The organism is Methanobrevibacter sp., assembly GCF_045611865.1.
Classification (GTDB): domain Archaea; phylum Methanobacteriota; class Methanobacteria; order Methanobacteriales; family Methanobacteriaceae; genus Methanocatella.
The window spans coordinates 1-47,638 of record NZ_JAZKXX010000079.1 but is presented as its reverse complement, the minus strand read 5'-3'; the positions used below and the strand labels follow the sequence as shown (position 1 = coordinate 47,638).

Annotated in this window: 51 protein-coding genes and 1 pseudogene; 12 read left to right on the top strand and 40 right to left on the bottom strand. The window is 33.3% G+C overall.

Translation table 11 applies throughout. The features are described from left to right. The first annotated feature begins 14 nt into the window (after positions 1-14). Both ACKI32_RS10355 and ACKI32_RS10350 read left to right on the top strand, forming a co-directional pair. Positions 15-1,031, top strand: a complete 1,017-nt coding sequence (locus ACKI32_RS10355) for a phosphorylating glyceraldehyde-3-phosphate dehydrogenase (protein WP_407416141.1) — start codon at positions 15-17, stop codon at positions 1,029-1,031. Positions 1,032-1,063: 32 nt separating this feature from the next. Beyond that, complete coding sequence (locus tag ACKI32_RS10350) at positions 1,064-1,900, top strand: TIM barrel protein (RefSeq protein ID WP_407416135.1); 837 nt, start codon at positions 1,064-1,066, stop codon at positions 1,898-1,900. Here ACKI32_RS10350 and ACKI32_RS10345 read toward each other — a convergent pair. Continuing rightward, complete coding sequence (locus ACKI32_RS10345) at positions 1,897-2,406, bottom strand: zinc ribbon domain-containing protein (protein ID WP_407416133.1); 510 nt, start codon at positions 2,404-2,406, stop codon at positions 1,897-1,899. The two genes, ACKI32_RS10350 and ACKI32_RS10345, sit on opposite strands and share 4 nt — an antisense overlap. 34 nt (positions 2,407-2,440) lie before the next feature. Next, on the bottom strand, positions 2,441-3,508 hold the full coding sequence (locus ACKI32_RS10340; RefSeq protein ID WP_407416131.1) for a metallophosphoesterase: 1,068 nt from the start codon (positions 3,506-3,508) through the stop codon (positions 2,441-2,443). A gap of 90 nt (positions 3,509-3,598) precedes the next feature. Between ACKI32_RS10340 and ACKI32_RS10335 the strand changes: the two genes are divergently transcribed. Beyond that, on the top strand, positions 3,599-4,723 hold the full coding sequence (locus tag ACKI32_RS10335; RefSeq protein WP_407416129.1) for an AAA family ATPase: 1,125 nt from the start codon (positions 3,599-3,601) through the stop codon (positions 4,721-4,723). On the opposite strand, the gene hemA is transcribed toward ACKI32_RS10335, so the two are convergent. The 3 genes from hemA to ACKI32_RS10320 are packed head-to-tail and all read right to left on the bottom strand — an operon-like array spanning position 4,724 to position 7,024. Next, positions 4,724-5,923, bottom strand: a complete 1,200-nt coding sequence (gene hemA / locus ACKI32_RS10330) for a glutamyl-tRNA reductase (protein WP_407416127.1) — start codon at positions 5,921-5,923, stop codon at positions 4,724-4,726. Next, complete coding sequence (locus ACKI32_RS10325; protein WP_407416125.1) at positions 5,923-6,540, bottom strand: bifunctional precorrin-2 dehydrogenase/sirohydrochlorin ferrochelatase; 618 nt, start codon at positions 6,538-6,540, stop codon at positions 5,923-5,925. The genes hemA and ACKI32_RS10325 overlap by 1 nt, the downstream gene beginning before the upstream one ends. Position 6,541: 1 nt before the next feature. Beyond that, entirely contained in the window at positions 6,542-7,024 is a 483-nt protein-coding gene (locus ACKI32_RS10320) for a methanogenesis marker 9 domain-containing protein (RefSeq protein ID WP_407416123.1), read from the bottom strand. Positions 7,025-7,396: 372 nt separating this feature from the next. On the opposite strand from ACKI32_RS10320, the gene ACKI32_RS10315 reads away from it, so the two are divergent. Next, positions 7,397-8,995 (top strand): phosphotransferase, encoded by a 1,599-nt coding sequence (locus tag ACKI32_RS10315; RefSeq protein WP_407416121.1) that lies wholly within the window; start codon positions 7,397-7,399, stop codon positions 8,993-8,995. A gap of 4 nt (positions 8,996-8,999) precedes the next feature. Beyond that, a complete protein-coding gene (locus ACKI32_RS10310) occupies positions 9,000-9,713 on the top strand; it encodes an IspD/TarI family cytidylyltransferase (RefSeq protein ID WP_407416119.1) in 714 nt (237 codons plus the stop codon). A 62-nt stretch (positions 9,714-9,775) separates the two neighbouring features. Here the strand turns inward: ACKI32_RS10310 and atwA are convergent, their stop codons facing one another. The 11 genes from atwA to ACKI32_RS10255 all read right to left on the bottom strand — a co-directional run bounded on the left by atwA (position 9,776) and on the right by ACKI32_RS10255 (position 19,053). Next, the gene (gene atwA, locus ACKI32_RS10305; RefSeq protein ID WP_407416116.1) at positions 9,776-11,374 is read right to left on the bottom strand and encodes a methyl coenzyme M reductase system, component A2; all 1,599 of its coding nucleotides are present in this window, start codon (positions 11,372-11,374) and stop codon (positions 9,776-9,778) included. Positions 11,375-11,447: 73 nt separating this feature from the next. After that, the gene (locus tag ACKI32_RS10300) at positions 11,448-12,158 is read right to left on the bottom strand and encodes an MJ0144 family RNA dihydrouridine synthase-like protein (protein ID WP_407416139.1); all 711 of its coding nucleotides are present in this window, start codon (positions 12,156-12,158) and stop codon (positions 11,448-11,450) included. A gap of 28 nt (positions 12,159-12,186) precedes the next feature. Beyond that, positions 12,187-12,948, bottom strand: coding sequence for a GTP cyclohydrolase III (locus ACKI32_RS10295; RefSeq protein WP_407416114.1), 762 nt, complete (start codon positions 12,946-12,948; stop codon positions 12,187-12,189). A 21-nt stretch (positions 12,949-12,969) separates the two neighbouring features. Beyond that, on the bottom strand, positions 12,970-13,875 hold the full coding sequence (gene cofD, locus ACKI32_RS10290) for a 2-phospho-L-lactate transferase (protein WP_407416112.1): 906 nt from the start codon (positions 13,873-13,875) through the stop codon (positions 12,970-12,972). A 12-nt stretch (positions 13,876-13,887) separates the two neighbouring features. Continuing rightward, the gene (locus tag ACKI32_RS10285) at positions 13,888-14,649 is read right to left on the bottom strand and encodes a coenzyme F420-0:L-glutamate ligase (protein ID WP_407416110.1); all 762 of its coding nucleotides are present in this window, start codon (positions 14,647-14,649) and stop codon (positions 13,888-13,890) included. 34 nt (positions 14,650-14,683) lie between these two features. After that, positions 14,684-15,310: an IMP cyclohydrolase gene (locus tag ACKI32_RS10280; RefSeq protein ID WP_407416108.1), complete on the bottom strand. Its 627-nt coding sequence runs from the start codon at positions 15,308-15,310 to the stop codon at positions 14,684-14,686. 15 nt (positions 15,311-15,325) lie between these two features. Continuing rightward, positions 15,326-15,739 (bottom strand): ExbD/TolR family protein, encoded by a 414-nt coding sequence (locus ACKI32_RS10275; RefSeq protein ID WP_407416106.1) that lies wholly within the window; start codon positions 15,737-15,739, stop codon positions 15,326-15,328. A gap of 8 nt (positions 15,740-15,747) precedes the next feature. Next, a complete protein-coding gene (locus ACKI32_RS10270) occupies positions 15,748-16,587 on the bottom strand; it encodes a MotA/TolQ/ExbB proton channel family protein (protein ID WP_407416104.1) in 840 nt (279 codons plus the stop codon). An 86-nt stretch (positions 16,588-16,673) separates the two neighbouring features. Beyond that, positions 16,674-17,291, bottom strand: coding sequence for a ribonuclease HII (gene rnhB, locus ACKI32_RS10265; protein WP_407416102.1), 618 nt, complete (start codon positions 17,289-17,291; stop codon positions 16,674-16,676). Positions 17,292-17,338: 47 nt separating this feature from the next. Further along, entirely contained in the window at positions 17,339-18,412 is a 1,074-nt protein-coding gene (locus tag ACKI32_RS10260) for a rod shape-determining protein (protein WP_407416100.1), read from the bottom strand. Positions 18,413-18,414: 2 nt separating this feature from the next. Continuing rightward, positions 18,415-19,053 carry a hypothetical protein gene (locus ACKI32_RS10255; RefSeq protein WP_407416098.1) on the bottom strand — a complete coding sequence of 213 codons (639 nt, stop codon included), beginning with the start codon at positions 19,051-19,053 and terminating at the stop codon, positions 18,415-18,417. A 407-nt stretch (positions 19,054-19,460) separates the two neighbouring features. Between ACKI32_RS10255 and ACKI32_RS10250 the strand changes: the two genes are divergently transcribed. From ACKI32_RS10250 to ACKI32_RS10235, 4 genes are all read left to right on the top strand, one after another. Further along, entirely contained in the window at positions 19,461-20,156 is a 696-nt protein-coding gene (locus ACKI32_RS10250; protein ID WP_407416096.1) for an archaetidylserine synthase, read from the top strand. Positions 20,157-20,221: 65 nt separating this feature from the next. Then, positions 20,222-21,382 carry a DUF515 domain-containing protein gene (locus ACKI32_RS10245; RefSeq protein ID WP_407416094.1) on the top strand — a complete coding sequence of 387 codons (1,161 nt, stop codon included), beginning with the start codon at positions 20,222-20,224 and terminating at the stop codon, positions 21,380-21,382. Between the two features lie 37 nt (positions 21,383-21,419). Next, positions 21,420-22,139, top strand: a complete 720-nt coding sequence (locus ACKI32_RS10240) for a sortase (RefSeq protein WP_407416137.1) — start codon at positions 21,420-21,422, stop codon at positions 22,137-22,139. Next, positions 22,140-22,511: a dihydroneopterin aldolase family protein gene (locus ACKI32_RS10235; RefSeq protein ID WP_407416092.1), complete on the top strand. Its 372-nt coding sequence runs from the start codon at positions 22,140-22,142 to the stop codon at positions 22,509-22,511. Between the two features lie 3 nt (positions 22,512-22,514). Here ACKI32_RS10235 and mfnA read toward each other — a convergent pair whose 3' ends face one another. The 3 genes from mfnA to rplJ form a co-directional block, all read right to left on the bottom strand. Continuing rightward, positions 22,515-23,672 (bottom strand): tyrosine decarboxylase MfnA, encoded by a 1,158-nt coding sequence (gene mfnA / locus ACKI32_RS10230; protein WP_407416090.1) that lies wholly within the window; start codon positions 23,670-23,672, stop codon positions 22,515-22,517. Positions 23,673-23,733: 61 nt separating this feature from the next. Then, positions 23,734-26,010 (bottom strand): phosphoenolpyruvate synthase, encoded by a 2,277-nt coding sequence (ppsA, locus tag ACKI32_RS10225; RefSeq protein ID WP_407416088.1) that lies wholly within the window; start codon positions 26,008-26,010, stop codon positions 23,734-23,736. A gap of 184 nt (positions 26,011-26,194) precedes the next feature. Beyond that, entirely contained in the window at positions 26,195-26,677 is a 483-nt protein-coding gene (gene rplJ, locus ACKI32_RS10220; RefSeq protein WP_407416086.1) for a 50S ribosomal protein L16, read from the bottom strand. 216 nt (positions 26,678-26,893) lie between these two features. Here rplJ and ACKI32_RS10215 point away from each other — a divergent pair, with 216 nt between their 5' ends. After that, positions 26,894-27,124 (top strand): KEOPS complex subunit Pcc1, encoded by a 231-nt coding sequence (locus ACKI32_RS10215; protein ID WP_407416084.1) that lies wholly within the window; start codon positions 26,894-26,896, stop codon positions 27,122-27,124. A 109-nt stretch (positions 27,125-27,233) separates the two neighbouring features. Then, positions 27,234-28,277, top strand: a complete 1,044-nt coding sequence (locus ACKI32_RS10210) for an ATPase (RefSeq protein WP_407416082.1) — start codon at positions 27,234-27,236, stop codon at positions 28,275-28,277. Here the strand turns inward: ACKI32_RS10210 and ACKI32_RS10205 are convergent. Then, positions 28,270-29,355, bottom strand: coding sequence for a nucleotidyltransferase family protein (locus ACKI32_RS10205; RefSeq protein ID WP_407416080.1), 1,086 nt, complete (start codon positions 29,353-29,355; stop codon positions 28,270-28,272). The genes ACKI32_RS10210 and ACKI32_RS10205 overlap by 8 nt on opposite strands. Before the next feature lie 88 nt (positions 29,356-29,443). On the opposite strand from ACKI32_RS10205, the gene ACKI32_RS10200 reads away from it, so the two are divergent. Further along, positions 29,444-30,700, top strand: a complete 1,257-nt coding sequence (locus ACKI32_RS10200) for a dihydroorotase (protein WP_407416078.1) — start codon at positions 29,444-29,446, stop codon at positions 30,698-30,700. A 44-nt stretch (positions 30,701-30,744) separates the two neighbouring features. Here ACKI32_RS10200 and ACKI32_RS10195 read toward each other — a convergent pair whose 3' ends face one another. From ACKI32_RS10195 to ACKI32_RS10100, 20 genes and pseudogenes are all read right to left on the bottom strand, one after another. Continuing rightward, positions 30,745-31,980 (bottom strand): 4Fe-4S binding protein, encoded by a 1,236-nt coding sequence (locus tag ACKI32_RS10195; RefSeq protein ID WP_407416076.1) that lies wholly within the window; start codon positions 31,978-31,980, stop codon positions 30,745-30,747. A 20-nt stretch (positions 31,981-32,000) separates the two neighbouring features. Then, on the bottom strand, positions 32,001-33,428 hold the full coding sequence (locus ACKI32_RS10190) for a Ni/Fe hydrogenase subunit alpha (protein ID WP_407416074.1): 1,428 nt from the start codon (positions 33,426-33,428) through the stop codon (positions 32,001-32,003). Between the two features lies 1 nt (position 33,429). Further along, positions 33,430-34,356 (bottom strand): F420-nonreducing hydrogenase, encoded by a 927-nt coding sequence (locus ACKI32_RS10185; RefSeq protein ID WP_407416072.1) that lies wholly within the window; start codon positions 34,354-34,356, stop codon positions 33,430-33,432. Positions 34,357-34,372: 16 nt separating this feature from the next. Continuing rightward, positions 34,373-34,798, bottom strand: a complete 426-nt coding sequence (locus ACKI32_RS10180; RefSeq protein ID WP_407416070.1) for a hydrogenase iron-sulfur subunit — start codon at positions 34,796-34,798, stop codon at positions 34,373-34,375. 316 nt (positions 34,799-35,114) lie between these two features. After that, entirely contained in the window at positions 35,115-36,365 is a 1,251-nt protein-coding gene (locus ACKI32_RS10175) for a SufB/SufD family protein (protein WP_407416068.1), read from the bottom strand. Beyond that, positions 36,334-37,089, bottom strand: coding sequence for an ABC transporter ATP-binding protein (locus tag ACKI32_RS10170; protein ID WP_407416066.1), 756 nt, complete (start codon positions 37,087-37,089; stop codon positions 36,334-36,336). The genes ACKI32_RS10175 and ACKI32_RS10170 overlap by 32 nt, the downstream gene beginning before the upstream one ends. Before the next feature lie 129 nt (positions 37,090-37,218). Further along, positions 37,219-37,485, bottom strand: a complete 267-nt coding sequence (locus tag ACKI32_RS10165) for a PRC-barrel domain-containing protein (protein WP_292782924.1) — start codon at positions 37,483-37,485, stop codon at positions 37,219-37,221. Positions 37,486-37,540: 55 nt separating this feature from the next. Further along, the gene (locus tag ACKI32_RS10160) at positions 37,541-38,149 is read right to left on the bottom strand and encodes an NTP transferase domain-containing protein (protein WP_407416064.1); all 609 of its coding nucleotides are present in this window, start codon (positions 38,147-38,149) and stop codon (positions 37,541-37,543) included. Positions 38,150-38,165: 16 nt separating this feature from the next. Then, entirely contained in the window at positions 38,166-39,635 is a 1,470-nt protein-coding gene (locus ACKI32_RS10155) for a methanogenesis marker 14 protein (protein ID WP_407416062.1), read from the bottom strand. 143 nt (positions 39,636-39,778) lie between these two features. Continuing rightward, positions 39,779-40,711: a tetrahydromethanopterin S-methyltransferase subunit H gene (mtrH, locus tag ACKI32_RS10150; RefSeq protein WP_407416060.1), complete on the bottom strand. Its 933-nt coding sequence runs from the start codon at positions 40,709-40,711 to the stop codon at positions 39,779-39,781. Positions 40,712-40,724: 13 nt separating this feature from the next. Next, positions 40,725-40,964 (bottom strand): tetrahydromethanopterin S-methyltransferase subunit MtrG, encoded by a 240-nt coding sequence (gene mtrG / locus ACKI32_RS10145; RefSeq protein WP_407416058.1) that lies wholly within the window; start codon positions 40,962-40,964, stop codon positions 40,725-40,727. A gap of 10 nt (positions 40,965-40,974) precedes the next feature. Further along, on the bottom strand, positions 40,975-41,181 hold the full coding sequence (locus ACKI32_RS10140; RefSeq protein WP_407416056.1) for a tetrahydromethanopterin S-methyltransferase subunit F: 207 nt from the start codon (positions 41,179-41,181) through the stop codon (positions 40,975-40,977). A gap of 13 nt (positions 41,182-41,194) precedes the next feature. After that, positions 41,195-41,908: a tetrahydromethanopterin S-methyltransferase subunit A gene (mtrA, locus tag ACKI32_RS10135; protein WP_407416054.1), complete on the bottom strand. Its 714-nt coding sequence runs from the start codon at positions 41,906-41,908 to the stop codon at positions 41,195-41,197. Then, complete coding sequence (locus ACKI32_RS10130; RefSeq protein WP_407416052.1) at positions 41,909-42,238, bottom strand: tetrahydromethanopterin S-methyltransferase subunit B; 330 nt, start codon at positions 42,236-42,238, stop codon at positions 41,909-41,911. Between the two features lie 17 nt (positions 42,239-42,255). After that, a complete protein-coding gene (gene mtrC, locus ACKI32_RS10125; protein ID WP_407416050.1) occupies positions 42,256-43,071 on the bottom strand; it encodes a tetrahydromethanopterin S-methyltransferase subunit MtrC in 816 nt (271 codons plus the stop codon). A gap of 1 nt (position 43,072) precedes the next feature. Continuing rightward, positions 43,073-43,774: a tetrahydromethanopterin S-methyltransferase subunit D gene (gene mtrD, locus ACKI32_RS10120; protein WP_407416048.1), complete on the bottom strand. Its 702-nt coding sequence runs from the start codon at positions 43,772-43,774 to the stop codon at positions 43,073-43,075. 13 nt (positions 43,775-43,787) lie between these two features. Then, positions 43,788-44,669: a tetrahydromethanopterin S-methyltransferase subunit E gene (gene mtrE, locus ACKI32_RS10115; RefSeq protein WP_407416046.1), complete on the bottom strand. Its 882-nt coding sequence runs from the start codon at positions 44,667-44,669 to the stop codon at positions 43,788-43,790. Between the two features lie 273 nt (positions 44,670-44,942). Then, positions 44,943-46,598, bottom strand: a complete 1,656-nt coding sequence (gene mcrA, locus ACKI32_RS10110; RefSeq protein ID WP_407416044.1) for a coenzyme-B sulfoethylthiotransferase subunit alpha — start codon at positions 46,596-46,598, stop codon at positions 44,943-44,945. Positions 46,599-46,604: 6 nt separating this feature from the next. Further along, the gene (gene mcrG / locus ACKI32_RS10105) at positions 46,605-47,363 is read right to left on the bottom strand and encodes a coenzyme-B sulfoethylthiotransferase subunit gamma (protein ID WP_407416042.1); all 759 of its coding nucleotides are present in this window, start codon (positions 47,361-47,363) and stop codon (positions 46,605-46,607) included. Between the two features lie 2 nt (positions 47,364-47,365). Next, positions 47,366-47,638: pseudogene (locus ACKI32_RS10100) on the bottom strand (methyl-coenzyme M reductase I operon protein C); the annotation flags it as partial.

The window sequence follows — 47,638 nt, the reverse complement described above, 5'->3', positions numbered from 1 at the left end:
AAAAAGGGATTAAAATGAAAACTGTTGCAATTAATGGTTATGGAACCATCGGTAAAAGAGTGGCTGATGCAGTAGCTGCTCAAGATGATATGAAAGTAATTGGTGTAAGTAAAACTAGGCCAAACTACGAAGCAAGAACTGCAGTTGAAGAAAAAGGCTATCCTTTATACATTGGAATTCCTGAAAGAGAACAACAATTCAAAGATGCTGGAATCGAAATAGCCGGTACTGTTGAAGATATGATTCAAGAAGCAGATGTTGTCGTTGACTGTACTCCTGGAAGTATCGGACCACAAAACCTTGAAATGTATAAAAAAGCTGGTGTTAAAGCTATTTATCAAGGTGGAGAAGACCACGATTTAACAGGCCTTTCATTCAACTCATTTTCCAATTATGATGAATCTTATGGTGCAGATTACACCAGAGTAGTTTCTTGTAACACTACTGGTTTAACCCGTACATTATCTACAATTGACCCTATTGCAGACATTAAAAAAGTCAGAGCAGTAATGGTTAGAAGAGGATCAGACCCATCTGAAATCAAAAAAGGTCCAATTAACGCAATTGTACCAAATCCTCCAAAAGTACCATCTCACCATGGCCCTGATGTAAAAACCGTAATGCAAGGCATTGATGTAACCACCATGGCATTACTCGTACCTACTACCTTAATGCACCAACACAATATTATGGTTGAAATCAACAACGAAGTTGAAACCGAAGAAATCCTTGAAGCTTTAGAAAAACGTTCTAGAGTAATTATTGTTTCTGCAGAAGAAGGTTTAGGTTCAACTGCTGAGCTAATGGAATATGCTAAAGAACTTGGAAGAAATAGAAACGATTTATACGAAATTCCAGTTTGGAAAGAGTCCCTTAATGTTGTGGGAAATGAATTATTCTATATGCAAGCAGTACATCAAGAATCCGATGTAATACCTGAAAACATTGATGCAATTCGTGCACTTTTAGAAATGGAAAGTGACAACGAAAAGTCAATTGCAAAAACTAACAAAGCTATGGGAATATTTTAAATTCCCTTTTACTATTTTTTTAACTGATCTAAATGAAACATAAAGTACTTTTTGGTCCTGCCGGAAGCCCCATAGATTATAAAGGAGCAGCATATAAAGCACCAAAATACATCCAAGAAGAAGGACTTGATTCTTACGAATATCAATCCCCATATGGTGTTAGAATTGGAGAATCATCTGCAACTACCCTAAAAGATGAATCTAAAAAGCATGACGTTTTAGTTTCAATGCATGGTCCTTATTACATTAATTTATGTGCCAAAGAGGAAGAAAAACTTGAAAAAAGTTTAGGACACCTGATTTCCATGGCCCGTGCAGGTGAATGGATGGGAGCATACCGTTTAGTATTCCACCCAGGAGCTTACCTAAACAGAAAACCTGAAAAAGCAATGGAAATATCAAAAAGTACTGTAAACAGACTGTTTGAAGAGCTTGAGGCGGAAGGAATCGAAGATTTCACTTTTGCTCCAGAAACCACAGGTAAAAGAACCCAGCAAGGAAACGTTTCAGAAGTGGTTGATTTGTGTGCTTCATTTGATCATTTTGAACCGACAATCGATTTTGCACATGTTCATGCAAGAGGAAGAGGATTTTTAACAAAAAAAGATGATTATAATTGTATTTTTTCAACAATTGAAGATAATCTGGATGTTGATATCCTGCACTGCCACTTTACAACAATCGAATATGCAAATCACGGGGAAGTAAAACACCATACTCTTGATGAAAGTGATGAATATGGTCCAAATATCAGAGATTTACTTGCAAATCTAATTGATAACGGTTGGAATGCCAATATCATTTGTGAAACACCACTTCGAGATGTTGATTCACTTAAAATGAAAAAAATATACGAAGAAATGATTTAATAATCCTTAACAGAACGGATTAAATCATCCATATCTTTGAATAAATTATTAATATCATCATTATCTTTTTTATTAGAGCTTAAATGAATAACCAGCTCATCCATCAAATTTTCCATCTTATCAATGAATGCCCGCAATGTTTTAATTTTATTATCTGTTTCTCGTTGAAGCAATTCATTATTATCCCAATCTAATTCAACCATTTTTCTTGTAATCTGCAGCTGATTATAAAATAGTTGATTGGATTTGGTTATTGAAGATGTGAATCTATCATATATGTGGCCCGAACTGGATAGTTTTTCAGCTAACTCTTTTGCTTTATTTTGTTTTTTATTGTATTCTGAGTCCAAATCATCGATAATTTTAACATATCTGGGCTTAACAACTTCATTTAATTTTTTTTCACGGAAAACGGGTTTTCCACATTTAATGCAAAAATTTTGCCCAGAATCTATTTTAGCACCACAGTATATGCAAAAATGATTACAATTATCTTCAAAAGTCATATGCTATTATTTACTACTTTAAATGTATTTAAATCTATGATTTTTTAAGCTTCAAAACAACTAATTCTGAATCGGTTCCCCATCTCATTGGAGGGTCCATTGAACCTACCCCTGTTGTAACATGCAGATATTTACCCAAATCATTTTTAAAAAGCCCCATATTATACTTAAATAGAATATTTGCAAAAATTATAGCAGGATAGAACTGTCCCCCATGAGTATGGCCAGACAATTGTATATCAAATCCTAAAGCAGAAAATTTATCCCAATAATATGGAACATGATAATTTAGAATATTTACCAAATCCGGATTAATAATGCTTGCATCTATTTCTGGAACGCTCCTATCTTCAAAACTGAATGTCAAACCAAAAACGTTTAAACAATCAAATTCCATCCATTCATTGTCCAAAACAATTATTCCAGCATGCTTGCAAGCAGCAATGACCTTTTCAATTCCAATATAGAAATCATGATTTCCTGGAGTGAAAATTATTGGCATATCCACATCTTTAAGCTCATCAAAATCATTTTCCAGAACAATTGATGATCCATCAGTCAAATCTCCTGAAATAATTGCAAGTTCACAAGTATCTTCTAGTTCTTTGAGTTTTAAAGCAATTTCATGAATTATTTCCTTGTGGCGAACAGAACCGAAATGGACATCTGACAAATGAACAATGTTAATATCACGAGCCAAATTGTCCAACATGATAATTTTTTCATTAACAACTAATTTATGAGCCTTATAATAATTATAAATTCCAAGAATTGGCACAATAGCCACCAATACCACAATAATCGCAAAAGGCAATGACACAAACATTCCAATCAAATAGATTACTAGAACATCAATTAAAAACATCAAGGAGGCCCACATCCACAACATATCCAATGATGTGAAAAACCTACCGATTTTTGTAGACTTTTTAGATTCAAAAAACATTGGAATAAAACGGTTTAATCCAATTAATACGGAAATCAAAACCAAATAAATATCATCAATGCCTCCAAACAACAAGAACAAATATTTCAGCAAAAAGAACTGGAATACCATATAAAATGGAATCGATAATAATACTCTTCTTGTTCTAAAGCTCATATTTTAAACCTCAAAAAATAATATATTACAACAACTATTTAAATTATTAAAAACAAGGTTAGATATGTAACAAATTTCGGAGGTGATGATTTGAAAAGTGACAATAAAAAGCCAGAAATTAAACCAACTAATCAAAAAACAATAAAAAAAGAAAGCGAAAACAAAGAATATGCAGAATATGTCATTTTAAAACCTGTTGGATACCCATTTGATTTTAATCTAATGGATGAAGATATTGAAATTACCAACAGCGCATTATTTGAAGAATACGCACGTGAACAATGGCTAGGCTTAGTTGTATGTGAAAATTCACATTTATTTGATCAAAAAATCATCCCAGATTATGGTTTTGAAATTGTAACTGCAAAGCCAAATAACTCCATAATATCTGAAAAAACTAAAATTAAAATTATAACCGACGAATTGAATGGAAGAAAAGATGAAAATAAAGTTCAATCAAACATATTCCTTTCAGATATTGTTGGACAAAAAAATGCAAAAAATAAAGTCAAAGTTATAACAAAATATTTAGAAAACCCTGAAAGCTTTGGACCGTGGGCTCCAAAAAATATTTTGTTCTACGGACTTCCAGGTACTGGTAAAACCATGCTTGTTAAAGCACTTGCTAATGAACTTGAAGTTCCATTATATCTAATCAAAGCAACATCATTAATTGGAGACCATGTTGGTGATGGTGCATCTAAAATTCATGATTTATTTAAAAAAGCTAGTGAAAATTCGCCATCCATAATTTTTATTGATGAAATTGATGCCATTGCACTTCACAGATCTTTTCAATCATTAAGAGGAGATGTTTCAGAAATTGTAAACTCCCTTTTAACTGAAATGGACGGGATTAGTGAAAATAAATCAGTAATAACAATCGGAGCAACAAATAATCCAACTTCCTTGGATTATGCAGTGCGAAGTAGATTTGAAGAAGAAATTGAATTTAAACTTCCAGATGATGATGAAAGATTAAATATTATTGAAAATAACTTAAAAACTATGCCTTTAGAATATGATTTAGACTTGGAAAAAATAGTTAAAATGACTAAAGGATTGTCTGGAAGGGACATTAAAGAAAAAATTCTAAAAACAGCTCTTCATAATGCAATATCAAATGATAACGACATAATAACAATGGAAAACATTAATTATGCTGCCAATTCAACTAAAATTAAAAATATTGATGTAAAAGGAATGTTCGAATAATTAATTTGAATTAAACAAATATTCTGCAGCTTCAATAACATCTTTATTATCTTCTTTTGCGGCTTTTTTAACCTTTTTAGAAATATCGAAAAATATTTTATTTACAATAGAATTTGTTAAATTATCTATAATTTTTGCACTACCATCTACATCAGACAACTTAGCAGATGCTATTTTGGTTTCACGTTGTCTTATCTCCTCCATAGATGACCTTAAACTTGCAAGTGTATCCTCAACTTCCATTATTTTAAAGGTTTCTTTAAGTAAAATGAACTCTTCATCGATGATAGTTTCCGCTTCACCAAATTCCTTAATTCTGAGGTTAGTATTTTCATCTGCAATTTCTCTTAAATCATCTATATTAAATGATTTAATACCCAATTCAGATACATCATCAGAAATATCACGTGGATTAGCGATATCAACCATCATCAAGCTTTCATAATCCCTTTTAATATCCAACATACGTTCCTTAGTAATAATTGCATGAGGTGCGCTAGTGGCACTAATTACCAAATCGGCAGTGGCCAAATATTCCTCCAGTTCATTGAATAAAATGGCTTCTCCGCCCAAATCTTTTGCAAGTTCAACAGCAACATAATAAGTTCTATTTGCAACAAAAATAGCATGTAAATCCTTTTCAGCAAGTGCCTTTGCAACTAATCTTCCCATTTTTCCAGCACCAATTACTAAAACAGATTTGTCATCTAAACTACCCATGTGCTTTTCTGCAAGATCAATTGCAGCCGAACCTATGGAAACAGAACCTTTATTAATATTAGTTCTATTTCTTACAACCTGACCAACATGAATTGCTTTTGTAAAAACAGTATCAAGAGATTTGCCACAGTGATGATTTTTAACAGCCTTATGTTTTGCATCCTTAACCTGACCTAAGATTTGGTCTTCACCTACAATCATAGATTCTAAACCTGAAGTCATACGTAATAAATGCATTACAGCAGATTGCCCATATTCAATTACAATACTCTGATTTTCATGAGATAACAATTCCTCATCTTCAGGAATATAATCATTATTAATGTAATATTCCTTCCTATTACAAGTGGAAATCTCAATATATTCTCCGATTGAATATTTTTCTTGTAAGTTCCAAAACAATTCATCCATTTGCTTAGATATTATCTCCATTGATTGAATATCTGCAATTTTATGGTCAACCCTTAAATTAAGTATCACTATAATCCCCTTATTAAATTATCAATATAACTTTTAGCTTCATCAATTTGCCCGTTTTTAATCAAATCATTGATTTTTTCATCATCAAAAATCTCATAAAGATAGTTTCTTCTAATTTTTTGGTCTTCAACTATTTCTTTCAGCCTACTTCTAGCATAGTCTTGAAGCTCAATTTCTAAGATATCTTCATCAGTGATAATTGATTGAATCTTTTTTCGAAGTTGACGAGCCATTAATGGACTTTTACCATTAGTAAAGATAGATATTTCAACATCCCCAATATTAAAACTTGTAGGAACAATAACATCCCCTTCTTGTGGAATATCTGCCCTATTAACTAATTTATCCCGAGTTATTTGGCAAACATATTCACTCAACTTTTCATCACCGCTTGCCACAACAACCAAATCAGCCCATTTAACTAACTCATCCACTTCCTCAGTAGAATATAATACAGCCCCTTTAGATTCTAAATCAGAAGATATGTAATTTCCAGCTAATCTAACATTAGCCCCATGGTCTAAAAATTTATTTGCTCTTCTTGTGGCAACTTCGCCTGTGCCTAAAATAAATACATTTAAATTTGATGTTTTTAAATAAATAGAAGTCCAATCCATTTTAATCAGAATTCTCAAGAGATTTAGCATGTAAAACTTTTACAGCTGCCCTCAAATCATTATTGCATTCAGTTAAAACATTCATAGCCTCGAGTTTTGTTATATGAAATGTTTCAGCCAATGCTTCAGCTCTTTCATCAGGATTAGGTTTATTAACACCAACTAACCTTTCAGATAATTCCTTTTTCAAATCCAAGTATTCATCATGACTCATTCCCATATTTCTTAAAGTCATGTCTCTTAATGGGCAAGGTTTAGATGGTTTACAACACCAAATAAGTGAACCAAAACAAGTTCCAGCCCCTTCACCTAATCTAGTTTCTTTTCCAAATTGAATTTTAATATTGATATACTCTTGAGGAGTTAAGTTAACTTCTTGTAAAGCGTTTAATACTGGACATGGTTTAACGGGAGGACAACAAAAAGCAAGCCCCCTTACATCTCCACCCCTACAAATATGAGATGGTGCATCTTCCCAAGTCATGATAAACCTCCAATAATTTAAAATAATAATCAGATAATTATAAAATAATAATATAATTTATTTGAATTGTGAATATATAATCTTTTTTATAAACTTAATCCTTTAAATAACATTTTTACAAAATTAGTATCCCGGTAAAAGAAAATATTAAAAACATGTCCCTCCCAAGTTTTACCACAAAATGATAAAGTTAATTTATCTGCATTATCATTTATCCCTATTAAAGACATATCCCCATATGACAAATCTAAAAAAGAATGGATTTTAGAAAAATTTAGAAAATGACATGAATTTAATTAATTTATGAAAATATTTAATTAGAATAGGCATTATATTATAAAATAGATAAACTTATTTAATTGGATGATTTAAATGGAAAAAAATGCAATTATTTTGGCGGCTGGAAAGTCCGATAGTCTCGCTCCTTTCACGTATGAGAAACCAAAAGGGCTTTTTAGTGTGAAAAATGAAATTTTAATTGAAAGACAAATTGAACAATTATTAGAAGCAGGCATTAAAGATATTTATCTTGTAATTGGATATATGAAAGAAAAATTTTTTTACTTAGAACGAAAATATCCTGAAGTTAAATTAATTATTAACAACACATTTGCCAAATTTGGAAATATTTATTCATTGTATGTCGCACGTGAATATTTGGCTAATACTTTTATTTGTTGTGCTGACCATTATTTTTTAGAAAATCCTTTCATGGACGATAATGAACTTAATCGTTCTTATAGGGCATGCACATATTTAGAAGGTAGTTTCGAAGAGTTTTCTATTGATTATTCTGATGCTGATGTTATCACTGGATGTTACATTGGTGGAAAAGATTCATCAGCCATGATTGGTCATGCATATTTTAATGAAGCATTTTCAAAAAAATTTAAACAATTATTAGATGCAACAATTGATGATTTCGGCATTAAAAATATGTTTTGGGAAGAATTTTACGCAAAACATATCAACGACCTAACATTATTTGTAAAAAGATATGAAAACGGCGAAATATTGGAATTTGATAGTGTCGATGATTTAAGAGATTTTGATTCTGATTTTTTATTAAATGTTGATTCAGCAATTGTTGAGAATATTTGTAAAGTATTTGATTGTCATCCTAATGACATAATAGATATTGAAATCATTAACGCCGGTTATACCAACGTATCTTTTAAATTTACATATGACGGTACTGAATATGTTTATAGGCATCCCGGAGGAAGTGACAAATATTATTCAAAAAGAAGTAATGAATATTATTCTCAAAATCAGGCAAAGAAATACGGTATTGATAAATCATTAGTCTATATTGATCCTACTGGTTGGAAGATTTCTTACTTTATTCACAATATTGTTCCAATAGACATTTTCGGAAATGAAAATCATCTTAAGTTATTAGTTGAGGCAATACATAAAACTCATGAAATTCCTGTTACCGATGAAATTCAAGAATTTGACAATTATATTGAAGCTAAAAAGTTAATTACTTTGGCTTGTGCATCAAAAGGTGACCTGTTCAAAGAATTTGAAGACATGTTCAACAAAATTGATCAAGTTTATGAATTCGTTAAAGCTGAAAGGGAAAAATACGGAATTGAGCTTGTAGTAAGTCATCATGATATTTATTATCCTAATTTATTACCAACTGCCGATGGAGATTTTTATTTAATTGACTGGGAGTACTCTAGCCTTAATGACCCTGCAAATGATATTTGTGGCCTCTTTACCAGATATGAATATGATGATGAAACTATAGAATACCTTTTAAGAGCTTATTATGGTCGTGAGTTAACACCTTTAGAACACAGGCATGTTATGGGTCAATCCATTTTAACAGCAATGTATTGGATTGCTTGGCCATTGTTTAGAGCTAGTGTTGGACAAGAAGATGGTTTCTTCCTATTGGATTCCTTTAGATATATCTTAAACCATATTGATGGCGTTATCGAAAGTTATAAGGAGATATAATATTATGAATGTTCCAATCATATTGGCTGGTGGTGTTGGATCAAGAATGGGTGCTGATAGGCCTAAACAATTTATAGAGATATTCGGAAAGCCAATTCTAGTTTATACAATTGAAATTTTCCAAAATCATCCTGAAATTGATGCAATCGAAGTGGTTTGTGTAAAAAGCCACGTTGATTATTTAAAAGAATTGGTTGAAGAATATAATTTAGATAAGGTCAAATGGATTACGCCTGGAGGCAAGGAGTTCCAAGATTCAGTAATCAACGGTATAAACAATTTAAAAAATGAATTGTCTGATGAAGATATCGTCCTAATCCAATATGGTGCATCTCCTTTCACCTCAGATGACATTATTAGTGATGCCATTAGGGTGTGTAAAGAAAAAGGCAATTCTTCCCCTGCAATTAAGTCCCTATTCCTTTTAGGAAGCAATGACGGTGACAAATCACTTAATTGGATTGATAGAGATAAGGTAATAATACATAATACACCACAATGTTTTAAATTTGGATATGTTACCCAATTATATGAGGAGGCTATTGAAGAAGGATACATTGACAAAGTCGAACCTCATACTACAAGCCTAATGTATTTGATGGATCGTGAAATTTACCTTTCAAAAGGGAACCAAATAAATTTTAAAATAACAACTAAAGAAGACTTAGATTTATTTAAAGGTTTTGTATTGATGAAAAATCAAAATAATGATGAATAAGTGATTTAATTAACAAACCCTTTATAACAAAATTAAAAAAAAAGAATTGAATGATAAGAAAACTAGTGTTCTTTCAACATGTCTTCTTTTTCATCCGGAGTTAATTGATTAACAATCTCTTCAGGAGTACCTATATCTAGGAGTTTACCTCCTCTCATTAAAGCAGCCCTGTCACAAACATCTAAAACAAAGTCCATATCGTGAGAAATGATAATGAATGTTTGTTCCAATTCAGCACGTGCTTTCAAAATTGAATCAGTTACAATAACCCTTGTTACTGGATCCATTGTACCAGTTGGTTCATCTAAAACAATCAAATTAGGTTCTTTGATTAAAACTTGTGCTAAAGCAACCCTATGTTTTTCTCCCACACTTAATTGGTCAGGATATTTATCAAGAATACTTACAGCAAGATCATCACTAAAACCAACAGTTGTCAATGCATGGATAGCTTTGATTTTACCAAACTCCGCAGGCAAGTTCAAACTAATCGCATCAGTTAAGTTACCTAAAATTGTTCTGTGAGGGTATAGAGAATATTCCTGATGCAATAATCCAATATAAGGCATGATACGTCCACGGTTGAGCGGACCCACTTTAGTCATGTCAATCCATTCATCTCCAAGCTTGATTTGAATATCTCCACCACTCGGTTCAGTTAATCCCATTAACATTCTTGTAGTGGTTGTTTTACCGGAACCACTTAAACCTACAATACCAAAGATTTCTTCTTTGTTAATGGTTAAACTAACACCATCAACCGCTTTTACAACACCACGTTCAATGGAATAATAATGTTTTTTAACATCTTTAAGAGTTACTTCGGGTTCACCGAATTCAGGGATTTCAGGCTTTTGAGGAACAGGAACTGTTTCCATGAATTTGTCTACAACAGCATTTGGTTCGCCTTCTTCTTTAATTTGACCATTTTCTAACCAGATTACATTATCTGCAAGTTCTGTCATTACTTCCGGCCAGTGAGAAGTGATTAACATGGTGATTCCTTCATCTTTAACTCCTTCTTTTAAGGTATTATGGAGTTTTACTGCAGTTTGAGGGTCCAATGTACCTGTTGGTTCATCTGCTAAAAACATCATTGGATTTTTAGCCAATTGTCTTGCAAGCACAACCCTTTGTTTTTCTCCCCCACTTAAGTCACGCGCAATGTGTGTAATCCTATGGTTCATTTGAACCATTTCTAATAATTCCAAAGCAGCGTAAATACCTTCTTCATATTCTTTGTCTTCAGGCATTGCCCTCATGACATTTTCAATAACAGTTTCCTCATCATAAAGAGCAAAGTTACGTTGCAACATGATAGAAATTCTTCTTTTAATGCTTGCAAATAATTTTCTTTCAGCATTATAGAAATCTACTTCACGAGCCTCTAAAGTCGCTCCACAACTACATTTTTCACCTACATGAGATGGTGAGTCAACAGCCAAACAATCAGGACAAACGGCAATATTCATAATTATATTACCTGCATCCGGCTTATAGTCTAATGTACCTCTAAGCATGTTTATTAAAACGGATTTTCCGCTTCCACTACGTCCCAAGATACCTAATGTCTCACCTTCATTAATCTTTAAATTAATATCTTTAAGAACGTCAACACCATCAAAAGTTTTAGTTATATTCTTAAGTGTTATAAAATCCATGAAATCACCTTATAGGATAATTTATATTATAAACTATTAATAATGTTTTCTAATAACAATTGTTTTAAAAAATTTAAAAATTAGTTATATTAAAAGCCAAATTACCTGAAATAACTGAACGAGCTATTGAAAACCCGTCAACACCTGTAGCAATCATTTTTTCAGCATTTCCTAAAGAGTTTACTGAATTATTCCCAATAACTTTAATATTAACATTATTGCAGATTTTTTCTAAAAGTTTCCAATCTGCTTCAAAGACTCCTTTTTTCATTGCATCAATATGCAAGTAATCAGCACCAGAATCTTCAATCAAATTAGCAATTTTTAATGTGTCTACACCATCAACATTGGCCCTAATTTTAACTGATACTTCGCAATTTACATTATCAACAACTTGAGAGATGAAATCCATTAAATCATCTCTTCTCAACATTTCTTGACCACAACCAATATTTGTAATTTCCTCCTGGCGGCAATGACAATTGATTTCAATGATATCTAAATTTTCAATATTTCCCAATTCAATTATCGGTTGCGGAGTTGTTGCTCGGACATTTGCAGAAACTTTTACATTTCTGTGAACGTTTTTAATTGAAGTAACTTCTTTTTCAATATGATTATAAGTTTCATCTAATGGAAAAACAAATTCTTTTCTTCCTCTTTCAATGATTTTTTTACTCGCCTCAATTGATGGTGAATCTAAACTATAACCACCCAAAGTAGCCACATCAAAACCAAATGGAATAACTTTATTTAAAAAAGTAGCATCTGTTATTCCGGCCATTGGTGCAACTACTTTAATCATGATATCATCAATATTCTTTTTCAATTACCCAAGTCCACATTTCATTGTTGTGAGCACGGATTTCTTCAAGACCAATATCTGCCATGTATGCTGCATCTTCAGCATTTTTTCCACGGCCGATACCTGCTTTAAGTTTAATACCAATTTCCTCATCAATTTCTACCATGATTTCTTCAATCTCTTCTTCAGATAAACCATTACATGGAGACATAAAATTATCTCCACCAATAAAGAATAATAAAGCGCCTTTTTTAATTAATTTTGTCATTAAGTAATGTTGAGCTTTGTTAACCATGAAACTTGTATCAAAAGCAGATTCAATATCAGTTAAAGTCTCAGTTACACTATTTATATCAATATGAGCTGCTTGAACAAAACTGTCTTCTTTTGAAACTAAACTATCAATAGCTAAAATTTCTTTTCTCTCCCCTGATTGAGCACTACCTGCTTTTTGAAGTGCTATAGTGGCTAATTTTTGAGCTTCATGTGGAGTTTCAGCAGCGCCGACACCCATACTAATAGTAATAGGGTATCTGTTTCTAATTGATCTTTGAATTCTTAAATGGTCTTCTTCATCAAGACCATTGGATATTGCAAGTAAATTATCAAATCTTGTAAAGAAAACTAAACCTTTTTTATTACCAAAATGATTATTTAAATCAGCAAATAAACTTGCCTGTAACATTTGTAAGTCTGATTCAGTTCTAGGCCTCGGAGTAACAGTCCAAGGACCATAATTGTCAATTTGTATTAATGTCATTTGTATCATTGATTAACCGCCCCTTAATAATTAAGGAATACTATTAATAATTATTTCAGCCAAATTTTTTTTAGCATCTAAATTATTCATTATTGTATTTGTAACTATTACCTTATTAACTATTTGATTTACCTCAATTTTTTTGTCTTCATCTTTAATATCAATAACAATATTATCCAAAAAATCCTCATAAAATGATGCAACACCAACTGATGAAACATCAATGCCCAATGCCCTCATAAACTTGCTTGCAGGACCGCTTACACTATCATTTCCAATAATCGGTGAAACAGCGATAACATAAGCCTCTTTTAGTGCATCTCTGACACCATCAAGAGATAATATTGGTGATATAGAAGTAATTGGATTTGAAGGCCCAATTATTACTGCCCGAGAGTTTTTAATAGCATCAATAATATCATCTGCAGGTTTTACCTTAGAAAATTTGACATCCAAAACTTCCGGTTGGGATTGATGCTTAATTAAAAAGTCATGGAATTCCAACTCTCCGATATCCGTGATGATTTTAATATCTGAGTTTTCATCACTCATTGGAATAATTTTAGATTTAATACCCATTTTCTCTGCTTGAATTTCAACAGCTTTAGTGAGCCCATATTTTTTCATTAATTGAGTTTTTTGGATTTTAGTGGCCCTATCAATATCCCCTATGCGAAGTAATTCACTGCATCCAATCTCTTCAAGCCTTTCATGAGTAATGAATGTGTCATTCTTAACGCCGTACCACAATTCATCGTTTATCATGTCAGACATAGTATACAAAACTGTATCGATATCTGCTGAGACATAAACACCTGAAAAATAATCATTTTCTAAAGTATTTACTATTATTGTCAAATCTTCTGGATTAACTAATTCCTTTAACCCTTGTAATAATTTTGGAGTTCCAGTTCCTCCAGATAAAACAGTAATCATAAAAACAACTCACTATCTAAATACATCCGCTTCTTTTGGCATGAGTAAAGATTTAATATTGGAATCTGCATCTCTTATTGTATCAAAATTATTAAATCCTCGAATAAGTACAACAGGAAGACCCTCATCAGCTTGCCCCATAATCAAAGAAGCCGCAGCAGATAACTCGTCAGCTGTTGCAATTTCTGTTGTTTCCAATTCACGACCATATAAATCTTTTTCACCCACTCTTTTCCAAATTGGAGTAATACCAGAGCATCCAATTGCTGTTCCAATAGCTCCAAATCTAAATGCTCTTCCTTGAGTATCAGTGATAATGACCGCTATTTCCTCACCAAACTCATTTTCTAAAAATTCACGAATTTCACGAGCAGACTTATCAGCATTAACTGGCATTGGTGTAGCAAGACCTTCCCCAACATTTGATTCATCAATACCTGCATTAGCACAGACAAATCCCTGTTTTGTTTCAGTTATGATAAATTTGGGACCAACTCTTACAACTTCAACAGATTCATCTAAAATGGCCTGAACAAGATTTGGATCTTTTTTAGATTTTTTAGCTAGTTCAATTGCCTCTTTAGATGGAGTTAACTCATCTAATTTGATAAAATTATCTTCAGCTTTTGAAATCAAAGTTTCCGCTATTAAAATTATATCCCCATGCTCGATTTCACAGCCCTGCTTTATTATAGCCTCTTTAATAATCTGTGAAACATCACTGGAACTGTCCACAATAGGAATATCCTCTAAACCAATTAATTCAATTGTCATAATATCATCAATATTAACTTAAAAAAAATAAAAATTATGGATTATAGACATCAATTGTCCATTCTCCATCAAAAACAGCAGCACATGAAGTTACCGGCTTTTTATAATTAGCAAAGGTACCTTCATCGAAAATAAATTTAGCAGCATCGGTTGAAGTTTTCGCTTCAAAATCAACACGATCAGGTACTTGACTACCATAAGTTGAAATAAATACTGCATCACCATATGGAACTTCTTCAACTAACAATTTTTTATCATTAGCAATTCCAACATAACAGCCATATTCCTCTTTCTTGTTTGTAGATGTGACAACAGCAGCTATTCTAGGAGTATTATAATCATCTTTTTCATAGTCCATAGTGAGTAATGAATAAGCAATTGCATCTTTAATATTCATTCCCAAAGCTATTTTATCTGCTATAACATCGGTATGAGCACCATTAGATACAATAGCCATATCTCTTACAATACGAATACTGTTATATGTAATATAGGTGTTCTCATAAATGTCCTTTTCAAAACCTTCTTTTGGAACAATAGCTGCACGATTTTCAAATTTTAAACATCTCCTATTTGGAAATGACCTACTTGAAACACGATATGCTACAAAAGGTTTACCATCACAATTCATCCCTGTTGATAAAATTCTCCCCGTATACATTTTTATTCCTCAATTTTAAAGTTCTGGACGTTGAACAGCTTGCTCCACAGATATTCCTGCAGGAGTTGTGATTACAATCTCACCAGGTTTTATAATAACTTGACCTTCGTCAATAACCCTTGCCTGAACACCTACGGCACTTCCCGCTATTGCATCCGAGCGATCTTGACCGTTTACTGTAACTTTATGTAAATTAGCCACAGGCATCACATAGTATTCTGCATCTCCAGAAACATCTGTGACATTAGGTTTTCCACTTGCATCGTCTACAACATCAGCATCATCCGTTTGAACATCAGTAGCTGAAAAATTACTAGTTACAACTAAAAAAATCATAATTGTAAATAAAATATCAATAAATGGAACTAGATTAATACTTGGTTTATTACCTAAAACTTTCTTTTTATGTTTCCCAACATCAAGCGCCATCTAATCACCTATTGTTTCAATTTACTTTCAGTAATTTCAGCATTAACGTTACATTTTTCCAATATAATATTTGAAATACTTTTATCTAACATACTTGGTTTAAAAGAAACTTTGATATTAGCATAAGGATCTGAAATCAATCTTGTGTTAACAACACCATCAGCCTCTTGTAATGCTTCAAGTGCACATTCAACATTGGCATCCACTCTAACTTTAACTACAGCATACCCCCAATTGGTCATTTTTGTAGCAAGTTCAATTTTATCCATTTCATCCTCAATAAGGCCTTGAATATAAGTGTGTAAAGGCAATAGTACAATAGCTACTAAAAGACCCATAATTGTGGTGGTCAATGCTACATAAATACCCTCTGCCATTGCTGCAGAATCCGGGTGGACTCCCAATGATTTGAAAGTCATCCAAATACCAATAACAGTACCTATCAAACCTAAAAATGGAGCTAATTCTGTGATAGTTTTAATTGTATTTAATCCTTTAGTCATTTTTCCAACTTCAACAATGAAAATTTGCTCCATACTTTCCTCAACTTCAGTTTTATTCTTATAACCAATTTTTAAAGTTTCAGAAATAATTCTAGAAATAGGATTTTTAAAACCATTAATCTGTTTTAAAGCTTCAACAGCCCCTCCTCTTTCCATGGAAGCTGTCACAACACCGAAAATTTCAGTTGTGTCTACTTTACTAATTTTTTTAAGATATGCAATCTTTCTCAATGCAACAATAAGACCATAAATACCAATAAAAAGAATTATATAAGTAATAATTCCCCCTTGAGTAAAAATGTCCATGATTCCATCAAAAATAGGCATAATATACTCAATAATCATTTTCATCATCCATATAATATTATATAGGTTTTTTATAAGAATAGATATATTAATTCCTATACTTAAATATTATTTAAAAAATAAAGCTATTTTTTCATTTTTGCAACTGTTGCCCATGACCTTCTTACAAATTCAGGCATTTCATCATAATCATAATTAGTTAAGAATTTTTTTGTAGTAGGGTCTGAAGGATAACCCGAACCTATACCTCCAGTTTTTATAAATTCTTTATTAATCTCAGCGATTTGAGCGTCCCTTTCAGCTTTAGCTATAATAGAAGCAGCGCTAACTTCAATATATTTATCATCCGCTTTATGCTCAGCAATGACATTTACCCCAGTATCATTTCTTAAATTTTCCTGAAACCTTTCAGCTTTCACATCAACAGCATCAACAATGGCCTTTTCAGGTTTCAATTTTAAAATTATGCTTTCCATTGCATTTTTTTCAATCTCATTAAGATTGATACCGTTTGCCCTCATTTCATCAATTTCACGAGCAGTAATGACAACAATCTCATACTCAAACATTTTTTTCAATTTACGAGATAAAATTGTACGCCTGTTTGCAGTGAGTCTTTTTGAATCTTTAACACCCATTCTTTCAAGGACTTTTTCCATTTTTTCAGGGACAATAACTCCTGCAATGACCATAGGTCCCAAAACAGAACCTCGCCCTGCCTCATCAATACCTAAAATTTCCATAAAAATCAGTTAAAAAAAAGTAAAAAAAGAGAAATAAATAAAAATATTTATTTCATAGCCCTAAGACGGACTTCTGGTTCTAATGCTAACGGTTCAGCCGCAACAATAGCTGTACCTTTTGCTACAACAGTCATTGGATCATCAGAAATTTCAACTGGAATTGCAATTTCGTCGAAAATTCTTTCTTTGATACCACGAAGTCTTGAACTTCCACCAACTGCAACGGAATTATTGTAAACACCCATCATTAACTCTGGAGATAATCTTTCTAAGACTACATTTAAACCATCAACAATTTGTTTCATGAATGGTTCTACCGCATCAGCAACAAGCATTGAGTCGATGACAACTTTTTTAGGCCTATTGGTTTCTAATGATTTACCAATGACTTCAACACTTAAGTTTTCAATTTGTTCTGAACAATGAACCATACCAACTTCCATTTTAGCAGATTCTGCATCATGAATACCGATAGCTACATCATATCTTTCTGCAACAAGTTCAACTATTTTATTATCAATATCATCTCCACCACATCTAACAGTTTCAATGTCATTAATTCCACCAAGAGAGATAATCACGATATCAGTTGAACCAGCACCTATGTCAATAACCATTGTTCCATTTGGTTCAGCAATAGGTAATCCTGCACCAATAGCAGCAGCCAATCCTTCACTAATAACCAATATGTTTTGAGCTCCTGCTTTTCTGCCAATTTCTTCAGCAGCATTTTTTTCTACTTCGGATGCATCACCCGGAATACCAATAACTATTCTACCAACACTTTCCCCTTCATTAATACCAATTTGCATTGCTTTAATGAGTAAAGCTTGTGCTTGAACAACATTTTCGATAACACCTTTTTTCAAAGGCCTTACAGCAAGAATGTCTTCGGGAGTCCTGCCAAGCATTCTTTTAGCTTCTTCACCAACTGCTAAAACTTCTGAAGGGTCGTCTTTTTTAACTGCAACTACAGAAGGAATTTGATATAAGTCAAATTTATCCCCTGATGGTTTTGCAATTACTGTATTTAAAGTTCCTAAATCGATTCCTAAACTATTGCTAATAACTTTGGTGTCATTAGTTTCTGGTATTTCCTCATCTTTTCCAAAAATATTCATGATTAATCCTCCGTTACAATATCCTTAAAGTCTATAACGAAAATTCTGTTAGATGTAGCTATGCTTTGAACTTTTGCAATGTCTTGTTCACGATCAACAGAAATTAAAATTGTTGATAAAACAACTTCATTTGCGTTGTAAAATGGTTTCAAAGCAGTTTTAATAAAGTTTGGTAGTTTGACTTCATTGCTTAAATCAATATCAATGAATCCAGTAGTTTGTGATTCCTTAAGAATTGCAACTGGTATTCTTGATTTCTCAATTTTTGATACTGTATACCTAATTACATCATCAGGAGCAACAAGCACCATTAAATTTGATTCCTCATTCAAGAGTCCACGTGAAATCTGAACATAAGCTCCTCCACGTTGGTTTACATCATTTCTAAAAACGTCAATTATTATAGAATTGCCGTAAAGCATGATGAAATCAAATTTTTTATCCAGTTTACCATCTTTTAATATAACATGCTCCCTAAACAATATTTTTACATTGTGGTTGGATGCAATAGCTTTATATGCCATTTCATCGACTAAGTCCACATTACCCGCAATAACACACCATGTTTTTTCGATGTTGTGCTTTCCAGAAGAGGAAACTTTTGCAGCTTGTCTAAGGACTCGTATATTATCTTCAATCATTTAACTACTCACATTATATTAATCTAAATCAATACTAAAATAAACAATCCCCCCAATTAAAATATTAAAACAAATTTAATATTTAAATGAAAATTTATTGACCGTTTATTAAAGTCTAACAATTAATATTTATTAAAAATATTATTATATATATTTTATCTTTTAAATGCATATTTTAAAAAAAACATGGCCATTTTCAATTTTTTTAACAATCTGAAAACAAAATAATATATTAACTAGAAAAAATAATTATTAACATTAATAAATTTTGAAAAATCAAAAAAATTAACTAAATCAAATAAAAATAACACTTATAAGTAAGTAAATAGAAATATAAATAAAAATAAGGTCAAAAACAAGAAAAAATTAATAACAAATGACATGGAAAGTATTACTACGGTTAGAACATGACAATTGAAAACACAAAAATGAAAAGTTTCATAGCAATATCAGATGTAATCTCATTATTAAATATGAGTTCAGGATTTTTATCTATCATAAGTTCAATTAATCATGAATTTAAGATAGCTGCAATCTTAATGATAATTGCAATCATGTTTGACTCAGTAGATGGTTGGGTAGCAAGAAAAACAAATAGGCAAGACACCTTAGGTTTTGGTAAAAATATTGATTCCTTATCAGATATTGTGTCATTTGGAGTAGCACCTGCAATATTCATTTATTCAAGCATAAAACCTACTTCAAGTATTTTACAAACAATAGTAATACTCGTTAGCTTAATGATTGTTGTCTGTGGAATTTTAAGATTAACAAGATACAATGTAATAGCTGGAAAAATTGATACACAAGACTTCATTGGATTTCCAATCCCTGCAATATCATTCGTAATAGCTACATTCTATTTAAGTGGCTTATTCAACCCATATATTGCATTAATCTTAAGCATTGTAATTTCCATACTTATGATTTCAAATATTAGATATCCAAAATTTGATAATATTCCAGTAATTGGAATATCAGCAATATTAATAATCATATTAATCCTTCCAATCAATATAATTGTTTACAACATTAACATTCCTGCAATAATATTACTATTATTCTGCCTATACTACCTCATAATTAATTTAATTAAAAATTGAGGGCAATATTACTCCTATTAATTAAATTACCCATCTATTTTTATAAAACATTAGGAGTATTTATCATGAATAATAAAAAACCAAGAGATCCATTATATCCCAAAGGTTTTGAAGAAGCTCAAAGAATAAAAAAGGAGTATCCAAAACCTCATAAAAAAAATGATGAATTAACACCTCTGGAAAAATTAAATCGAAAAATTGGAGTTTATTTAAGTCCCAGCTCTATAGAAATAACTGATGATGAGAAGAAAAGAAAAATTGGAGTGATTATTACAACATTAGTCCTTGTTACATTGATAATTTCCGCCTATTATTTCATAATATATGAACCTACACAAGAAGAATTATCACTTGCAAGAACAACAAAACTAAATGAACTACATGACTTGTACTGTGGTGCCCTAACAACTTCAATGAATTCCATGTTATTAGAAAATCAAATCCAAAATGCAAAAACTGCTGAAGAAGTAGAACTGATTAATATTATTACACCTGCAACAAAGGATTGGAAAGATTATCACAAAAAAACAATAAGTTTACACGAAGACAAGTTTAATCGAACAATGGCAACCTATTTAAACGAAAGTAAAAATGTAATAATGCCAACATCAGATGCATTTAACATTATTAATGAAAATGATGCGCGAGTACTGTCTCAAATCAAATTTGAAAAACCAAACACTGCATCAGTACCCATTCTAGTTTCAAGACTTCAGGCAGGAGCAGGACTTGTAAATGTCGGCAGCATTGTAGATATCTACACTAACACCAACAATACTAATGGTGAATATACATCAACAAACACTACAAGTCCAGATATTAGTGGCTGCACTGTTTTATCCATAATGAGATATGAGGAAAATGGGGAAATTGACTCAGAGTATTCGAAATCAAAAACGATGATTAAAGGAAATACTACAAATCCAAATGAAAATACCAAAGCCTTTTCATCAGATGTTTTAGAACTTATCAAAGGATCAATTATTAATGGGTATAATGAAAAGGAGACCTTTAACTTGCTTAAAAATTATGGTATAAAACTATCAAATTATGAAAGACAAATTAATTTGGGTGATTTAGATGCCCAATATATGCTTTTAATTGAAGTTCCGCAAGATAAAGTGAATTATGTCATTAATAATATGGATAGTATCGTATTGACTATTCCAACCTCACAGGCTCCGGATTGGATGGTGAACGAATTAAGTTCAACTTACCAATTTTAAGGAAATGTATTATATGAGATTTGACAAAGTTGATAATATGAAAAAACCTAGTATTACAACTATAATCATTATTATCTGCATACTGATTATAGGTTTATATGCAATGGGAGAAGTGAATTATTTCTCATCCAAAATTATTGTTGAGCGAAATGTCGAATCTCCCACCATATTAATACCTTCTATTGGAGTTAATGAGAAAATCAACAATGAATCCTTAAATCAGGGAGTTTTAAGTGACCCTGGGGAAAATCTACCTTCCAAAGACCCTGTAGTCTTATATGGGCATAGAACCCTTCAAGGCTCACCATTTTTAAGGCTAAATGAGTTGGGTGTTGGTGATACATTGCTATTGGAATGGCCCGGAATAGGAGAATTAAACTATACTGTCAGAAGTAGCGAAATTGTTCCTGCAACATATAACCTACAAATAGAAGGTGAAAATAACTTATACTTAATTACTTGTGATCCGATTGGTTCAACAGAAAATAGAATAATTGTTTACTGTGAATTGAATGGTATAAACCCTATAAATACTGAAATTATTCAGGATAACCCTCAAGAATCAAATGCGCTTATAATTTCAGCCATATTTTTAGTAGCAGGAATAATATTCAGTTTGATTTATTCCAAAGATGAAAGAATATACATTTTAGCTACTATATTAATCATATCTGTGATTTTATTCTACTGTTGTGTAAATCCAATCCCATCCGAACTGATTTATGATAAAATAATATTTTTAAATGGAGGACTTTAATTGGACGTTGATAAAGAATACTTTTCAAATATAACCACAAGGGAAAGAGCAATATTTGAAGGAGCCATTAGTATGGGAGCATTATTCCACCAGTTTGTGGGTACTCCCGTCAATAAAAATACCAAAAAAAGTTTAGAAACAAGTATGGAAGAATCTTTAAAATTGCAACCTGCAATAGAAGATGTTGAAGTTGAAATAAGATTCGACAAACTAGAAGAATCAATGACTGAATTTGATTACACATCTCTAACCGGAGACATGTTAGATGTTAAAATCCATACAAAAGTGGAAGACATAAAAGCAGTAATCAGAATAGAGTTCATTGAAGAATTAAACTATCCTTTAATGTATGTTGAAAAAATAGAAGATTAGAAGTTAATATATTTCTTTTAAATCTTCTAATAACTCTTTTAAATGATTTAATTTAATATGATTCATTAAAACAACCCTAATGGATTTAGGGCACTTAGCAACAGATACTTTCCAACCAAATTTTTCTAATATTTCAGCCAGTTTGTTTGTATCCATATTTGGATGATTAAATGCAACAATATTTAATTCAGGCTCACAAACCACATCATAACCCAGATTTTCAAGCCCCTCTTTTAAGAAAATAGTGTTCTCCATCAAATCTTTTGCAAGTTTAGTGTAACCTTCTTTACCAAAATATTTCATAATAGCATATGTAGCAGCAGAAGATGCTCCAAGACGAGTCCCAACAATAGTTGATTGTGTTTTTACAGTCAAATACGGAGAATCTACAGCCATTACTTCCAGATATTCTTCTTTTCTAAAAAGGATTCCTCCTGCGGGAATTGGGGCCAAACCCATTTTATGAGGATCCACAGTAATTGAACAAACACCTTCAAGTGAAAAATCAAATACTGGCAAATCATAACCCGCTTCTCTTAAAAATGGAATTGAAAATCCTCCAAATGCCGCATCAACATGGAAATAAATATTATTTTCTAAAGCTATCTTAGAAATTTCTTCAATAGGGTCAATTAAACCAAGTTCGGTTGTTCCTGCAATAGCAACAATAGCCACCGTTTTATCAGATATGGAACTTTTAAGAGAATCTATATCTATTTTGTAGTTTTCATCAAGTTCTGCTTCAATGATTTTTAAATTTAACATGTCCGCCGCTTTTTTAAATGAAAAATGAGCGGACACCGGAATGATAATCTCGCCATTGACAATTCCTTTGTATTTTCTAGCATGGTTTCTTGCAGCCCTTATTGCCATGAGATTGGCTTCAGTACCCCCAGTTACAATATGACCATAAGGATTTTCAATAGACAACAACTCGCCAATAGATTTAATAACTTTACCTTCAATTTGTTTTGTTCCTTTAAAAAGACCAGGATCTCCCAAATTAGTATCTAAAAATTTACAATACACCTCTTTTGCAAACGGATGTGCTTCAGTACACATCGAACCCAATATTCTTCCATCTGCATAATCAGAATCTAACCTGTGAAGTTCATCCAATTCTTTTAAAATATCTTCTCTATCAATTGGCTTATCATCCATACAATAACCTGATTTTTAAATAATTTAATAAAATAAAAATAAAAAAAAGAAAATAAAAAGATTATTCTAAACGTTTACGAGCAGCGTCGAGAATAATTTTTTGTTCAGCTCTAGCAACAGTCTTTCTAACTTCTGCTATAGCATCTGCATTTGAGGATACACTTGTAATTCCAAATCCTACAAGTTTTTCAACAATGTGAGGTACACTACCAGCTTGACCACAAATACTACATTTTACACCAGCTGCAACACATTTTTTAATTGTTCTTTCAATTAATTTCATTACTGCAGGGTGTTCTTCAGTATAGTGTTTTGCTACAAACTCATTGTTTCTGTCAACTGCAAGAGTGTATTGGGTTAAATCGTTGGTTCCTAAACTTACAAAGTCGATTCCAATGTCAATATACTCATCAATCATTATTGCAGCTGCAGGAATTTCAACCATCATACCAAAGTCAACATCCTTGTGAGGTTCTAAACCTACTTCTGAACATAAAGCTTTAGCTTGAACTAATTCAGCAGGACTTTGTGATAATGGAATCATGATTCCAATATTAGTATATCCTTTTTCATGTAACTTTTTAATAGCTTTGAATTCGCATTTAAGAATTTCAGGTTGATCAAGCTCTCTTCTGATTCCTCTCCAACCAAGCATTGGGTTGTGTTCCCTAGGTTCATTTTCCCCACCTTCTAATGTAATAAATTCATCAGTTGGTGCATCTAGAGTTCTGTACCATACTGGTTTTGGATAGAATGCATCTGCTACAATCATAACATTATCTGCAATAGTGTCAATTAATTCATCTTCTCTTCCATCAGCAATGAATTTACCAGGGTGAATACCTGCAGTTAACATTAAGTGTTCAGTTCTTAAGAGTCCAACACCATCAGCACCAGTAGCTGCTGCTCTTTCTGCTGCTTCAGGCATACTAACATTAGCTTTAACTTCAGTTACAGTTAAGATTGGAGCTTCTCCAACAGCAGCTGCGACAGGAGCAACTTCCTCTTTAGTTTCGGAAATTCCATCAAATACTAATCCTTTTTTACCATCCAAAGTAACACCAGAATTTTCTTTTAAGGTTTTAGTAGCATCTCCAGTTCCGACAACACAAGGAATTCCAAGTTCACGAGAAATAATAGATGCATGACAAGTTACTCCACCTTCATCAGTAACAATACCACTAGCTCTTCTCATAGCTGGAACCATATCCGGAGTAGTCATAGTAGTTACCATGATGTCTCCATCTTCGATTTTATCTAATTCATCAATGTCTAAAACTATTTTAACTTTACCGGATGCCATACCAGGACTTGCCCCAAGACCACGGACAAGAACTTCACCAACATCAGAAGATACATCATCAACAGGTTCATCAACATCCCCTAAAGTAGTAATAGGTCTTGCTTGTAATAAGAATAACATGTCTTTTTCAAATGCCCATTCAGTATCCATTGGTTCACCATAATGAGCTTGAACTCTTTTACCCATTTCAGTTAATTCAATTAACTCTTCATCAGATAAAACTCTTTCTTTTCTTAACTCTTCAGGGACATCTACTTTAATACTTGTTCCTGCTTCATCATTAGTGTACATTACTTTCTTATCACTAATAGTTACATTGATTATTTCATTATCTTTTTTATCAACTTGATAATTGTCAGGAGTAACATCTCCAGATACAACTGCTTCTCCAAGTCCCCATGATCCTTCGATTAAAGCAATTTCCTCACCAGTAGATGGGTTTACGGTAAACATTACACCAGCTTTATCAGCATTAGCCATTTTTTGAACAACAACAGCAATGTATACTTTTGAGTGTTCGAAATTGTTTTCTTCCCTGTAAAAAATAGCTCTGGCTTCAAATAAAGATGCCCAACATTTTCTGATATATTCAATAACTTCATCATCTCCGGAAACATGTAAAAAAGTGTCTTGCTGACCAGCAAAAGAAGCTTCCGGTAAATCTTCTGCAGTAGCTGATGACCTAATAGCTACATCAGTATTATCTTCTCCAACTCTTTGACAAAGTTCATTATAATACTCGCGAATGAATAAAACTAAATCATTTGGAATTGGAGCTTCGATAATGATTTTTTTAATTTCTTCAGAAGCTGCTTGAAGAGCCTTAGTATCATTAATGTCAATCTCTTCAAGAATACTCATAACATTATCATTAATTCCAGCTTCATCCATAAATTTTTCATAAGCTTGTGCAGTTACTACAAAACCAGGCGGTACTGGAATACCTGCTTGAGTTAATTCACCCAAATTAGCACCTTTTCCACCTGCAATTCCAATATCGGATTTACTCAAATCCTCAAATTTTTTAACATACATGAAATATGACCTCTTGGTTTAAAAATATTATTAAATTGACAATATTTAGATAGTAAAAAACATAGCCAATATTATATATTAATATAAAATTTAAAGTTTAAATATTTAATTGAAATAATTAGTTATGTGAAAAAAATAGGAAATATTTTAAAAAAAAAGAGTAAAAAAAAATTAATTAAAAAATCTATTTAATTAATTCTTCGCCTTTGTCGACAACTATTTTACATGGAACTGGTAATTTCATACCTGCTCTTTTTAATGCAACTTTAGCTTCTTCAAAGTTCTTTTCTTGACAATCGATAGTGATGATTCTTTGATCTTTTTTAACGATAGCTTCAACACTAATAGGTTTACCAAAAGCGTTTCTCATACCACTTTGTACCCTATCCGCACCTGCACCGGTTGCCATTGGGTTTTCTCTAACAATTTGGTGAGGATATACTCTTAATTTTAAGTGGTAACCCATTCTACCTGCAGCCCTTTGCATTAATCTGTTAGAAGCAATCCTTGCAGCTTCTAAAGAATTGTGTCTGATTTGAGCTGGTTTTTTAACAGCTAAACTTACAGATACTGGGAATTCATCTCTTAAGTTACCCATATCGAATTGTACGATTCTTGAATTTGGGGTTTTTCTAATATAATCTCTTCTTGTATAAGCACGAACCATAATTATTCCTCCGAAACAAATATAAACATGAAATACATGTTTTTAATGAAATAGCTATAATAACTTGAAATATCTAAAACTGAATAGCTATATAAAAATCATATATCGTAATATATAGAATACTTAAATATATTAATTAAGTCATTAATAAAGGTTACCATATTTTTCAAAAATTATTTTATGAAGAATAACCTAAAAATATATTGATGTGTGATTATGAAAATTAAGGGTAAAATAATTTTTACATATGACGATGAAAAGGATGCTGAAGTGGTATTTGATTCACTAGAAATCGATAACGAAGGTTATTTAGAATCAAAATTATCTAAAAATAAAATTGAATACTGTTTATCTAATGAAAATATTGGGAGTTTTTTAAATACTTCCGATGATTTGGTAGCTTCTGAAATAGTCGTTGAAAAGATTTTAAAAACACAGAAAAATTAATTCCTATCCAAAAATTATTAAAAAAATACATAATAATAAAAAGTTTTATATAAATAAAAAAAAGATATATTAAATTTAGTATAATTAAATTCGTTAGAGAGTGGAAACTATGGAATGTTACTATCATCCTGAAAGAGAAGGCACTGACAAATGTGCCATATGTGGAAAAAATATTTGTAAAGAATGTGGTTTAGAACTTGCTGGTAAAACTTACTGTAAAGAATGTTTAGAAAAAATTGTCGGTCTCAGTTTAGATAATAAATCCCAAGAAACCGACAATGTTGTAGCACAAGAACCTGTGCAAACCCAAACATCAATGCAAGAACCTATTGATGAAACAATTTATCAACCACAAGAAGAAAGTAAAATGGAAATTCCATATACTCCTGAAGATCAAAGCCCATATTCCAAAGAATTTAACGGAATTGGCGAAGATTCCCCATACAATATTAAAGATAATATTGTTTCCAATGATTTAGATCAATCCAATTTAGAAAAAAGTGTAACCCCACAAATAGAGCAACCACAAGTTGCACAAAACGAATTTGATTATGAACCTGAAAAACAAGTTTTAACACCTGAACCTACTGGTGAAGATGATTTCATTTATCCTGATCACAGTTATGAACCACAAACAACCAGTGCTAGACAAGAATTAGAGGATAAATATGAAAAATATCTTGATGATTTATATTTCGACGATGATGTTCCATTAAACGAACAATTAGCTAAAGACGAAGAACAATTTGGATCTTTAACTAAAAAAGAATATAAACCTAGAAAAGAAGACGTTGTTCCTCAAGAAGTTCAAACACCTGGAACCCCAAAACCTAAATATGAAACTCCAGAAGAAATGGAAGCAAGAATTAGGGCTGAAATTTTAAATGAACAAAAAGGTAAAAGCGGACATAAAATTAGAGGCAAGTCTAAATCTAGTGAAACTAACATACACAATATAAATTATAAAGATGAAAAAGAACCTATGGGTGCTATAGACATTGTCTTAACAATTGTATTGATTATTGTAATATTAGTTGTTGTGTACTATTTACTTTACTTATTCATATTACATGCAAGCTATCCAACTTTCATGGATGCTGTTTATGGACTTAAAACTCCACAAAATGTAATTAATAATATTTTAACTAAATAAATAATGAAATATTTTCATTATTTACCTTATTTTTAAATTTTTTTAAACTTTCTTTATTTTTATAGCCCAATATTCGAATATTTGATGGGTATTTATCAATATATTCAGAAATTACTCTTTTAGGGATTGGATTTTCTAAAATGCTTAAAATTCTTTGGCGAAAATGAGATGAAAAACCATATAATATTGCTCTTTCTAATTTTTCTAGATTATCATAAGGCCGATTATCAATAATATTTTTAGCCAATTTATCATTGAATAGATTTAAACCAACCAATTCTTCAAAATCGAAATTATTGGATGTGTTTAAAATTGATTCTGTGTCCCGGATACCATAAATTATAGAATCATTTCCAATTTCTCTTTTCAAAACTTCAATTGTTTTTGCAGGCATCATGTCTAATACATTGTCAAAATTATCCTCTTGAATACTTTGACGGATTAAAGTCCCACTTACACCTTCAATTCTTTTAACAAAAATAAACTTATCTTTATAGTCAAAACCTATTTTACTTAATGAATTTGAAAAAGAGGTAATTACATAATTATCTTCTTCAAGTTTATCCTTTAAGATTATTTCATTAGTAGTTTTATCTACAATTTTATAAGGTTTTGGAGCAATATGATGGCCCAAATTAATTCTTTTTAAAATTTCATCAAATCCTTCAAGGGGTTTGTATCCTCTAGGAATATAATCAGTATTTAATGCTTTAAACATCTTACAAAGACATAATGAATACTGACCAGATCCCATTATTCCCATTGGAGGACCTTCCACAACAATATCTGCACCAACAGAAATTGCAATTTCTGCCCTAATTTCCCTTGGCAATATATATGGGATGCCTCTACCACTTCTCTCAAATAGGCCCGGCACAATAGCTACAAATAACGAGTCAGTAAACATACTTTTTGCAGTTTTCATGCAATGAAAATGACCGTTATGTAAAGGATTATACTCAGTAAAATCAGCTATCAAATTGACATCTGAAGTTGTATCAGAATTTTTACATTCCCCCGCCAAATCATTGAAAAATAATTCCTTATCCCTTTTGAGAATATCCGAAACTTGAGACATAAAATTAAATATTAATCTTTAATTAAAAAAAGCTTATGATTTAAAAATATGAAACAACAAATATGAGTATAACAATAGGAGACTAATTATGGATTTGGTAATAAAAAATTGTAAATTGGTGGATAAAGATGGCCAATTTCACATTAAAGTAGAAGATGGCAAAATTACAGATATTTCAAAAAATCCCCTAAAAGGTGATGAAATAATTGATATTAAAGAAAATTATATATTGCCCGGATTTATTGACCCCCACATACATTTTAGAGATCCCGGATTAACTCAAAAAGAAGATTTTAAAACCGGTAGCTTAAGTGCTGCTGCTGGAGGATTTACAACAGTTATCGACATGCCAAACACACTTCCAAAAACAAACACATACAAAGCACTTAAAGAAAAGATAAAAATCGCAAAAAACAAATCCGTAGTTAATTTTGAACTTCAAGCAGGACACAATAACTTAAATGAAATGGAAAATATGATTGAGTTAAATCCAATATCTTTTAAAGTATTTATGGACCTTGAAAGTGATGAAAGTTTAGAAAAAATATTTAGTGATTTATCAACTTTAAAAAATACAAGTGACTACAATGGCCTTGTTGCAACACATTGTGAGAAAAAATCCATTGTTGAAAGAGAAACTGAAAAGCTCATGCAAAAAGATGAAAATGAAGCCATTGACTATACTTATGCAAGACCAACCGAAAGTGAAGATGAATCAGTAAAACAAGCAATTGAACTTGCAAGAGCTAATAATTTGAGATTACATGTATGCCATTTAAGTTCAACCAAATCATTAAGTCTTGTAAAAAATGCAAGTAAAAACATGCCAGTAAGCTGGGAATTTACACCACACCATTTACTACTTGATAATTCAGCATATAATACATATGGCACTTTTATTAAAACAAATCCCCCACTAAGACCAAAAGAAAAAAGTGTGACTATAAAAGATTTGGATGAAAAATCAATAATTGGAACAGACCATGCCCCACATACACTCAAAGACAAAACAAAAGGAGTTTGGCAATCATCTACTGGAATACCGAATTTAGAAACAGTTGTTCCATTACTATTAACTGAAGTAAATAAAGGAAATATTGATTTAAAGGTAATTCCAAAAATCTTTTCTAAAAATGCAAGTGAAGTATACGGACTTGAAAATAAAGGAGAAATTGCAATTGGAAAAGATGCTGATTTTACTGTGATTGACTTAAAACAATCAGGCAAATTTAATATTGAAGAATTTCAAACAAAAGCTGAATACTCTCCGTTTGACGGTTGGGAATATATTGGATTGCCAGTAATGACAATTGTTAATGGAAAAACAGTAATGAATAAATTATAACTAGTTTTTAAAAAAAAAGAAAAAAGGAAGGTGTGTTATCACACCTATTTGTAACACAATGCATCTTCTGGACATGCTTCAAGACATTGACCACATAAAGTACAGAATCCTGCAATTGGTAATTTAGGATTGTCTGTTTTGTGAATCATGTCATAAGGACATGCTTCGATACAGTCACCACATTGATCACATTTAGATGGGTTGAATGCAATTCTGTCTCTTTCAACAGGTTCGCCATCAATAGTGATTTCGTATTGTTCAACTTTTAATGCATCGTTAGAACATACGGAAGCACATGCTCCACATCTAATACAACTAGTGAAAGATGGTTCAGCATCAGTCTCTTCTAAAGCAGGGCATAACATACCAGTTTTGGTAACAACACGAATTGCTTCAGTAGGACATTTATTAGCACATGCACCAATGAAGTCACATTTTTCTGCATCTCTTCCTATACCTTCTGCATCTACAGGTGCACCTTCACCCCATTCAATGTCAATTTCTAATGCATCAACAGGACAAAGTTTTACACATAAACCACATGCAGCACAGACACTAGGAATAGCAACAGTTAAACTAGAACTGTTTGCAGCAATGAAGTCTCCAGGACATGCTTCAACACAAGTGTTACAACCAATACATTTAGCTGAGTCGAAAGTGAATGATTTGATTTCTTTAGAACGTTTAACAGGTACTTTTTCAGCAATGAATATTGCATTCCAAGGACATGTTTGTGAACATAATCCACATCTAATACAATCATCATTTACAGTAACTGGGCTTCCAACTTCTTCAAGAGTAATTGCACTTACAGGACATGGTTCTACACAAGTTCCACATCCAACACAATCTTTGATGTAAACAGGACCTTTTCCTTTAAGATCAAGGTCATATTCAGCAGGTTCTTTAAGACCAGGAATTCCAATTACATCTACTGGGCAAATGTCAACACATTTTTGACACATTACACAGAAACCTTCAACTTCTTTCAATTTTTCACCGGTTACTTTAATGGTTTCTTGTGGACAGACTTCTTCACATTTACCACAGGAGTCACATAAAATGGAGTTAAATACTAATCTTGCTTGGGAGAATCCTTCAGCAATTTCATATTCTTCTAATTTTAATGCTCCATTAGGACAAACATCTGCACATTTAGGTTCTTCACCACAACAATCACAGTGAATAATAGCAGTAGGAGTTATTTCAATAGCTGATGTAGGGCAAGTACCTTCACAAGCACCACATTTTATACAGCCATCTTCGTTAAATACAATCATTTATAAAAACCCCCTTAAATTTAGAATTTTTTAATGAGGTTTCCTTCACTGTCTACAATATCTACTTCAGCTAATCTCATTTGACTATCCATTGAGTGGGTAGCACAAGATAAACATGGGTCGTAAGCTCTAATAACCATTTCCATTAAGTTAAAGATACTATCATCTACTTCTACGCCAGGTTTGATGTAGTCTTTAGCAACTTGGTGGATACCCATTTCCATAGCAGGGTTGTTTTGGATTGTAGCTACAACAATGTTAGCATAAGTACATAATCCATTATCGTCGGATTCGTAATGGTGGATTAAAGTACCACGAGGAGCTTCTACAATACCTACACCTTTACCTTCGGTTCTTTCTAATTCATCTGGGAATTTTTGAGCGGATAAATCTTCTTCTAATGCAGCAGCAGCACATTCAGCAGATGCTAACAATTCAATAAGTCTAGCATAGTTGAATAATAATGGTGCTTGTGCATATCCGAAAGCATCACGGAAAGCTTTAAGAGCTTCTTGTGCAAGAGGTGCTTCTTTAGGCATTTGGTCACAAACATTAATCCTAGATAATGGTGCAACTCTGTAAATACCTTCTGGGTATCCCATTTCTTTAATGTAAGGGAATTTTAACCAGGAGTAAGGTTTTACGTGTTCTGCAACAATGTCTGTGTACTCTTCGTTTCTGTATTCGAAAAGGTCACTACCATCTTTGTCTTTGAATCTTACGTTACCATTATATACATCCCAAGTTCCATCAGGTTTTACGATACCACAGTGTCTAGTGTCACCGAAGTTACCTAATGAAGCAATTAAGTCAATGTTTTCTTCAAATACAGGAATAGCTAAGTCTAAAGTAGCTTGTGCTAATTCCACGTTTTCTTGAGCTCTTTTAAGTAAGTCTTTTTGAGTTTCATCATCTAATTCGGTAGAAATACCACCAGGAGTGGATGAAGTTGGGTGAATTGGACGACCACCGATTTTTCTAACCATTTCTAAACCGTTTCTTCTGATGTTAATTGCTTGAAGTGCTATTTCCGGCATATCTTTAATAACTTGGAATACGTTTCTAGTTTTTCTAGTTCCGTTAGGAATAATTAAATCTGGTGCAGCTAAGAAGTAGAAATGAAGTGCGTGGGAGTGCATGTATGAACCCCAGTTCATAATTTCTCTCATTCTGTATGCAGCAGGTAAAATTTCGTAATCATCGAAACCGAAAATTTGGTCCACTGCTTTAGCAGCTGCTAAGTGGTGTTGTACATCACAAATACCACAAATACGAGGTACTAATCTTGGTAATTCTTCTACAGGACGGCCTGTTAAGAATTTTTCGAAACCTCTGAATTCCATAACATGTAATCTTGTTTCTTCTACATTTCCAGCATCGTCAAGATGTACTGTAATTTTAGCGTGTCCTTCAATACGAGTGACAGGCTCCATAGTAAGTTTAACCATTTTATTCTCCTCCTTTCTGCATTTTCATAGGCACTAAAGCTGCAGCTAATGTGTAACTATAGAAAGTACCTACAATATCATCTAATTGCTCTGCGACAGTTTCAGGATCAACGGTTTTATCTTCTTGTACACCGTAGTCAGATGCAATCGCACTGATCATTTTAGCTCCTTGGTCTAATACTTTAGCGGTAGGACCGTAACATCCTCTACATTGAATACCAATAGAAGGACATTCAGCACCACATAAAGATACTGTAGCAGGACCCATACATACTAAACCTTGGGTAATTAAACATAAATCAGGTTCAGGAGCACCTAATTCAAATTGTCTTTTAATAAAGTCCATTGCTAAACCTGCAGGTGGTTTTTCTCTAGGACATACTTCACAAAGGTTAGTTGAAGGTAATTCAATAGTTTCTCCTCTTAATAATGTTAAAATAGCTTCAGCTACAACATCGGAACGAGGTGGACAACCTGGAATCATTAAGTCAATATCCATAGCAGAACTTAAAGGTCTTACTCTGCTTTCAAGATGAGGTACATCTTCGTGAGGAATAATTCCTTCAGGGTTTACAGTAGATACTGAGTTAATATAAGCTTCTTGTTCTAATTCTTCAACGGTCCATAAGTTTCCAAGACCTGGAATACCACCGTAACAAGAACAAGTTCCGTAACAAATAACCATTTTAGCTTTTTCGTTTAACATTTCAGCTAATTCTCTGTTTTCTTCGTTTCTGATTCCACCTTCTACGATGATAATATCTAATTCAGGTACTTCATCGTATTTAGTATCCATGAGTACAGGGGAAAATTCAAAATCTGCAAATTCCATTACATCAATTAAGGATTCGTGGAAATCCGCAATGGATAAGTGGCAACCGGAACATCCGCCTAACCACATAGTTCCTATTTTTACTTTATCTGCCATATTTAACTCCTCCAATCTATCCTTCAGCATCTAATTGTTTTTTCAATGGAGCTGGACCTAACTCTTTGATTCTGTTAACCATCATTTTAACAGCTTGAGAGAATTTTTCACCTTCGGATGCGGAAATCCAGTCGTGGTGAACTCTTTCTTTTCCAATTCCCATATCTTCGACTAATTTATAAATTAATCTCATTCTACGATCTAATTTGTAGTTACCTGCATCATAGTGGCAGTCACCCATGTGACATCCAGCTACAAATACTCCGTCAGCACCTTCTTTAAATGCTTTTAAAACAAATTGTGGGTCAATTCTTCCAGAACACATTACACGAATAACTCTAATATTCGGTGGGTATTGCATCCTTGCAGTACCAGCTGTGTCTGCTCCTCCATAGGAACACCAGTTGCAACAAAACATTACAATTTTTACATCATCAGCCATAGAGTTTCTCCTCCTCTATCATATTTTTTCCGTTTTTAGAAAAACTTGCGTCTTTCTAAACCCAATTTTAAAGTTTTTTAAAAAATTTTAAAATTTCTTTTTTAAGGAATACTGTTTAGGTATGCCTTAAAAACACAATTTCTGTACGTAATGAGCTAGCTCAGCATTACATTATGTACTGATTAATATATTTCATTTATAATTAATATAAAGGTTACTTAGAAAATAAAGTCAAAAAGTTTATATACTATGAAACGGAATTTTTGAAAACTAAATTATACATTAAAAATAAGAAAAAAAGAAAATATAGATGGAATTACATTCCATCACGGCTCATATCAATCATATTTTGAGTTAACTGAGCTAATTCATCAGGAAGTCCAGTAATATCCATGTTTAAAAATCCTCTAACAATCATGGATTCAGCTTCTTCTTCCTCAATACCTCTTGAAGTTAAATAATTAATCTCTTCTTCAGAAATTTTACCAACAGCCGCTTCGTGAGACATTTCTAAGTTTGCAGAACTAGCTTCAAGTTCAGGGACTGCATAAATAAAACTGTCATCAGACAAAACTAATCCATGACATTCCAAATGACCTTTAACATCAGGCACAGTACCTGCAAGATGACCCCTTGCATATATTTGAGATTCGTCTTGAGCAACAGCTCTTGAGATAACTTCCCCTCTAGCACCTTCGGCATTTAACAAAGCTCTGGATCCCACATCGATTATTGAATCTTTTTTACCGGCTTGGATACTTTGGAAAATAGCCCTTGAATTTTTACCATCACAATAAGCAGTAGGGAATGATTGAATAGTGCTTACAGGACTAGTTAAAATGTAATTGTTAATATAAGTTGAATCATCCATCAATTTAACACCAGTTCTCGGACGCACTTCAACTTGTTCAGCCCAATTGTGAACCATTGTGAAAGTAATCTTAGAACCTGGTTTTAAATACATTTCGGATACACCGACGTGCATTGCAGAACCTACATCATCACCGGTTGCACAACCAGTAATTAAATGTAATTCAGAGTTCTCTTCAGCAATGATAACATTGTGAGCTGTTTGCATAATATCTTCATCACTTATAAACATGCACGCCTGTACAGGCATTACTTCCTTAGTTCCTGGAAGAGACCTTACAAAATAACCGCTTAAAACACCATTCTCTTGTTCATTTAAAGCAGTTTTTGCAGTATATTTATCTGCATCTGGTTTAACAACATTCCAAAGATAATCTTCCAACCAACTATATTTCTCTAATGCAACACCCATATTCATAACTTCAATTGAATCAGATATTGAATTGTTTGTAAAAACATTACTTTGATCTACTTGTAAAAATGAACCGGACCTATTACTTTCTTCAGTGTCGATACCTACTTTTAACAAATCTTTTTGGGTTTGTTTTGATAAATCATCCAAGTCATCAAGCATGTCTAAAGCATTTACAGTCTCATCAGTGAAATTCTCAATAGTTATATCAGCACCTAAAGCTGCTTTTTTATCTTTTGCTCTTTCAGCATCTTCATAAACATTGCGCACACTCAACACATCCATTAAAACCGTTTTTCCTAATATCTTCTAAAATTTCAGAAGGATTTCCAGAACAAGAAATTGCACCATCAATCAAAACATGTGCTTTATCTGCACTAACAAAATTTAAAATGTAACCTAAATGAGTAATTAAAAGACCACTTCTTTTTCTGCTGCGTTGTGGTTTATCTTTATCCAACAATGTTCCAATTTCAGAAGCCAATAATTCTACATTTTCAATATCCACACCAGAATCAGGTTCATCAAACATGGTGAAATCTGGCATTTGAGCAAGCAATTGCAAAATTTCAGAACGTTTAACTTCTCCACCAGAAAATCCGAAATTTACATCTCTTTCTAAAAATTCATCATTAAATTTAAGTTGTTGAGCTAATCCATGCATTCTAGGATTTAATTCTTCACTTACATCTTGATGAGATATGATTTTTAATAAATCTCCAACTGAAACCCCCCTAATAGACGGAGGTGTTTGAAAACTAACGCCTATACCTAATTTAACTCTCTCAGCAGTTGTCAAACCAGTAATGTCTTGGCCTTTGAACTTTATTGTACCTTGAACAACATTATAATTTGGGAACCCCAATATTGTTAAAAATAAAGTACTTTTACCAGCACCATTTGGGCCTAAAAGAACATGAGTTTCACCTTCATCAATAGAAAGGTTAACATTCTTTAAAACCCTTTTACCGGCTACTTCAACGCCTAAATTTTCTATTTCAAGCAACATTTAATCACCTTAAAAAAAAATATGAATTTGTTATACTAGTATTACTATTGATTTGAAAATATAAATAGTTAACACACAGTTTGAAATAGTGCAAAAAATAGTAAAATAATAAAAAAAGAATAACTGAAATTATTCAGTTACAATAATAAATTCGCCGACTTTTTCAACTTTAGCAAAAGGAACTAACAATAAGTCACCGTTTCTTTTAGCACCTTTTACATGAATATTACGGTCACTTTCAACCCTAATTGCAATATCAACGATTTTACCGGTTTTTTCGTTGATGATTAATTCGTCTAATACACCCAAGATACGTGCATTGTTGGTGGCTACTTGATAATTTCTGATTTCACTCCATAATTTTTCTTCTCTTTTAGGAATTTGTTTATTTTCCATTAAATCACCTAATAAAAATTAAATTCACTTATGTAAATATTTAACTTCATCATATTTAAATATAATACTGATTGTATAACTTTTCAGCAACTTTGCTATCAGGAATCGTATTAATATTCAATGCAAGTTCAACTTTTGGAATAACTAATTGATCTTCATCCTGAATGATATTTTCACTTCTCAAGATATTTAAACCTGAAGGAACATTTCCATCAAATTCATAAGAATAATCAAGACCCAACTCTTTGAAAATTTCAACAGGGACCAAAACAGATAATGCATCTTTATCTGACTTTAAATAAAAATCAATGACATAATCAATAGTTTTTGTGGATATGAATGGCAAATCAGCATTGATGAAAAGTAAAATATCCTCTTTTGATTTTTTCTCAAAATAATCTAAAATATAAGACAAATCAGTTAGATAATCATCCCCTGAAGTATCCAAAATCTGAAAATCATCATCAAAAGATTCCAAATATTTAGTAGTTTCACAGGTGTTTGGACTAACCGCAATAATTACTTTGTCGATGAATTTAGAAGCATTTAGATTATCAATCACATATTTAATTAACGGTTTATCATGTAATTTGAAAAGAGGCTTTTCCTGAGGAACTTTTAGTCTAGTTCCTCTACCTCCAGCCATCAAAATTGCATAAATCATGACAAACCACTAATATTTAAGCGAATTTACCGCCAGCCATCTTCATACGATCTTTAAGAATACATCTACCCCCTTGTTTACCTCCAATAGGCACTTTAGGAGTTCCCATTGAATTCATACAACGAGCCATGATAGCAGAACCTAATGCAAGACCGTCTTCGACAAACACTATGTTTTCGAATTTATCTTGAACTGCTTCTAAAATAAGTTGTGGTTTGCGTCCAGTAATTCCTGCCCTACCAGTAATACCTAAAGCAGAACCCGGAATGATTACATTTTCCTTAAATGCAACATCCAAACATCTTGTAACAATGTTTGTACTAACATAATCCAATGTTGAAAGTAAAGTTGGAAGACCATATTCATCATAGAACTGTGCACCAACATCCATCAATTCTGGAAGTTTATCCCCATTAAATCCAACATCACAACCAATCAAGGTTGTTCCAGCATTTTGAGCCGCTTCAGGATTAACAGGAACAGTACCGAATCTTTCAACATCCATAGGAACTTTAGTAATATTAATCAATTTATGAGCTTCTAAAGCATTGGCTTCAGCTTGTTTGTGATTTGCCTTTTTCATTGCTTTATCTGAGTATATATCTAAAGCAGCACCATTCTTCTTATCGATTAAACCTGAACCTCTTGCAAGAGAGTCACTAACAACACCAGCAAGACCTAAGAAGTTTCCTACAGTATTTGCATATGGTTCATTATCATTAACGATACGTCCAGCCAATGTTGAACCAAAGTCAAGAGAAACACAAGGGTTTCTATAATCAACATCTGTCCATTTAGCACCTAATTTGATACCTGCAGTAACCAATTCACCTTCCATCTCGTTTGCAACAGTTTCCTTACCCTCAGGAGGAACTACACTTACAACAGCACCATCAAACATGATGTTTTCCAAAAGAGTATGTTTTTGTAATTTTTCAGGAAGCTGAGAAACACTCATTGCAGGAGACATCTTACGCGGTGGAATATCTGCTTCAAGACAACCGTCAGCAAGAGCAATAATAAGTTGACCTGCTTCTTCAGCAGTTGCAAAACCAGCAGTTACACCAGTTGACCTTACAACAAAGTCCAAATCAGTATCTTTATCAACATGACACTTTCTAAGGGATTCCAAAACAGTATCCCTAATAAGCTCAGTAACAGCTTCTTTAGAAAGTTCAATTCCCCAAACAGTCTTACCGAAAACATCTTCTGAAGGTTTAGGCGGTCTGATATCCCTTGTCATTTTAACAGTTTTGTTTAACAAATAAGATTCACTAGTGTTTAAATTTGTTGCCATGACAATACATTTGGTTGTAGTGTTACCTAACTCAACAGAAGCAGTAACATAATAAACATCTGGTTTTCTAACAGCACCCGGACTTGCAGGTCCTGCTTGTTGAGCAGTCAATGTGCCTAAATTGCCTTCCTTAGAATGAGCAATAACAGGTTTAGGACCTTTATTAAAAATTTTACTTAAAAAAGACATTTTATAACCTCAATAAAAACTTGATTATAAATATCTTTTTATAATAATATAAATTTTATTAAAAGTTTCTTGAAAAAAAGTAGTTAAAAAAAAATAGAAAAAAATGATTAGATGAATAAATCATCTAATCGGGACCCTTATACCTATAATAATTTGTTAATTGGGTGGTCTTCTACAGGTTCTGTACCGATATCTTTTGCTGCTTCAGCAATCATAATATCAGCCATACCACATGCTGGGAATGCGAGTCTGGAGTTTTCGATAGGTCCGAAAAGAACGAAGTCTCCACCAGCCATTTGTTGTACGATGTTAGAACCAATATCACAAACAGGCCATGCTTCTTTGTGTTCTTTTTTGTATCCTCTTAACCAGTCCCATGCGGAAGGTACGTTGTGAATACCAGATCCTACTGGGTATCCCCATTTAGCTTTTACAGCATAAGCGGTTCTTACAGCAGGTCCTGCACCTTGACCTAATGGAGTAACTGCTACGTCCATCCATGGTTTGGTGATTCCACATTCGTCAGCCATTTCAAGAATACCTTGGTCGATTACAGCTCCACCAGTTTCCCAAATTTCGATTTTTCCTTCTACACCAGGAGTCATTGGGTTGAAACCTAAGAGAATGGATGCGTCGATGTCTGAGTTTTTAACAGCTTCAATTTCTGCAGGTTCTGCTGCCATACTTATAGAGTTGTATACAGCTCTTTCAGCTAATCCAACATCTTGAACATATTCTACACCCGCAATTTTTGCTGCAGCTGCAGTTGAGTCGATAAGGAAAGGTTTGTCACTGACTTCTCCTACAAATTCTAAGTATTTTACCATAGCTTCTGCAGTAGCACCGAAATTTTGTATAACACAAGGGTTTCCAGTTACATCAGACATTTCTTCCATAGTTTTAATTAATCCTTCAGCAGCATCTTTATCAAAGATACCTTCTTTTTCATCACTAATAATTTTGTGTCCTCCGTAGAAGATAGTTCCTGCTAAAACGGTAGGGTATTCACCAGGTTGTCCTCCCATTTTTACTCCAGCAATATCTACTACGAGTTGTTCTTTGTCAAATCTAAACATAAGTATAAACCTCCTATAATAAGGTAGCTAACATTGAAGCTATACCGAATTTTATAGCTACAATTAAAATAATTAATCCAAGTATAATACCATACAATATACCAACATCTCTACCAGTTTGTTGGCCTAAACGTTGATAATATTCCCCAACAGTGAAATCAACTTTTTCTTCTGCATCATTTAATTTTGCAACGATAGGGTTGAAATCGTCTGCGGAAACCATTACTTGAGGTATTGAATTTTCGTCACTCATAATAACACCTCTATAATCCTATTGCTTTTGCAATGAAAGGAATAATTACGATTAAGAGTAAAGCAATGCAAATACCAATTGCAAACCCTTTTACTCTAGTTGCGAGTAAACCGGCAAATAATTTACCTTCTCTTGCAAGGAGTTTTGAACTGTATTCAGCATCATCAGCTGCAGTTTTCATACTGCTTATGTTTGGTTTATTTGAAATTTGTACCATAATTAATCCCCCTTTAAATCAAGAATAAAACTCCAATGATTAAAGTAAAAGCTAATCCAATCATTATACCTTGAACTTTACCAGCATAATTACCAGCCATATTTCTTTGAACAGCTCCAACCATGTCGATTTTAGTGTTAATATCTCTGATTCTTGCTTCAATAAGAGCAGTTTCAGCAGATACAACTTTCATTTCTTCTCCATCGTCTTCGTCGCCGCCATCTTCATCTACAGAAATAACCATAGCTTCTTCTTCAAAAGCACCTGGATCTTTTTCTACACATTCTTTGATTTTAGCATTAATTGCTCCAGTATCTTCAGTATCAATTAAATCTATGATTTCTAATTGTTGTTGGAATCTTTCAATACCGTCGAGTGGAACATTTTCTACGAAAGGAATAGCTCCGGTTGCTCCAATAATTTTCTTTTTATCCGGATCTGCTCCATTTTCGTATAATGCTTTGATACTTTGACCAGTAATGTGTCCTTGTACTTCAGCACCAGTAATGATTAAGAAACGGATGTTAGGATTTGAAATAATATTTGCAACTACTTTTTCTATTCCTAAGTTTTCTGTTTTACATGGACCTGCGATTGCTGCTCCAGATAATTCTCCTTCAATGTGAGAAGCGAGTGTGGTTACTGCAACAGGGCTTTCAGGATCACCTACAATGTAATCCCCACTAATAACCGGCCAGCCATCTGCAGGAGCTTTTTTATCAGCCATCTATAATACCCCCATCGCTTGTAAAATTGGTAATGCAGCAAATATAATGAAGGATGCTAATAAGAATCCATATACCATGTTAGTTAACATACCTGCAGTAACATAGGAACCTTCCCTTCCAGGGAAAGATCCGACAGGGCTTGTATATGGGTCTAAAGAAGCCATTAATTCATCAGCAGCCAATTCAACTTTTGCTACTTGTTCGTTTACTTCATCCATAGATAGGAGCACAACTCCTCCACCTAAGGATGATCCGATGATCCCAGTTGCAGGATCTAATGCGAAATTCATTTCAGGTATAACCTGAACCATAGGTAACATTTGAGCCATATTTGATTCCTCCTATTCTATTGCTCCACTTTAGGCCATAATCCAGCCCATTTGGTTGATGCTGCGTCATTACATGAAGCTAATACAAATGCTCTGAATGAAACAATCCATCCGATTAAACCTACGACTAAAACAACGAACCAACCTAATCCGCCAGTAGTAGCAGATAAAAGACCAACAATAGTCATGGATAAGAATGCGGTAGAACAAGCACATTTGAGAGTTCTTACTTGATCTTCGTTAGGTCCTAAACATGCGTTGAATGGGTGTTGGATAGCCATAGTACACATAATAAATAATACAGCAATAAAACCAGTAGCAACAACATTTTCATAAATTGCAGTCATATCATATGAACCTGCAATAGCAACAGCAAATCCTAAAATTGATAAGGTAGCAGCACCAGCAATTTCAACAGTACATTGAAGCATAATAGGGATTTTCATACCTACAATTTTAGTTGCGACAATAGCGATAATAGCACCAATAATAACAGCAATAACTAAACCTGCAACAGGTCCGAGAAGTGCAATTTTTAAAAGTGTAGCTAAGCTAACACCTGCTAATGCAGAAATAACACCAACAGAAAGGGACATGTACCCAATAGAAGGTACACCAGTACCTAAACCGTAACTTGCTACTCTACGAATAGCATCTGCTCCCCATATAATTGCGAGAACTGCACCAATACCAGCTAAAACTGGGCCAATAACATCGCCTAAAAAGCCTGATAAATAAATACAAAGTAATCCGCCAACGATACCTAAAATTAATAAGTGAGTTGAACTTACTGCACCTGCAGCTGCACCGTCAGCACTTCCACCAGCAGACATCTTAGATACCTCCAGTTAAAATAATACAAAAGATTCCGACAACAATAGATGCGATAGCACATGCAATTGCTCCAGTACCAATCCTTTTGAATTTTGGATCGTGCATACCTTCGATGGTACCACCGATGTTGTATGAAGCGATTACAGAGTTAATAAAGAACACACCTACACCTAAAATAGCAGCTAAACCAATACTTACAGCAGGGTCAGTTACAAAGGTACTGTCTTGAACAGCTTGATAAATTCCGTAGTAGACTAATCCACCACCAAAACCACCAAGAAGACCTCCAATAAGACCACTTACAAATGAAGTGAGAGGTACACCGTGACCTTCGGTACCAGGAGTTTTGTAAGCTTCTTGATTACGTTTGGTAATCCAGTCTACAGGTACTTTAGATGCAGCAGGAACAATACCTACACCGAAGATGTAGATTAAGTTAGCAATGAGCATAGTAATACCCATCATTATCATTGCACCAATAGCACCACCTATACCCACTATATAAAATGGTTCACCTGTCATGGTTGCAGCAGTAATAAGTCCTGTTAAACCTGCACCAGCAGCTAACATAGCAGTACCGGTACCTACACCAGTAGCGGTTGCCATAGCTGCAGGAGCTCCTCCTACAGGAATAAAGTGCACACCTGCACCAATCATAATACCGCCTATTGCGATGAATAAAATTAATGTAATTGGATCCATAATCGAAACCTCCTTATTCTTCCTCATATGGTCCATATTTGGTTCTTGCAAATACTTCTAATCTATCATCTAAGATAATTAATAAGATAATGATTATAATACCTACAACAATACCACCATATACTCCAAATACTACTGTATTCCAGAAACTAAAGAATACAACGAGACCGAAACAGAAACCAGTTAATGGTCCACCAAATTTAGCACAGAAGTTTACTACATCCATAGAGTTTTTAGCACCTAATGGAGCTTTAGTAACAATATCCCCTTGAATAGCTACTGGGGTTCCTCCACCAAATTCGAATTTTTGATACTCACTTTCTGCACCATAGTGTACATCCCCAGTTGAAGAACCGATAGCACCAAGAGCAATACCCCAAAGCATTGCTAAGAGTGGTAATGGGAATACGTGTAATGGATCACCATTTCCTAAAGGAATGGTCATTAAGTAAGAAATTCCGACAATACAAAAACTAGTTATAAATCCGTGACCTGCAATAGGTCCTAAGGATTGTGTTAATACATCCATAAACAATGGTTGTTCAAATTGAGATTGTCCAACAATCCTTCCCATGTGGGATGTAACAGTATAAATAGAGTGAACAAAAGCAGCGACACAAGCACCAATTGCAATAGCTACGACAGGCATCATACCTGCAGACATAATTAAATATGCAACAGCACCAGCAACACCACACCAAACACCATAAGCGACTGGTTCACCAGAAGTCGCCTTGTTTATCATACGGTGTAAATGTCCCATTTGTGGAGCAAGTTGAACTTGGGAGTTAGGGTTACTTTGAGAACCGATATCGGATTCTAAGTCCTCTGCAGCCCCTCCGATGGTTGCAACTGCACCCATTAATGCAACTACACCTAATGTTACAGGGTCCATAATTTTTTTCCTCCATATTTTTTATTAAATTGATCATTTAATAAACGTGAATGAAATCGATTTTTGTTCCATACAAAAATCATGGCAACAATTTGCCCTTATAATATTATTAATAATACATCTTCAAATTTCAAGTAAACTTGATTTTTATAATATCTAATATATACTTTTAAATTATTATTATATAAATGTTTTGAAATTTTTCAAGTTAACTTGATTTTTATAAAATAATAGATAGGTGAAAAATACACCTATCTATGTGTTTCTATCCATCTATTTTGCTGGGGTAATAGCAGTTCTTTCACCAGCAGGTTCGAATTCTCTTAATGCACCTTTAGCAAATTCTTCACGTACTTTACTGAAGTCAAATACTAAGTTTTTGTCAGCAAATGCGATTTTTACTAATGGGTTGAAAGCCCAAGCGTCTCCACGAGCGGAGTGAGGTGCTTGTGCAATACCAGCGTATTCACCTTGGTGTCCTACGTTCATTGCGTAGTTAGGGTAGTTAGGTCCTCTCATTTCGAGTGGTAAACCTTCATCGTTTCTGATGGAGAATACGTTAGCTGCACCACATTGGTCTTGTAAATCGAAACCGTAGAATCCTAATCTGGAGTGTTGTTCTTTGTGTAAGTACATGGATAAGTACCATGCGCTTAAACCAGTTTGTGCATTACCAGTAGCGAATGCAGTGGAACAACCAGCAGCTGCGGAAATAACGGAAGCTCTTTGAGATCCACCGAAGTGAGTTTCGAGTAAAGCTGGGTATTCTTCGTATTGTTCTAATGCGTAGAATGCTACTTCAGTACCTACATCAAGAACAGTGTCCATGTTGTTAGGTGCTTCAGTTAAACCACCGTATTTGTCTTCGACATAGTCTTTACCATAGTAGGTGAAGTCGTCTAATACGTTATCAGTGTATGCTGCGGTAGCATATTGGGTGAATCCTACACCACCAGACATGTAAGAACCTAACCAAATTTGGTCGTATAAAGCAGCACCTAAAGCTACTACTTCTAAGGTTGATCTTACAGGGTCGTCAGGGTAAGCTCTGGAACCTTGACAGATATCTGCCATGAATCCGAATGGAACTCCACCAAGTTCGTTTTCTGCTCTTGCTCTTCTTACAGGTAAGTAAGTACCCATGTGAATAACTTCTGCGTGTTTGGATGCGTATGCGAAGTCACCAGTAGCTCCTTCACCAGCACATTGGTTGTATGCAGAAATCATGGACATACCAATTTGCATAGCAGACCATCTGGATGTGTTACCACCGTCACAGACTCTTCCTACAATGGATGGAATTCTTACAGCTTGCCAAATAGCTCCACCAACTTCAGCTTTTAAAGCTTCAGCTTGTTCTTCAGGGAACTCTTTGTTGATGTCTAAAACAAATGCTGAGTCAATTTCGTCAGCTAATTCGTCGTCACCAGTGAAAACTTTTACATAGGAATCTTGTACTACTAATGGGTCAGTTTCTACCATGTGTTCTTGAACTACTGCTGCACCAGGCATAGCGTGGTTTACAGTTTCTAAGTAGTTTGTAATGGTTTCAGGAGTAACTTCAATACCTAATCTTTTTTCGAGAACGTTGTGTGCAGTGTTTAATCCTACAATTACAGTTCTTCTAATATCATCCCAAGCTTGTTGGATAGCTGCGTTGTTGATGTAGTGTAAATCGTCACCTTCAACGAAAGTATCAGTAGTGGATAATTGGTAGGACATTAAAGCTCTTTGACCTAAAGGAGAACCAATGTCTGGGTTGTACATTGGGATTCCTCTTTTTTCTGCAATTTCTTTACCTTCATTTACGAATGCAGTTTTTCTTTCGGATTGGGTCCAACCACCCATGTTATAGAATTGGGTTGTTTTTTCAGTTGGATCTTCAACGAATTTCTTTTTCATTGCATCTAAGAATTTTTTATCAGCCATGTTAATCTACCATCCTACAGTTGGATTAAATGCACCAAAGGATCTGGACACGTGAATTCTTTGACAAACTTTTACAGCGTCTACGTCATCTTTGTATGCTTCACCATCTATTCTGTAAATAGTGGTTTTTGCTCTTAAAGTTTCTTCGTCTAATGGTTCACCTAAGATAACTGGTTCGTCTAATTCTTTACCAATTTGGTCTTTTACCATTTCGACTTTACCGGTTTCTTTGTTGAATACTTGTCTTCTGAGCATGTCGAACATTAAACCATTTTCATCTAATCTTAAGGAGTGACCGTGTACACTTCCACCTCTAATACCGGTTCTTGCGGTATCAAAGTATTCAGTTTCTAAGAGAACTTTTGAGAGTTTTTCGATGTCTCTTTCTCTTGCTTCAACTACTTGTCTTCCGGATAATGTACCAGTATCGATTCCTCTGAATCTGCTTAAGTAAGATCTTGCTCTTAAGAAAGGTTGAGCTGGAGCGAAGTACATGGAGTCTACGAATTGAATGTATCTGATTCTGTCTCCTGCTTTTGCACCGTCGATTGGTGCTACTAATTCTCTTACACTGTCATCTGGCTCGTCCATTTCATCTAATGGTGGGTGAACTGATTTGTATTCTTCACCTGGAGCTTTATGACCTAATATTTTTACTACGTCTTCATCAGAAATTTCTCTTAACTTTTCTAACTCGTATTCAGGGTTAGTGAAGTTTCTTCTGTTTTGAGCAACCTGAGAAGTACCTGGATAAATTTGTACCATAATTATGCATCTCCTAATGCTAATTTAACTTTTCTAATAATTTCATCTAATTTGTCTTGTGAAATTGTTTGACCTCGGATAACCCCTGTAACAATATCATCAATAGTACCCATAGTTTTAATGTCATTATCATCTGGCATTACTTTAGAAGTTTTTACTCCAATTTTAGCAAAATCTTCACAGTCTACTGGTGATTCACATATGATAATACAGTGTTTATTAACATTCCTTAGTATTAATCTTGCTTTGTAAATTAAATGATTGGCAACTCCTCC

Bases quoted from the DNA above. Each gene is read 5' to 3' on its own strand.
- ACKI32_RS10165 (WP_292782924.1), bottom strand. From the start codon at position 37,485: ATGGAAAATAAACAAATTCCTAAAAGAGAAGAAAAATTATGGAGTGAA.
- mfnA (WP_407416090.1), bottom strand. From the start codon at position 23,672: ATGGATGATAAGCCAATTGATAGAGAAGATATTTTAAAAGAATTGGAT.
- ACKI32_RS10250 (WP_407416096.1), top strand. From the start codon at position 19,461: ATGACAATTGAAAACACAAAAATGAAAAGTTTCATAGCAATATCAGAT.
- ACKI32_RS10130 (WP_407416052.1), bottom strand. From the start codon at position 42,238: ATGGCTCAAATGTTACCTATGGTTCAGGTTATACCTGAAATGAATTTC.
- ACKI32_RS10215 (WP_407416084.1), top strand. From the start codon at position 26,894: ATGAAAATTAAGGGTAAAATAATTTTTACATATGACGATGAAAAGGAT.
- ACKI32_RS10205 (WP_407416080.1), bottom strand. From the start codon at position 29,355: ATGTCTCAAGTTTCGGATATTCTCAAAAGGGATAAGGAATTATTTTTC.
- mtrG (WP_407416058.1), bottom strand. From the start codon at position 40,964: ATGAGTGACGAAAATTCAATACCTCAAGTAATGGTTTCCGCAGACGAT.
- cofD (WP_407416112.1), bottom strand. From the start codon at position 13,875: ATGATTACTGTTTTATCTGGAGGAACTGGAACTCCAAAATTATTACAA.
- ACKI32_RS10355 (WP_407416141.1), top strand. From the start codon at position 15: ATGAAAACTGTTGCAATTAATGGTTATGGAACCATCGGTAAAAGAGTG.
- ACKI32_RS10170 (WP_407416066.1), bottom strand. From the start codon at position 37,089: ATGTTGCTTGAAATAGAAAATTTAGGCGTTGAAGTAGCCGGTAAAAGG.
- ACKI32_RS10285 (WP_407416110.1), bottom strand. From the start codon at position 14,649: ATGACAATTGAATTAATTGGTTTAGAGGATATTCCTATTGTGGACAGT.
- ACKI32_RS10175 (WP_407416068.1), bottom strand. From the start codon at position 36,365: ATGGATGTGTTGAGTGTGCGCAATGTTTATGAAGATGCTGAAAGAGCA.
- mtrH (WP_407416060.1), bottom strand. From the start codon at position 40,711: ATGTTTAGATTTGACAAAGAACAACTCGTAGTAGATATTGCTGGAGTA.
- ACKI32_RS10280 (WP_407416108.1), bottom strand. From the start codon at position 15,310: ATGTATACGGGGAGAATTTTATCAACAGGGATGAATTGTGATGGTAAA.
- ACKI32_RS10340 (WP_407416131.1), bottom strand. From the start codon at position 3,508: ATGAGCTTTAGAACAAGAAGAGTATTATTATCGATTCCATTTTATATG.
- ACKI32_RS10275 (WP_407416106.1), bottom strand. From the start codon at position 15,739: ATGGCGCTTGATGTTGGGAAACATAAAAAGAAAGTTTTAGGTAATAAA.
- ACKI32_RS10315 (WP_407416121.1), top strand. From the start codon at position 7,397: ATGGAAAAAAATGCAATTATTTTGGCGGCTGGAAAGTCCGATAGTCTC.
- mtrD (WP_407416048.1), bottom strand. From the start codon at position 43,774: ATGGATCCAATTACATTAATTTTATTCATCGCAATAGGCGGTATTATG.
- ACKI32_RS10270 (WP_407416104.1), bottom strand. From the start codon at position 16,587: ATGATTATTGAGTATATTATGCCTATTTTTGATGGAATCATGGACATT.
- ACKI32_RS10310 (WP_407416119.1), top strand. From the start codon at position 9,000: ATGAATGTTCCAATCATATTGGCTGGTGGTGTTGGATCAAGAATGGGT.
- atwA (WP_407416116.1), bottom strand. From the start codon at position 11,374: ATGGATTTTATAACACTTAAGAATATAACTAAAACTTTTGATGGTGTT.
- ACKI32_RS10195 (WP_407416076.1), bottom strand. From the start codon at position 31,980: ATGATTGTATTTAACGAAGATGGCTGTATAAAATGTGGTGCTTGTGAA.
- mtrC (WP_407416050.1), bottom strand. From the start codon at position 43,071: ATGTCTGCTGGTGGAAGTGCTGACGGTGCAGCTGCAGGTGCAGTAAGT.
- ACKI32_RS10140 (WP_407416056.1), bottom strand. From the start codon at position 41,181: ATGGTACAAATTTCAAATAAACCAAACATAAGCAGTATGAAAACTGCA.
- mcrA (WP_407416044.1), bottom strand. From the start codon at position 46,598: ATGGCTGATAAAAAATTCTTAGATGCAATGAAAAAGAAATTCGTTGAA.
- ACKI32_RS10180 (WP_407416070.1), bottom strand. From the start codon at position 34,798: ATGGCTGATGATGTAAAAATTGTAATGTTTTGTTGCAACTGGTGTTCC.
- ACKI32_RS10260 (WP_407416100.1), bottom strand. From the start codon at position 18,412: ATGAATATTTTTGGAAAAGATGAGGAAATACCAGAAACTAATGACACC.
- ACKI32_RS10245 (WP_407416094.1), top strand. From the start codon at position 20,222: ATGAATAATAAAAAACCAAGAGATCCATTATATCCCAAAGGTTTTGAA.
- ACKI32_RS10190 (WP_407416074.1), bottom strand. From the start codon at position 33,428: ATGGTTAAACTTACTATGGAGCCTGTCACTCGTATTGAAGGACACGCT.
- ACKI32_RS10300 (WP_407416139.1), bottom strand. From the start codon at position 12,158: ATGGCCGGAATAACAGATGCTACTTTTTTAAATAAAGTTATTCCATTT.
- ACKI32_RS10295 (WP_407416114.1), bottom strand. From the start codon at position 12,948: ATGATACAAATGACATTAATACAAATTGACAATTATGGTCCTTGGACT.
- ACKI32_RS10320 (WP_407416123.1), bottom strand. From the start codon at position 7,024: ATGACTTGGGAAGATGCACCATCTCATATTTGTAGGGGTGGAGATGTA.
- mcrG (WP_407416042.1), bottom strand. From the start codon at position 47,363: ATGGTACAAATTTATCCAGGTACTTCTCAGGTTGCTCAAAACAGAAGA.
- mtrA (WP_407416054.1), bottom strand. From the start codon at position 41,908: ATGGCTGATAAAAAAGCTCCTGCAGATGGCTGGCCGGTTATTAGTGGG.
- ACKI32_RS10185 (WP_407416072.1), bottom strand. From the start codon at position 34,356: ATGGCAGATAAAGTAAAAATAGGAACTATGTGGTTAGGCGGATGTTCC.
- mtrE (WP_407416046.1), bottom strand. From the start codon at position 44,669: ATGGACCCTGTAACATTAGGTGTAGTTGCATTAATGGGTGCAGTTGCA.
- ACKI32_RS10160 (WP_407416064.1), bottom strand. From the start codon at position 38,149: ATGATTTATGCAATTTTGATGGCTGGAGGTAGAGGAACTAGACTAAAA.
- rplJ (WP_407416086.1), bottom strand. From the start codon at position 26,677: ATGGTTCGTGCTTATACAAGAAGAGATTATATTAGAAAAACCCCAAAT.
- ACKI32_RS10210 (WP_407416082.1), top strand. From the start codon at position 27,234: ATGGAATGTTACTATCATCCTGAAAGAGAAGGCACTGACAAATGTGCC.
- ppsA (WP_407416088.1), bottom strand. From the start codon at position 26,010: ATGTATGTTAAAAAATTTGAGGATTTGAGTAAATCCGATATTGGAATT.
- ACKI32_RS10350 (WP_407416135.1), top strand. From the start codon at position 1,064: ATGAAACATAAAGTACTTTTTGGTCCTGCCGGAAGCCCCATAGATTAT.
- ACKI32_RS10200 (WP_407416078.1), top strand. From the start codon at position 29,444: ATGGATTTGGTAATAAAAAATTGTAAATTGGTGGATAAAGATGGCCAA.
- ACKI32_RS10325 (WP_407416125.1), bottom strand. From the start codon at position 6,540: ATGGATTGGACTTCTATTTATTTAAAAACATCAAATTTAAATGTATTT.
- ACKI32_RS10155 (WP_407416062.1), bottom strand. From the start codon at position 39,635: ATGTCTTTTTTAAGTAAAATTTTTAATAAAGGTCCTAAACCTGTTATT.
- ACKI32_RS10345 (WP_407416133.1), bottom strand. From the start codon at position 2,406: ATGACTTTTGAAGATAATTGTAATCATTTTTGCATATACTGTGGTGCT.
- ACKI32_RS10240 (WP_407416137.1), top strand. From the start codon at position 21,420: ATGAAAAAACCTAGTATTACAACTATAATCATTATTATCTGCATACTG.
- rnhB (WP_407416102.1), bottom strand. From the start codon at position 17,291: ATGGAAATTTTAGGTATTGATGAGGCAGGGCGAGGTTCTGTTTTGGGA.
- ACKI32_RS10255 (WP_407416098.1), bottom strand. From the start codon at position 19,053: ATGATTGAAGATAATATACGAGTCCTTAGACAAGCTGCAAAAGTTTCC.